The organism is Streptococcus sanguinis SK49, assembly GCF_000212815.1.
GTDB lineage: Bacteria > Bacillota > Bacilli > Lactobacillales > Streptococcaceae > Streptococcus > Streptococcus sanguinis_C.
Genome location: NZ_GL890985.1, coordinates 333,985 through 391,655 on the forward strand (window position 1 = coordinate 333,985; position 57,671 = coordinate 391,655).

The 57,671-nt window shown below is 44.0% G+C and carries 53 protein-coding genes (2 of these 53 only partly in view); 27 read left to right on the forward strand and 26 right to left on the reverse strand.

Features of this window, described 5'->3' with window-relative positions:
• A protein-coding gene (locus HMPREF9380_RS09200) for a CapA family protein (protein ID WP_002932049.1) crosses the window boundary here: on the forward strand, positions 1–1,285 show its 3' portion. 98 nt of this gene lie to the left of the window's left edge; 1,285 of the gene's 1,383 nt are visible here — the last part of the coding sequence; the start codon falls outside the window, past its left edge; its stop codon occupies positions 1,283–1,285.
• A gap of 537 nt (positions 1,286–1,822) precedes the next feature.
• Here HMPREF9380_RS09200 and HMPREF9380_RS09190 read toward each other — a convergent pair.
• Entirely contained in the window at positions 1,823–2,695 is an 873-nt protein-coding gene (locus HMPREF9380_RS09190) for an AraC family transcriptional regulator (RefSeq protein WP_002932053.1), read from the reverse strand.
• 105 nt (positions 2,696–2,800) lie between these two features.
• Here HMPREF9380_RS09190 and HMPREF9380_RS09185 point away from each other — a divergent pair, with 105 nt between their 5' ends.
• Positions 2,801–4,246, forward strand: a complete 1,446-nt coding sequence (locus HMPREF9380_RS09185) for a glycoside hydrolase family 1 protein (protein WP_002932055.1) — start codon at positions 2,801–2,803, stop codon at positions 4,244–4,246.
• Positions 4,247–4,323: 77 nt separating this feature from the next.
• On the opposite strand, the gene HMPREF9380_RS09180 is transcribed toward HMPREF9380_RS09185, so the two are convergent.
• The 3 genes from HMPREF9380_RS09180 to HMPREF9380_RS09170 all read right to left on the reverse strand — a co-directional run bounded on the left by HMPREF9380_RS09180 (position 4,324) and on the right by HMPREF9380_RS09170 (position 8,143).
• Positions 4,324–6,048 carry an ABC transporter permease/substrate binding protein gene (locus HMPREF9380_RS09180; protein ID WP_002932057.1) on the reverse strand — a complete coding sequence of 575 codons (1,725 nt, stop codon included), beginning with the start codon at positions 6,046–6,048 and terminating at the stop codon, positions 4,324–4,326.
• 14 nt (positions 6,049–6,062) lie between these two features.
• A complete protein-coding gene (locus tag HMPREF9380_RS09175; RefSeq protein WP_002898349.1) occupies positions 6,063–7,253 on the reverse strand; it encodes a quaternary amine ABC transporter ATP-binding protein in 1,191 nt (396 codons plus the stop codon).
• A 248-nt stretch (positions 7,254–7,501) separates the two neighbouring features.
• Positions 7,502–8,143 (reverse strand): GntR family transcriptional regulator, encoded by a 642-nt coding sequence (locus HMPREF9380_RS09170; protein ID WP_002896558.1) that lies wholly within the window; start codon positions 8,141–8,143, stop codon positions 7,502–7,504.
• A gap of 180 nt (positions 8,144–8,323) precedes the next feature.
• Between HMPREF9380_RS09170 and HMPREF9380_RS09165 the strand changes: the two genes are divergently transcribed.
• From HMPREF9380_RS09165 to HMPREF9380_RS09130, 8 genes are all read left to right on the forward strand, one after another.
• Positions 8,324–10,018, forward strand: coding sequence for a MutS-related protein (locus HMPREF9380_RS09165; protein ID WP_002932060.1), 1,695 nt, complete (start codon positions 8,324–8,326; stop codon positions 10,016–10,018).
• Positions 9,996–10,853, forward strand: a complete 858-nt coding sequence (locus tag HMPREF9380_RS09160; protein ID WP_002932061.1) for a Cof-type HAD-IIB family hydrolase — start codon at positions 9,996–9,998, stop codon at positions 10,851–10,853. Before HMPREF9380_RS09165 ends, HMPREF9380_RS09160 begins: the two co-directional genes overlap by 23 nt.
• Complete coding sequence (locus HMPREF9380_RS09155) at positions 10,853–11,485, forward strand: SGNH/GDSL hydrolase family protein (RefSeq protein WP_002932062.1); 633 nt, start codon at positions 10,853–10,855, stop codon at positions 11,483–11,485. The genes HMPREF9380_RS09160 and HMPREF9380_RS09155 overlap by 1 nt, the downstream gene beginning before the upstream one ends.
• 143 nt (positions 11,486–11,628) lie before the next feature.
• Complete coding sequence (locus tag HMPREF9380_RS09150; protein WP_002903780.1) at positions 11,629–12,024, forward strand: CopY/TcrY family copper transport repressor; 396 nt, start codon at positions 11,629–11,631, stop codon at positions 12,022–12,024.
• 18 nt (positions 12,025–12,042) lie between these two features.
• Positions 12,043–12,414 carry a cupredoxin domain-containing protein gene (locus tag HMPREF9380_RS09145; protein WP_002903781.1) on the forward strand — a complete coding sequence of 124 codons (372 nt, stop codon included), beginning with the start codon at positions 12,043–12,045 and terminating at the stop codon, positions 12,412–12,414.
• A gap of 10 nt (positions 12,415–12,424) precedes the next feature.
• Positions 12,425–14,647: a heavy metal translocating P-type ATPase gene (locus HMPREF9380_RS09140; RefSeq protein WP_032907162.1), complete on the forward strand. Its 2,223-nt coding sequence runs from the start codon at positions 12,425–12,427 to the stop codon at positions 14,645–14,647.
• Between the two features lie 451 nt (positions 14,648–15,098).
• Entirely contained in the window at positions 15,099–16,874 is a 1,776-nt protein-coding gene (spxB, locus tag HMPREF9380_RS09135) for a pyruvate oxidase (RefSeq protein WP_002932063.1), read from the forward strand.
• A gap of 110 nt (positions 16,875–16,984) precedes the next feature.
• A complete protein-coding gene (locus HMPREF9380_RS09130; RefSeq protein ID WP_002932064.1) occupies positions 16,985–17,332 on the forward strand; it encodes a VOC family protein in 348 nt (115 codons plus the stop codon).
• 135 nt (positions 17,333–17,467) lie between these two features.
• On the opposite strand, the gene HMPREF9380_RS09125 is transcribed toward HMPREF9380_RS09130, so the two are convergent.
• The 4 genes from HMPREF9380_RS09125 to HMPREF9380_RS09110 form a co-directional block, all read right to left on the reverse strand.
• A complete protein-coding gene (locus HMPREF9380_RS09125; protein WP_032907164.1) occupies positions 17,468–18,343 on the reverse strand; it encodes a cysteine ABC transporter substrate-binding protein in 876 nt (291 codons plus the stop codon).
• Positions 18,344–18,431: 88 nt separating this feature from the next.
• Positions 18,432–19,181, reverse strand: a complete 750-nt coding sequence (locus tag HMPREF9380_RS09120) for an amino acid ABC transporter ATP-binding protein (protein WP_002932068.1) — start codon at positions 19,179–19,181, stop codon at positions 18,432–18,434.
• 8 nt (positions 19,182–19,189) lie between these two features.
• Positions 19,190–19,867 (reverse strand): amino acid ABC transporter permease, encoded by a 678-nt coding sequence (locus tag HMPREF9380_RS09115; protein ID WP_002901449.1) that lies wholly within the window; start codon positions 19,865–19,867, stop codon positions 19,190–19,192.
• Positions 19,827–20,507: an amino acid ABC transporter permease gene (locus tag HMPREF9380_RS09110; protein ID WP_002932070.1), complete on the reverse strand. Its 681-nt coding sequence runs from the start codon at positions 20,505–20,507 to the stop codon at positions 19,827–19,829. The genes HMPREF9380_RS09115 and HMPREF9380_RS09110 overlap by 41 nt, the downstream gene beginning before the upstream one ends.
• A gap of 265 nt (positions 20,508–20,772) precedes the next feature.
• On the opposite strand from HMPREF9380_RS09110, the gene HMPREF9380_RS09105 reads away from it, so the two are divergent.
• The gene (locus HMPREF9380_RS09105) at positions 20,773–22,212 is read left to right on the forward strand and encodes a 6-phospho-beta-glucosidase (protein WP_002932071.1); all 1,440 of its coding nucleotides are present in this window, start codon (positions 20,773–20,775) and stop codon (positions 22,210–22,212) included.
• Between the two features lie 95 nt (positions 22,213–22,307).
• Here HMPREF9380_RS09105 and HMPREF9380_RS09100 read toward each other — a convergent pair whose 3' ends face one another.
• The 4 genes from HMPREF9380_RS09100 to HMPREF9380_RS09085 form a co-directional block, all read right to left on the reverse strand.
• Positions 22,308–23,255, reverse strand: a complete 948-nt coding sequence (locus tag HMPREF9380_RS09100; protein ID WP_002932072.1) for an alpha/beta fold hydrolase — start codon at positions 23,253–23,255, stop codon at positions 22,308–22,310.
• Positions 23,256–23,297: 42 nt separating this feature from the next.
• Positions 23,298–23,861: a hypothetical protein gene (locus tag HMPREF9380_RS09095; RefSeq protein ID WP_002932073.1), complete on the reverse strand. Its 564-nt coding sequence runs from the start codon at positions 23,859–23,861 to the stop codon at positions 23,298–23,300.
• Positions 23,858–24,457 (reverse strand): TetR/AcrR family transcriptional regulator, encoded by a 600-nt coding sequence (locus tag HMPREF9380_RS09090; protein WP_002932075.1) that lies wholly within the window; start codon positions 24,455–24,457, stop codon positions 23,858–23,860. Before HMPREF9380_RS09090 ends, HMPREF9380_RS09095 begins: the two co-directional genes overlap by 4 nt.
• Before the next feature lie 435 nt (positions 24,458–24,892).
• Complete coding sequence (locus HMPREF9380_RS09085; protein ID WP_002932079.1) at positions 24,893–25,558, reverse strand: HXXEE domain-containing protein; 666 nt, start codon at positions 25,556–25,558, stop codon at positions 24,893–24,895.
• Between the two features lie 95 nt (positions 25,559–25,653).
• Between HMPREF9380_RS09085 and HMPREF9380_RS09080 the strand changes: the two genes are divergently transcribed.
• A complete protein-coding gene (locus HMPREF9380_RS09080; RefSeq protein WP_235787792.1) occupies positions 25,654–26,214 on the forward strand; it encodes a TetR/AcrR family transcriptional regulator in 561 nt (186 codons plus the stop codon).
• Positions 26,215–26,427: 213 nt separating this feature from the next.
• Here HMPREF9380_RS09080 and HMPREF9380_RS09075 read toward each other — a convergent pair whose 3' ends face one another.
• Positions 26,428–28,206 carry a serine hydrolase domain-containing protein gene (locus HMPREF9380_RS09075; protein WP_002932090.1) on the reverse strand — a complete coding sequence of 593 codons (1,779 nt, stop codon included), beginning with the start codon at positions 28,204–28,206 and terminating at the stop codon, positions 26,428–26,430.
• 17 nt (positions 28,207–28,223) lie between these two features.
• Positions 28,224–30,005, reverse strand: a complete 1,782-nt coding sequence (locus HMPREF9380_RS09070; RefSeq protein ID WP_002932091.1) for a serine hydrolase domain-containing protein — start codon at positions 30,003–30,005, stop codon at positions 28,224–28,226.
• 260 nt (positions 30,006–30,265) lie between these two features.
• Between HMPREF9380_RS09070 and HMPREF9380_RS09065 the strand changes: the two genes are divergently transcribed.
• From HMPREF9380_RS09065 to HMPREF9380_RS09050, 4 genes are all read left to right on the forward strand, one after another.
• Positions 30,266–30,946, forward strand: a complete 681-nt coding sequence (locus HMPREF9380_RS09065) for a response regulator transcription factor (RefSeq protein ID WP_002932092.1) — start codon at positions 30,266–30,268, stop codon at positions 30,944–30,946.
• 1 nt (position 30,947) lies between these two features.
• Complete coding sequence (locus tag HMPREF9380_RS09060) at positions 30,948–31,823, forward strand: sensor histidine kinase (RefSeq protein ID WP_002932093.1); 876 nt, start codon at positions 30,948–30,950, stop codon at positions 31,821–31,823.
• A gap of 453 nt (positions 31,824–32,276) precedes the next feature.
• Complete coding sequence (locus tag HMPREF9380_RS09055) at positions 32,277–33,110, forward strand: CPBP family intramembrane glutamic endopeptidase (RefSeq protein ID WP_002932094.1); 834 nt, start codon at positions 32,277–32,279, stop codon at positions 33,108–33,110.
• Positions 33,111–33,219: 109 nt separating this feature from the next.
• Positions 33,220–33,837: a helix-turn-helix domain-containing protein gene (locus HMPREF9380_RS09050; RefSeq protein WP_002932096.1), complete on the forward strand. Its 618-nt coding sequence runs from the start codon at positions 33,220–33,222 to the stop codon at positions 33,835–33,837.
• A gap of 110 nt (positions 33,838–33,947) precedes the next feature.
• Here the strand turns inward: HMPREF9380_RS09050 and HMPREF9380_RS09045 are convergent, their stop codons facing one another.
• From HMPREF9380_RS09045 to pabB, 9 genes are all read right to left on the reverse strand, one after another.
• Positions 33,948–34,670: a lantibiotic ABC transporter permease gene (locus HMPREF9380_RS09045; protein ID WP_002932099.1), complete on the reverse strand. Its 723-nt coding sequence runs from the start codon at positions 34,668–34,670 to the stop codon at positions 33,948–33,950.
• Complete coding sequence (locus tag HMPREF9380_RS09040) at positions 34,663–35,595, reverse strand: ABC transporter ATP-binding protein (protein WP_002932103.1); 933 nt, start codon at positions 35,593–35,595, stop codon at positions 34,663–34,665. Before HMPREF9380_RS09040 ends, HMPREF9380_RS09045 begins: the two co-directional genes overlap by 8 nt.
• Before the next feature lie 145 nt (positions 35,596–35,740).
• Entirely contained in the window at positions 35,741–36,436 is a 696-nt protein-coding gene (locus HMPREF9380_RS09035) for an ABC-2 family transporter permease (RefSeq protein ID WP_002932106.1), read from the reverse strand.
• A 12-nt stretch (positions 36,437–36,448) separates the two neighbouring features.
• A complete protein-coding gene (locus HMPREF9380_RS09030; protein WP_002932109.1) occupies positions 36,449–37,357 on the reverse strand; it encodes an ATP-binding cassette domain-containing protein in 909 nt (302 codons plus the stop codon).
• A 144-nt stretch (positions 37,358–37,501) separates the two neighbouring features.
• Positions 37,502–38,194 (reverse strand): ABC transporter permease, encoded by a 693-nt coding sequence (locus tag HMPREF9380_RS09025; protein WP_002932111.1) that lies wholly within the window; start codon positions 38,192–38,194, stop codon positions 37,502–37,504.
• A 37-nt stretch (positions 38,195–38,231) separates the two neighbouring features.
• Positions 38,232–38,990, reverse strand: a complete 759-nt coding sequence (locus tag HMPREF9380_RS09020) for an ABC transporter permease (protein WP_002932112.1) — start codon at positions 38,988–38,990, stop codon at positions 38,232–38,234.
• Between the two features lie 16 nt (positions 38,991–39,006).
• Positions 39,007–39,915, reverse strand: a complete 909-nt coding sequence (locus HMPREF9380_RS09015; RefSeq protein ID WP_002932115.1) for an ABC transporter ATP-binding protein — start codon at positions 39,913–39,915, stop codon at positions 39,007–39,009.
• Positions 39,916–40,048: 133 nt separating this feature from the next.
• Positions 40,049–40,663, reverse strand: coding sequence for an alpha/beta fold hydrolase (locus HMPREF9380_RS09010; protein WP_002914373.1), 615 nt, complete (start codon positions 40,661–40,663; stop codon positions 40,049–40,051).
• A 1-nt stretch (position 40,664) separates the two neighbouring features.
• Complete coding sequence (gene pabB, locus HMPREF9380_RS09005) at positions 40,665–42,395, reverse strand: aminodeoxychorismate synthase component I (protein ID WP_002932118.1); 1,731 nt, start codon at positions 42,393–42,395, stop codon at positions 40,665–40,667.
• A gap of 202 nt (positions 42,396–42,597) precedes the next feature.
• Here pabB and HMPREF9380_RS09000 point away from each other — a divergent pair, with 202 nt between their 5' ends.
• The 8 genes from HMPREF9380_RS09000 (at position 42,598) to HMPREF9380_RS08965 (ending at position 53,287) form a co-directional block, all read left to right on the forward strand.
• A complete protein-coding gene (locus HMPREF9380_RS09000; RefSeq protein WP_002932121.1) occupies positions 42,598–45,276 on the forward strand; it encodes a DEAD/DEAH box helicase family protein in 2,679 nt (892 codons plus the stop codon).
• A gap of 87 nt (positions 45,277–45,363) precedes the next feature.
• A complete protein-coding gene (locus HMPREF9380_RS08995; protein ID WP_002932132.1) occupies positions 45,364–46,461 on the forward strand; it encodes an AI-2E family transporter in 1,098 nt (365 codons plus the stop codon).
• 39 nt (positions 46,462–46,500) lie between these two features.
• Positions 46,501–47,484: a hypothetical protein gene (locus tag HMPREF9380_RS08990; RefSeq protein ID WP_002932134.1), complete on the forward strand. Its 984-nt coding sequence runs from the start codon at positions 46,501–46,503 to the stop codon at positions 47,482–47,484.
• A gap of 244 nt (positions 47,485–47,728) precedes the next feature.
• Entirely contained in the window at positions 47,729–49,981 is a 2,253-nt protein-coding gene (gene metE / locus HMPREF9380_RS08985) for a 5-methyltetrahydropteroyltriglutamate--homocysteine S-methyltransferase (protein WP_002932137.1), read from the forward strand.
• 137 nt (positions 49,982–50,118) lie between these two features.
• Positions 50,119–50,997, forward strand: coding sequence for a methylenetetrahydrofolate reductase [NAD(P)H] (gene metF / locus HMPREF9380_RS08980; protein WP_002918110.1), 879 nt, complete (start codon positions 50,119–50,121; stop codon positions 50,995–50,997).
• 219 nt (positions 50,998–51,216) lie between these two features.
• Positions 51,217–52,080: a Cof-type HAD-IIB family hydrolase gene (locus tag HMPREF9380_RS08975; protein ID WP_002932138.1), complete on the forward strand. Its 864-nt coding sequence runs from the start codon at positions 51,217–51,219 to the stop codon at positions 52,078–52,080.
• An 11-nt stretch (positions 52,081–52,091) separates the two neighbouring features.
• On the forward strand, positions 52,092–52,688 hold the full coding sequence (locus HMPREF9380_RS08970; protein ID WP_002932139.1) for a histidine phosphatase family protein: 597 nt from the start codon (positions 52,092–52,094) through the stop codon (positions 52,686–52,688).
• Positions 52,685–53,287: a histidine phosphatase family protein gene (locus tag HMPREF9380_RS08965; protein WP_002932140.1), complete on the forward strand. Its 603-nt coding sequence runs from the start codon at positions 52,685–52,687 to the stop codon at positions 53,285–53,287. The genes HMPREF9380_RS08970 and HMPREF9380_RS08965 overlap by 4 nt, the downstream gene beginning before the upstream one ends.
• A 58-nt stretch (positions 53,288–53,345) precedes the next feature.
• Here the strand turns inward: HMPREF9380_RS08965 and HMPREF9380_RS0110945 are convergent, their stop codons facing one another.
• Genes HMPREF9380_RS0110945 through HMPREF9380_RS08955 form a run of 3 tightly spaced genes read right to left on the reverse strand, consistent with a single transcriptional unit; the run spans position 53,346 to position 55,757 of the window.
• Complete coding sequence (locus HMPREF9380_RS0110945) at positions 53,346–53,819, reverse strand: hypothetical protein (protein ID WP_032907174.1); 474 nt, start codon at positions 53,817–53,819, stop codon at positions 53,346–53,348.
• Positions 53,800–54,711 (reverse strand): phosphodiester glycosidase family protein, encoded by a 912-nt coding sequence (locus HMPREF9380_RS08960; RefSeq protein ID WP_002932143.1) that lies wholly within the window; start codon positions 54,709–54,711, stop codon positions 53,800–53,802. Before HMPREF9380_RS08960 ends, HMPREF9380_RS0110945 begins: the two co-directional genes overlap by 20 nt.
• Positions 54,708–55,757, reverse strand: coding sequence for a bifunctional glycosyltransferase family 2/GtrA family protein (locus HMPREF9380_RS08955; RefSeq protein ID WP_002932144.1), 1,050 nt, complete (start codon positions 55,755–55,757; stop codon positions 54,708–54,710). Before HMPREF9380_RS08955 ends, HMPREF9380_RS08960 begins: the two co-directional genes overlap by 4 nt.
• A gap of 355 nt (positions 55,758–56,112) precedes the next feature.
• On the opposite strand from HMPREF9380_RS08955, the gene HMPREF9380_RS08950 reads away from it, so the two are divergent.
• The 3 genes in view from HMPREF9380_RS08950 to HMPREF9380_RS08940 are tightly spaced (each overlapping or abutting the next) and all read left to right on the forward strand, a layout consistent with a single transcriptional unit that may run on beyond the window.
• Entirely contained in the window at positions 56,113–56,736 is a 624-nt protein-coding gene (locus HMPREF9380_RS08950) for a hypothetical protein (protein WP_032907177.1), read from the forward strand.
• The gene (locus HMPREF9380_RS08945) at positions 56,712–57,545 is read left to right on the forward strand and encodes a hypothetical protein (RefSeq protein ID WP_002932151.1); all 834 of its coding nucleotides are present in this window, start codon (positions 56,712–56,714) and stop codon (positions 57,543–57,545) included. The genes HMPREF9380_RS08950 and HMPREF9380_RS08945 overlap by 25 nt, the downstream gene beginning before the upstream one ends.
• On the forward strand, positions 57,545–57,671 hold the start of the coding sequence (locus HMPREF9380_RS08940; RefSeq protein ID WP_002932160.1) for a hypothetical protein. Its footprint extends 386 nt past the window's final position; only the first 127 of its 513 coding nucleotides appear in the window; it begins with the start codon at positions 57,545–57,547; its stop codon lies beyond the right edge, outside the window. Before HMPREF9380_RS08945 ends, HMPREF9380_RS08940 begins: the two co-directional genes overlap by 1 nt.

Consider the following 57,671-nt stretch of genomic DNA (forward strand, 5'->3'; position numbering starts at 1 on the left):
TGCCTACCAAGCTTGGCGGGATTGGATTAAGAAGTTGCCGCTTCCTCGTCCCAAAATCTTTCAAAAACAGCTTAGCAATCGCCAGTTTGTCGGAGTGCTTTTGACCGTAGTAGGGCTGTCAGCTGGCTTAATTCTGCTGTCAGAGCATGTGCAGGATTTTACTTTTCTGTCTCCTAGTAAGAAAGAGCAGCAGTCAGATTCCTCTCAGAATCAGATGGTTCGTATCATGGCCACTGGGGATTTGCTTTATCATGATGGTCTTTATCTGAGTGCTCAGAAAGAAGACGGCACTTATGATTTTTCTGAGAATTTCCACTATGCTAAGGAATGGCTTCGGCAGGGAGATTTGGTCTTAGGGGACTTTGAAGGCACGATTCGGCCGGACTATCCCTTGAATGGCTATCCGCTCTTTAATGCTCCAGAAGCCGTAGTTCCAGCAATCAAGGATGCTGGCTATCAAGTGATGGACCTGGCTCATAATCACATTTTAGACTCTGGTCTGGAGGGAGTTTTTACTACAGCTCAGGCTTTTGAAAAAGAGGGAATCACTCCCATCGGTATTTATCCGCACGAAATCCGCAGTCAGGCCCCCCTCTTGATAAAGGAAGTTAAAGGCATTAAGATTGCACTGCTGGCTTACTCCTATGGCTACAATGGAATGGAGGGGCTTCTCAGTCAGGAAGACTATGATGATCGCCTGTCCGATCTGGATGAAGAAAAGATGCGGGCCGAGATTGAGCGGGCAGAAAAGGAAGCTGACATCACAGTCGTCATGCCTCAGATGGGGATAGAGTACCAGCTGGAGCCGACAGAGGAGCAGATGACCCTCTACCATAAGATGGTTGACTGGGGAGCAGATATTGTCTTTGGAGGGCATCCGCATGTGGTTCAGCCAGCTGAGATTTTAGAGAAAGATGGCCAGAAGAAGCTGATCATGTATTCTATGGGGAATTTCATTTCCAATCAGCGCATCGAAACCATGGAGGAGATTGAAAATGCTCATTGGACCGAGCGCGGAGTGCTGATGGATGTTACCATTGAAAAGACACCAAAGGGCACACAGATAAAAAGTGCCCAGGCTCATCCGAGCTGGGTCAGTCGAGTTGAAAAAGGCACTTCCTCAGAAGACGGTTTTCCTTTATACACTTACCAAACCTGGATTTTGGATGACTTTATCGAAGGCGGCAAGTATCGAGACAAACTGAACCAAGAAACCAGAGCACGGATTGATACCGCCTATCAGGAAATGAATTCTCATGTTGGACTGAATTGGACGGGGCAATAAATTGCTTGAATATGAGTTTAGCCAGATTGGATTTGCCAATCTGGTTTTTGCTGTTTTAAAATTGAGGACTTTGTTATAATTAAAAAGGATTATAGAGCTGTTAATGAATGAAACTGACCGCTTTCGAGCTCGTCTATTATTTTGACTTATTTTATTGGAAAGAAAATGAAATGTATTTTGGTTTGAGGCTGCTTTTGTATTTTATACCCATGTTTATCTTGTTTTTGTTGCTGGTGTGCTCCCTGGTATTGCTGGTTTTCTGCCTGTTTCTGAGAAGAAATCTCTTCAAGGAAAAGCAGGGACGCTATTTGCTGCTAGCTATCTTTTGGCTGGGGCTCTTCAATCTTCTGCTGAACTTGCTAGTTTAGAAACGATGAGGTCGTAAGGATAACAATCGAAACACTTAGGTCTTAGCTGACTTATATGTAAAAACATATTATTATTTCTATCTTTCTGGTGAAATTAACATAAAAAACGAACACCTCAAAGTTCATTTAGCTTAGCAGGTATTCGTTTTTTATTTTCTATTTTAGCGCTTTATTTCTTCCGATATTGACTGGGTGTCATTTGGTAGTATTTTTTGAACTGGCGGTTGAAGTTGGACAGGTTATTAAAGCCAGCCTGGCTGGAGATTTCCAGTACAGAGAGATTGGAGTGCTGCAGGAGTTCGGCTGCCTTGCGAAGGCGGAATTGAATCAGGTACTCAATGCAGGAAACGCCCAGATGCTTCTTGAAGAAGTTCATGAAATGGGTGGAGCTGTAGCCACAGATGCCAGCCAATTGGTCAATATTCAGGTCTTCTTGGTAATGGGCATTGATGTAGTCAATGATGGAGCGAATCTTTTCTTCCTTGCGATAGCCTTCTGGTGACAGGTCTTTGGAAATGACATAGCCGTTCTCAAAGAGCAGGTAGAAGAGCTGGTTGAGCTGGGCTTTGAGCTGAAATTCGTAGTGAGATTTGCGGAAATAGCCTGTTTCCATAGCTGCTAAGAGGCACTGGCGAATCTCCGCATAGGCTGTATCATTGGGCTTGATCACATGAGTCAAGTCCAGCTGACCATTGTAGAGGGGCTGCAGATAGTTGATGCTGGCCTGATCCATGGCAGAGTAGCCCATCAGATCCAGATGGAAATTAATAGCGTCCATATAATGGCGCTCGTCGTTGATGGGGTGGATGGAGTGCAGGGCATTGGGGCGAATCAGGATAATATCACCTTTTTCACTGTTAAAGTAGTCGTCGTCAATATGAAATTGTGCTTTTCCTTCATGGACATAAATCATTTCAACATCGGTATGCCAGTGGAAAAGAATATCTGGATGACCATTTTCAGTGATGGTGCGGGTCAGAGAATAAGGGGTTCCTTGGTTTTTAAAAACGGTATTTTTATGTAGTTGGCCTAAATCAATCATGGGGACACTCTTTCATAGAATAGTACAATTTATTAAGATAATTGTGTTAGAAAATATGTTTGACAACTATTATAATATAAATATAAAAAAAACGAAAGCGAGAAAATGCAAATGGGTAAATTTCCGCAGAATTTCCTCTGGGGTGGTGCAACTGCAGCCAACCAGTATGAAGGCGCCTATAATCTGGATGGAAAAGGCCTGTCTGTTCAGGATGTGACTCCAAAAGGCGGTGTGCCAGCTACGCCAGGTGATCGCAATCCTTTGATTACTGAGGAGCCGACAGCAGATAATCTCAAGCTGGAAGGGATTGATTTCTATCATCGTTATAAGGAGGATATTGCCCTCTTTGCAGAGATGGGCTTCAAGGTCTACCGAACTTCCATTGCCTGGTCTCGGATTTTCCCAAATGGGGACGAGCTAGAGCCCAATGAAGCTGGTCTGCAATTCTACGACAATCTCTTTGACGAGCTGGCCAAATATGGCATTGAGCCGCTGATTACCCTGTCTCACTATGAAACGCCCCTGCATTTAGCGCGTCAGTACAATGGCTGGGCCAACCGCGATTTGATTGGCTTCTACGAGCGCTATGTCCGCACGGTTTTTACTCGCTACAAGGATAAGGTCAAGTATTGGCTGACTTTTAATGAAATCAACTCTGTTCTCCATGCGCCCTTTATGAGCGGCGGTATTGCCACACCAGCTGAAGAGTTATCCAAGCAGGACCTCTATCAAGCAGTCCATCATGAGCTGGTGGCGTCTGCCTTAGCAACGAAAATCGGTCATGAGATCAATCCTGATTTTAAGATTGGTTGTATGGTCCTGGCTATGCCTGCCTATCCTATGACGCCCAAGCCAGAAGATGTGCTGGCGGCTCGGGAATTTGAAAATCAAAACTACCTCTTCTCTGATATCCATGCGCGTGGAAAATATCCAGCCTATATCAATCGTTTCTTCAAGGAGAATGGGATTGAGATTCAGTTTGCGCCGGGCGACAAAGAGCTTTTGCCTGAAAATACTGTAGACTTCATTTCCTTCTCCTACTACATGAGTGTGGTTGCGGCCCATGATCCGGAAAATTATTCTTCCGGTCGAGGCAATCTTTTAGGTGGCATCCTAAATCCTCATCTGGCTAGCTCAGAATGGGGCTGGCAGATTGACCCAGTCGGCCTGCGCTTGGTGCTAAATAGCTTTTATGATCGCTATCAGCTCCCTCTCTTCATCGTGGAAAATGGTCTCGGTGCCAAGGATGTCTTGGTGGATGGTCCAACTGGCCCAACGGTTGAAGATGACTACCGCATTGATTATCTCAAACAGCATTTACAGCAGGTAGGAGAAGCGCTGGAAGATGGCGTAGAACTGCTAGGTTACACGACTTGGGGCTGTATTGATCTAGTCTCAGCCAGCACGGCAGAACTCAGCAAGCGCTACGGCTTTATCTACGTTGACCGCAACGATGACGGTAGCGGAACTCTAGCCCGCTACAAGAAAAAATCTTTTGATTGGTACAAAGAAGTCATTGCGACGAATGGAGACAGTCTCTATCAGGATTGAATGACTTAAACAAAATAGAATGGCTCCTTATAAAATAAAGGATGAATCTTTTGATTCATCCCTTTTTTCTATACTTTTTATTTCTTCCAGCTTTCGACTTCTTTTTGGTGGTTTTTGATCCACTCTTTGGCGGCTGCTTCTGGTGAGCTGCCTTCGTTAATCTTAAGCATGACTTCTTCCATGTCCTTTTGGGTCCAGTTGAAGTTATCTAGGACCTTGTTGACTTCTGGTAAGTCCTTGTCTAGATTTTTTCGAGTCATAGTGTGGATAGCTTCCTTGCCACCCATAGTTCCCTTAGGATCCTTGAGGTATTTGAGGTCGTATTTGGAGAACATCCAGTGAGGTGACCAGCCGGTTACGATGATATCTTCTTTATTCTTAATAGCTTGATCCAGAGCAGTGGTCATGGCTCCTGTTGAGGAAGAAGAAAGATTCCAGCCACTGAGATTACTGTATTCTTGCATAGTCTTCTCAGTCGCGGTCATGATACCAGCGCCGGGCTCGATACCTGTGATGGTTTTCTTGGCTTGGTCTGATAGGTCTTCGATAGAGTCAGCATCCATATAGCTTGGTACGACTAGCCCTGTCTTAACGCCCTCAAGGTTTGGTCCCAAGTCCACTAACTTGTCCTTGTACTCTTTATAGAGAGCAGCATGGGTAGTCGGCAACCAGGCAGAAACCATGGCATCGGCTTCGCCATTAGCAACGGACTTCCACATAACGGCATTGTCTAGCGGTGTAATGGTGACATCGTAGCCCATTTCCTTGAGGGCTTCCGCTACGACATTTGTTGAGGCAACTTCGGAGTCCCATTCAACATAGGCAAGATTGACCTTTTCTTTTTTGCTTTGCTGGAGCTTGGTCACTTGATTTCCGACAAAGGCTGTCAGGATGACAGCGGCCAGAGCAGACCAGAGCATAATCTTCTTGCGTTTTTCCTTGGCAGTGACAGGTGATTTTTTAGCCAGAGGCTGGTTGAGCTTCTGGGTCAGGCGGTCAATGATAATGGCCAGGATAACCAGAGATACCCCATTGACAAAGCCGGAACCGATGTCGGCATGCTGCAGGGCTGAGAGAACGCCGCGGCCCAGTCCTGGCGCCCCAATCATAGAGGCAGTAACGACCATAGACAGAGCTAACATGATGGTCTGATTGACCCCAGCTAGGATGGTATTTTTAGCCAGAGGCAGCTCAACTTTGAAGAGCTTCTGCTTGCCAGTGCCCCCGAAGGAGTCTGACGCTTCAATCAGCTCGGTCGGAATCTGACGAATGGCTAGATTGGTAAAGCGGACAGTCGGTGGCAGGGCAAAGATGACAGAGGCAAAGACCCCAGGCACCATACCGATACCGAAGAAGGCCACGGCCGGTATCAGGTAGACAAAGGCCGGCATGGTCTGCATAAAGTCCAGCAAGGGCTTGATAACTGCTTCGACGCGGTTGCTCTTAGCCATCCAAATCCCCAGTGGAATACCGATGATAATGGAAATGGCACTGGAGACGATGACCAAGGTCACAGTGTTCATGAGATTTTCCCAGAGGCCTTGGTTGTAAACAAAGAGCAGGCCTAGGAGGGTGAGCAGGGGCAGCCCCAGCTTACGCTTGGAAATCAAATAGGTAAAAATAGTGATGACTGCGATAAAGAGCAGGGGCGGAATGAAGAGCAGGGTGTCTGTCATTCCATTCATGATGGCATTTCCGATAGCCTGAAGGACCGAGAAAAGCCCGGAGAAGGCATCAGTTACCCAGTTAGTAAAGGCCTCAACCCATTGAGAAACGGGGATTGGCTGTTGTAAAATATTCAAAATGCGAACCTCCCTTATTCTTCAGATTCAGTAGTATTGGCCAAAGCTTCGATGACTCGACCTTTAATAATAACGCCGACTAATTTGTCCTTATCATCTACAACGGCCAGAGGCGCTGGTGAATCGTAAATCAGCGGGAAAATATCAGTAATCAGGGTTTCCTGAGTGACCTTGCGGACGTTCTTATCAATCACTTCAGCCAGTGCTTGATGTTGCTTACGGGCATCGCGAGCGGCTTCGGCAGTTAGACTACCCTTGAGATGTCGCTTCCTATCCACAGCCAGCAGCATACTGACCTCTTCTTTTTTCATCCGATTAAGAGCCACGGTTGGTCCGTCAATGTCAATGTTGGTAGTCAGTGGCGTTGTCATGATATTCTGGGCAGTCAAGACCTTGGAGCGATCCACATCCTCAACGAACTCTCGAACGAAGTCGTTGGCTGGATTGGTCAGGATTTCCTCACCGGTGCCAATCTGCATAATCTGACCGTCAGCCATAATAGCAATACGGTCACCGATACGCAGGGCCTCATTGAGATCGTGGGTGATAAAGATAATGGTACGCTCATGCTCTGCCTGCAGATCCAGCAGTTCATCCTGCATTTCGCGGCGGATAAGGGGATCTAGAGCTGAGAAGGCCTCGTCCATGAGCAGAATATCAGGATTATTGGCCAAAGCTCGAGCCAGACCGACCCGCTGCTGCATCCCACCGGAGAGCTGATCGGGGTATTGATCCTTGAAGGACAGGAGACCAGCATTGTCCAGAGCTTGTTCAGCTAGGCGCGTGCGCTCCTCCTTATCAACACCTCGGACTTCCAGACCGAACTCAGTATTTTCCAGAATGGTCCGATGAGGGAAGAGGCCGAAGTTCTGGAAGACCATATTGAGCTTGTGGCGGCGAACGTCACGCAGCTCCTCTTCGTTCATCTTGGCTACATCTTGGCCGTCGATGTAAATGTCGCCTGATGTTGGGTCAATCAATCGGTTGAGCAGGCGGATAAGGGTAGACTTCCCACTACCGGACAGTCCCATGATGACAAAAATTTCTCCGGTCTGAACCTCAAAGTTTACATCGTAAACTCCGACAGTAGCACCGGTTTTTTCTAAAATTTCCGTTTTGCTTTTGGCTTGCTGCACCATTTCCAGTGCCTGCTTTTGCCTTTTGCCGAAAATTTTAGTCAAATGTTTTACTTCTAGTTTATTCAACGTATTTCTCCTTTTGTACAAGTGACTACATGTTTATTTTGATAAGTTGTCACTTAAAAGACCATCACAGTATAACATCGTGTGGTCACTTTGTCAAACCCAAAAGACCGTCAGACCGGCATTTTTCGGCTATTATAAAAAAGGGAGTGGGGATTTTTGGAATATTTCTGAAAGTCATAAAAACCTTGTCAGACAGCGGATTCGCTTGTCTATTCTGTTTTTTTGACAAAGAAAAAACAAGTGCTGTTTCACTTGTTTGTTTCAATTTCATTAAAAAATAAATTATGCATCAAACCGACTGATAATTCGTTGCCAACAAAGTAGATGGTATTGCCGGCTTCTAGCTTGGTATAAGGACCAGGCGAGATTAGGAGTTGGTCTCCCTGCTGGACTGCGACAATGGTAGCGCCAGTCGAGTGCCAGATATTGAGCTCATTGATGGATTTTCCTAGGTTGATAGCGTCTGCTGAGAGCTGCAGCTCGTAGGGATTGAAAGGGAAGCGCTGCTGGACATCTTTGGTCCGGCTGAGAAGCTGATTGAGCAGCTGGGAAAAGTTGGCAAATTCTTCCTCTTGGCGTTGGATGCTCTGGTGGAGCTTGCTTTTGAGGTCCTGCAGAGAGTTGACATCTTTATAGGTCTCGAGAAACTGCTGGGCTTTTTCCTTGGAGGAGATGAAGGCTCCACTACCGTGACGGACTTCCATGATTTCCAGATCTACCAGCACATTGATAGCCTTGCGGGCTGTTTCAGGGGAGACATTGAAGTTGCTGGCTAGGGTAGATCGGGCATAGATTTTGCTGCCGATGGGATATTTGCCATCAACAATTCGCTCGGCAATGGCGACGGCAATCTGCTGGTAGCGTGGGAATGCGACTTCTTTTTTGCTCATGAGGACCTCCAATTTTATGACAGGAATATAGCTATGATTATAATATAAAACTGGAAGATTGAAAAGTGCCCTTTGTAAAATCGACCGTCTTAACCGCCTCTTCTTGCCTTTATTTTTACTTTTTTAAGTAGTATAATATGTCTAAAAGTCAGAGGTCTTCTGGAAAGGGTGAGGGCATTTATGTCGCAATTTATCGTGGTATTACTGGGCTTTTTGGCGGTGCTAGTGCTTGTCATAGTCTTCGCTATTCGGAGAAAGATTCGCTTTAAGAAGCGTTTAGCTGCTGCTTGGGGAAGTCGTGAGCGGGTGGATTGCCGGCCAGACAGTGAGTCCAGTCTATATGAGTCCTTTTTGTTAGACGAAGAAGCTGGAACCTATGATAGTCTGGTGGACGACCAGACTTGGGGAGATTTGGACTTTTTTGATGTTTTTCAGGATATTGATACAGCATCCCAATCCAGTCTAGGTTCAGAGTACCTTTACAGCAAACTCCGCCTGTTGCATTTCGAGGCAGATCAGGAATTTGATGATTTGCAGGCATATTTAGCCCAACATCCAGAGGTGCGCATTCAGCTGCAGTTGCTTTTTTCTGAGATTGGCAAGAAAAACCACAATCAAGCCAAGAAACTAATCTATAAACCAGCTCAGGCTAATCACAGGGGAAGTTTTAACCTGCTTTTGGCTGCAATTCCGCTACTTTCCCCTTTACTCTATTTTGTCAATCCTAGTCTGGGATATATAGTTCCCATCATCAGCATGGCCTTTAATATCGTTTACTCCATGGCCACGCGCTGGTCTCTCGAGATGAAGTTGGACAGCATGGGCTATCTGGTACGGATCTTCTATATTGGTGAAAAGATTGCCCGCCTGCCCTTGCCCCAGCAAGCTGCTCTGAAAGAAGCGGTGGCTTCTTTTAGCCGAACACGGCTTTTTGGAGAAGTCTTTCGGCCGCAGTCGGGTGCCTCTGAGCTGGAGATTTTCTATCTCTATATCAACTCCGTCTTGCTCATACCTCAGTTAGCTCAGGCCTATATCTCCAATCGCCTGGTAAAGGCCAATCAACAGGCTAGGCAAGTGCTGGAGATTCTAGGTCGCTTAGAGGCAGCGATTGCTGTACTTAACTACAAGGAAAGCCTGCCAATTTATGCTAAACCTAGCTTTACAAGCTCAGCTGGGATGAAAGGCAAGGGCCTCTATCACCCACTCTTAGAGCGACCTGTCAGCAATGATTTGGACTTTTCTAAGAATATGATGATTAGTGGCGATAATGCTTCTGGAAAATCGACTTACCTGAGAGTAGCAGCTATCAATGCTATCTTGGCTCAGGGGTTAGGCTTTGCTTGCGCCGAGAGCTTGACCTTGCAGCATGGTCATGTTTTGAGTTCAATGGATGTGACCGACGACATCGGCTCTGGGGATAGTTACTTTATCGCCGAGAGCAGGGCTATTGAGCGCATGATAGATTCCTTGGAAGAAGAGGGCTTGCACTACTTTTTCATCGATGAGCTTTTTAAGGGAACCAATACTGTTGAGCGGATTGGTGCAGGAGTAGCAATCATTGATTGGCTAGCCCAGAAGCCCTGTCTTTACATGATTTCGAGCCATGATGTGGAGTTGGTAGAAGCCTCTGGTCAGCTCAATGCTCAATATCACTTTGACAGTCAATATATAGCAGGAGAGATTGTCTTTGACTATAAGATTAAGCAAGGCAGCGCTTTGACCAAGAATGCGGTTAATACACTAGAGAGCCTGAACTATCCAGAAGAGATCACGGATACAGCCAGGGAGATAATCACCGCCTACGAAGCCAGCGGCAACTGGAGCTTGCTGGGAAAGGGACAGTCCAAATTGGATGACAAAGATAGGAATGGATAAAAAGATGACTGTAAAGATGATAGCGACAGACATGGATGGAACCTTGCTAGACGGACAGGGCCAGCTGGATTTGCCGCGTCTGGCTACTATTTTAGAGGAGCTGGAGAAGAGAGACATTCGCTTTGTGGTGGCTACTGGTAATGAAATTCTACGAATGCGTCTGCTATTGGGAGATTTGGTAGAACGAATGACCTTGGTAGTCGCCAACGGAGCCCGGATTTTTGAAAAGAACCAGCTAAGCATGAGTAGCTTCTGGGAACCTGGATTGATTAGGGATGCGCTGGCTTACTTTGCTGGGCGTGAAAGGGAGCTTCAGCTGGTTGTGACCTCCGAAAGAGGCGGATTTGTCCAGGAGGGGACAGAGTTTCCCTTGATTGAAAAGGTTATGACTAAGGAAATGGCCCAGCTTTTCTATAAGCGTATGAATTTTGTTCCTAGTCTTCAGGATTATCCTTTTGACAAGGTCTTGAAAATGAGTATGATGGTAGAAGAGGCTGCAGCAGCAGAGCATGCTCGTCTGATTAATCAGCATTTTGCAGGCCGATTGAGCGCTGTTGCCAGTGGTTATGGAGCGATTGACATCCTCCAAGATGGGATGCATAAGGCCTGGGGCTTGCAGCAGCTGATGGCTAAGTGGCAGATTCAAAGCTCGGAAATCATGGCTTTTGGCGATAGTGAAAACGATATGGAAATGCTTGAATTAGCAGGTATTTCTTACGCCATGGAAAATGGCGATGAGCGGGTCAAAGGGGTGGCAGATTACCTAGCGCCGGCCAACACAGAAGCTGGGGTTCTACAGGTGATTGAGCAATACTTAGAAGAGGGAAAAGGATAATGGCAGTACAATTACTAGAAGAATGGCTTCTCAAGGAGCAGGCAAAAATGCAGCAAAACTACAGAGAACTCAATCAAGTCTCCGTCAAGGAGCCAGACATCATCTTTATCGGAGACTCCATCGTGGAATACTACCCTCTCTGTGAGCTCCTGCAGACAGATAAAAGAATGGTCAACCGCGGTATTCGGGGCTATAAGACTGATTTGCTTTTGGAAAACCTGGATGCCCATCTCTTTGGGCAGGCTCTGGATAAGGTCTTTATCCTGATAGGTACCAATGACATTGGCAAGGAGACGCCTCAGACAGAAACGCTGGCCAATTTAGAAGCTGCTATTCAGGAGATTTCCCGTGACTATCCGCTGGCTCAGATCCAGTTGCTGTCGGTCCTGCCGGTCAATGAAGCTCCAGCTTACAAGAGCACGGTCTATGTCCGCAGCAATGAAAAAATTCAGGCTCTTAATCAGGCCTATCGCCAGCTGGCCAGCGCCTATATGAATGTCCAGTTTATCGATCTCTACGATGCTTTTCTGGACGAGGAAGGCCAGCTACGCCCGGACTACACAACTGACGGCCTCCATCTGACCATTGCTGGCTATGCAGCCCTGTCCAAGGCTTTGCAGGAGACGTTATAGAGATAAAAATAGGGAGCGAAAAAAGCCCAACCAGACAAATCTTCAAAGGAAGATTTTTTTAAAACTTTTGGTTGACAAATGTAAATCTTAGAGGTAAAATAGGATTATAAGATTTACAAATGTAGATTTAGAAAGGAGAGCTCATGCAAATTTCCAATGCGGAATGGCGCATCATGAAGATTATCTGGATGGAAGGCAAGCAGACCAGCACGGATTTGATCGCCGTCTTGTCCGAGCGCTTTGACTGGTCGAAGTCGACGGTCAAGACTCTCTTGACCCGCTTGGTGGAGAAAGGATGTTTGACTAGAGAAAAATCAGGCAAAGCCTTTGTTTACTCGGCTTTGTTGACGCAGGACCAGAGTTTAGACTTGGTCGTTGAGGATGTGAAAGACAAGGTTTGCTCCAAAAGGATTGTCCAGGTGCTTGAAAACTTGATTCAGGAGAGTGACTTTACGCTTGCAGATCTTAATCAGCTGCAGCAGGTCCTGGAAGAAAAGAAAGCAGAGGCTGTCGAAACAGTCCCTTGCAATTGTATGTAATAGAAAGAAGGAAATTCCATGTTTGGATTGTTGATTAGTATTGTTTGTTTACTTGTGGTTGTCTTTATTGCTTGGTGGTTCTTTGCAGAGCATGAAAAGGTAAGCGGCCACGCTCGTCAGAAATCAGGTTATCAAGAAATTGAAGTCGAAGTCATGGGGGGCTATTCGCCTGAAACCATTGTCCTGAAAAAGAATGTTCCAGCCCGGATCATCTTTAATCGCAAGGATCCATCTTCATGTCTGGCTCAAGTGATCTTTCCAGATTTTGGCGTTCATGAAGATTTGCCTTTAGGTGAAAAACATGTCATTGAAATTACGCCAGAAAAAGCGGGCGAATATGGGTATTCATGTGGAATGAACATGATGCATGGTCACATGATTGTGGAATAAAGGAGTAGGTATGGTAGAAAAACAAAAAGCAGTTGTGGAAAACGGAGTGCAAAAGATCCGTATTACAGCAGAAAAAGGCTATAGTCCAAAGGAATTTCAACTTCAAAAAGGGATCCCTGCTGAAATCACCTTCCATCGGGTCAATCCTTCCGGCTGTTACAAGGAAATTTTGTTTGAAGATCAGGGGATTTTAGAGCCTTTGGAAGTCGGTGTGGATAAGGTGATATCCTTTACTCCGACAGAAACAGGGGACTTCGAGTTTTCATGTGGAATGAAGATGCAAAAGGGTTCCTACACGGTTGTGGAAAAACGCCGTCGTGTCTTAAGTTTACGGGGTCGCTTTTGGATTACTAGTATCTTTACTCTTCCCTTATTGATCTTGATGATCGGGATGATGGCAGGATTTGTATCCCATCCAGTCAGTCGCTGGGGGACTTTTCTAGCGACAACGCCGATCATGTTGGTAGCAGGAGTTCCTTTTATTAAGAGTGCCTGGGCCTCATTTAAGAAGCATCATTCCAATATGGATACCTTGGTAGCTCTTGGAACCCTGGTAGCCTATGTCTATAGTGTATTTGCCCTTTTTACTGGTCAGCCAGTATACTTTGAGGCTGCGGGTTTTATCATCTTCTTTGTCCTCTTAGGGCAAATCTTTGAAGAACGGATGCGTAACAATGCCTCCGAGGCTGTGGAAAAGTTGTTGGATTTGCAGGCAAAAACGGCTCAAGTTCTCCGTGATGGGAACTATGTCGAGGTTGCGGCAGAAGATATCCAAATTGATGACTTGATTCGGGTCCGTCCTGGGGAAAAGATCGCGGTTGATGGGACGATTGTAGAAGGAAGTACGACCATTGATGAGTCGATGGTGACAGGTGAAAGCTTGCCTGTGGAAAAATCAGTTGGTGATGCAGTTATCGGCTCCACTATCAACAGCAATGGGACCATTCTCTTTAAGGCTGAAAAAGTCGGTAGTGAGACCCTCCTATCTCAAATTGTGGACTTTGTCAAAATGGCCCAATCCAGTCGTGCTCCTATTCAAGATTTGACGGATAAGATTTCAGGTATCTTTGTTCCAGTGGTGACGATTTTGGCCATTGCGACTTTCTGGGTTTGGTCCGTGCTTTTGGGCGCGTCGCTTCAAGAGGCCATGCTCTATGCAGTCTCTGTCCTCATTATTGCCTGTCCTTGTGCCCTTGGTTTAGCAACCCCAACAGCCCTGATGGTCGGAACCGGCCGTAGTGCCAAGATGGGCGTTCTGATTAAAAATGGAACAGTTCTTCAAGAAGTGCAAAAGATTCAAACCGTTGTGTTTGATAAGACAGGGACTATTACCATTGGCCAACCACTTGTAACCGATGTTGTAGGAGATGAAGCGCGTGTCTTGACACTGGCTGCTAGTCTTGAAACTTTTTCAGAACATCCACTAGCCCAAGCGGTGTTATCCCAAGCAGAAGAAAAAGGTTTGGTGTTATCCCCTGTGGAAAACTTCCAAGCGATTGAAGGAAAAGGGGTCCAAGGTCAGATCGACCAGCAGTTGGTGACCTTGGGAAATGGCAAACTTCATGACGGGACAGCGATGGATCCGGAGCTTGAAAAACGGATGGTAGAGTTGCAAGAGCAGGCCAAAACAGTGATCAGTTTGTCTGTGGATGGGCAAGTGATTGGCTTGATTGCCATTCAAGATGCTCCGAAGGCCAGCTCAAAAGAAGCGATCAAAAAGCTCAAAGAACGGGGCTTGAAAACGGTCATGTTAACGGGGGATAATGAACGGGTGGCCCAAGCTATTGCTAAGCAAGTGGGAATTGACACCGTCATTGCTGATGTCCTTCCTCAAGAAAAAGCTAGCGCCATCCAAAAACTGCAAGAAGCTAGCAAGGTCGCCTTTGTTGGAGATGGGATCAATGATGCTCCAGCTCTCTCGATCGCGGATGTGGGGATCGCTATGGGATCTGGAACGGATATTGCGATCGAGTCCGGTGGCATCGTGCTCACGCAAAATGATTTACTTGGCGTTGTGCGCGCCTTTGACATGAGTCAAAAGACCTTCCGCAGGATCTTACTCAATCTCTTCTGGGCCTCTATCTACAATATCCTTGGGATTCCAATTGCTGCTGGAGTCTTTGCAGGACTGGGATTGACCCTCAATCCAGAACTAGCAGGTCTTGCCATGGCCTTAAGTTCTGTGTCTGTTTTGACTAGCTCGCTGCTTCTCAATGTTGCGAAAATTGATTAAATGAAATAAAAAGAGAGTGGGGCAGAAATCGGTAATTCGTTAGAATTCGATTTCGTCGTCTCACCTCCGCACAGTTGAGTAGGGCTGTAAAAGCTAATGAAATCAATGTAGTAGAGCCCACTCAACCACTGCGTCTTGCTCGACAATCCAAAAACAATTAAGAGGCTAGGACTTTTGTCCCAGTCTCTTTTTGTTCGATTTCCTACAGCTACAAGTCTTAGAGGTGCATGCAAATTATAATAAAATATCCTATTCTACTATAAGTTTGTGAAATTTTCTCAAAAAGAACATCTGTCATGTAATAGGGATTGAGCATCTCTGAGCATATTCTTATACAAGTGAGAAAAAACATGGTAAATTGATATAGTAAAGTTTCTTGAAGCGTTTTCATTCACAAATGGAAATGTTTTCAATAACTGAAAATTTAATTTATTGAAGGAGAGTTATTCTTATGACTCAAGGAAAAATTACTGCATCTGCAGCAATGCTCAACGTATTGAAAACATGGGGCGTAGACACCATTTACGGTATCCCATCAGGAACACTCAGCTCACTTATGGATGCTTTGGCTGAAGACAAAGATATCCGCTTCTTGCAAGTTCGCCACGAAGAAACTGGTGCTCTTGCAGCGGTGATGCAAGCTAAATTCGGCGGCTCAATCGGGGTTGCAGTTGGTTCAGGTGGTCCAGGTGCGACTCACTTGATTAACGGTGTTTACGATGCAGCTATGGATAACACTCCATTCCTTGCTATCCTTGGATCACGTCCAGTCAACGAACTCAATATGGATGCCTTCCAAGAGCTCAATCAAAATCCAATGTATAACGGTATCGCTGTCTACAACAAACGTGTAGCTTACGCTGAGCAATTGCCAAAAGTAATCGACGAAGCTTGCCGTGCTGCAGTTTCTAAAAAAGGTCCAGCTGTTGTTGAAATTCCAGTAAATTTCGGTTTCCAAGAAATCGACGAAAACTCATACTACGGATCAGGTTCTTACGAGCGTTCATTCATCGCTCCTGCCTTGAACGAAACTGAAATTGACAAAGCAGTTGAAATCTTGAACAAGGCTGAGCGCCCAGTTATCTATGCTGGATTTGGTGGTGTTAAAGCTGGTGAAGTAATCACTGAATTGTCACGTAAAATCAAAGCACCAATCATCACAACTGGTAAAAACTTTGAAGCTTTCGAATGGAACTATGAAGGTTTGACAGGTTCTGCTTACCGTGTTGGTTGGAAACCAGCCAACGAAGTGGTCTTTGAAGCAGACACAGTTCTTTTCCTTGGTTCAAACTTCCCATTTGCTGAAGTTTACGAAGCCTTCAAGAACACTGAAAAATTCATCCAAGTCGATATCGATCCATACAAACTTGGTAAACGTCATGCCCTTGACGCTTCAATCCTTGGTGACGCAGGTCAAGCAGCGAAAGCAATCCTTGACAAAGTGAACTCAGTAGAATCTACTCCATGGTGGCGTGCAAACGTGAAGAACAACCAAAACTGGCGTGATTACATGAACAAACTCGAAGGTAAAACTGAGGGTGAATTGCAATTGTACCAAGTTTACAATGCAATCAACAAACATGCTGACCAAGACGCTATCTACTCAATCGATGTAGGTGACACTACTCAAACATCTACTCGTCACCTTCACATGACACCTAAGAACATGTGGCGTACATCTCCACTCTTTGCGACAATGGGTATTGCCCTTCCTGGTGGTATCGCTGCTAAGAAAGACAATCCAGATCGCCAAGTATGGAACATCATGGGTGACGGTGCATTCAACATGTGCTACCCAGACGTTATCACAAACGTTCAATACGACCTTCCAGTTATCAACCTTGTCTTCTCAAATGGTAAATATGCCTTCATCAAGGACAAATACGAAGACACAAACAAACACTTGTTTGGTTGTGACTTCCCTAACGCGGACTACGCGAAAATCGCTGAAGCTCAAGGAGCTGTTGGATTTACAGTTGACCGTATCGAAGATATCGATGCAGTTGTTGCAGAAGCTGTTAAATTGAACAAAGAAGGTAAAACTGTTGTTATCGATGCTCGCATCTCTCAACACCGTCCACTTCCAGTAGAAGTACTTGAGTTGGATCCAAAACAACACTCAGAAGAAGCCATCAAAGCCTTCAAGGAAAAATACGAAGCAGAAGAACTCGTACCATTCCGCCTCTTCTTGGAAGAAGAAGGATTACAATCACGCGCAATCAAATAATTCCTCTCGCCGAAAATCAAATGTAAACTTTGTAGCCTTTATTCTTTGATTTTCTTAGAGTTGAACTTGAAAAGATCGGAGCAATTCGGTCTTTTTATGGAGAATAGTCAATGAATTTAAATCAATTAGATATTATCGTTCCAGATGTTCCCCAAGTCTGTGCTGACTTGGAGCGTATTTTGGATAAAAAGTCCGATTATGTTGACGACAGTTTTGCTCAGTTCACGATTGGCAGTCATTGCCTCATGTTGTCCCAAAATCATTTGATTCCTTTGGAAAATTTCCAATCAGGCATCATTCTTCATATCGAGGTAGAAGATGTAGAGCAGAACTACAAACGGTTTAAAGAGCTTGGTACTGAGATTTTACACGGCCCGGCTGTAACCGATTGGGGAACAGAATCCCTGCTGGTTAAAGGCCCAGCTGGTCTAGTGATTGATTTTTATAGAATGAAATAGGTCTGTTTAAATAGAAAAAACGCATAAAATCAACTGATTACAAAAGTGTTGATTTTATGCGTTTTTATGTGAACTATTATTATATTTCGGCTAGAAATTGAGTTTTTTCTAACTTCTTGCTCTATATCAGCAGGTTTATTTAACTTCCCCGCCTTCAACAACTAGGTCATCAGCCTTAGCAGCTTCGCCGTATGTTGGGTGGAGAGTTTCTTCATAGGCCTTGTGGAAGAAGTTTTCTTTGCCAAGTTTCTTGATTTCGTCGTTGATGTAGTTGAGCAGCTCGGTATTGCCTTTCTGCACAGCTGGGGCAATGGTATCTGGATTACCCAGAGAAGTGATGCCAACTTCAAAGCCTTTGTTTTCCAGCGCCCAGGCTAGGACTTCAGTATTGTCCGTAGAAAAGGCATCGCCGCGGCCGTCCAGCAGGGCTTGGTAAGCATCGCTGTACTGATCATACTTTTGCAGCTTGATATTCGGGTAGTTCTTTTCAAAGTAGGTTTCAGCTGTGGTTCCCTTGGTGATGATTAGGGTCTTACCTTCCAACTGCTCAGGCTTGGTGATAACTGAGCCCTTTGGTGATACAACTCCGAGAGATACTTTCATATAGGGCAGAGCGAAGTCAACTTGTTTTTTGCGCTCGTCTGTGACAGTAAAGTTGGCTAGGGTAATATCAACCTTGTTGGAGATTAAGTATTCAGCCCGGTTGGCAGCATCTACAGGCACGTATTCTGGCTTAACGCCCAAATCTTTGGCTAGCTGGTCGCCCAGATAAATGTCATAGCCTTGATATTTTCCGTTGTTATCTACATAACCGAACGGTTTCTTGTCGCTGAAAACCGCAATGCGGAGTTTACCGCTCTTTTTAATTTCCTCCAGACTGCGGGCCTTGACTGTTTTGCTGGAAGCTGCGTCTTTGTTACCAGCATCTTTCTTGCTGGAACCGCCACAAGCGACAAGGAAGAAAGCCAGAGTTAGGGTTGTTAAAGCAAAGATTGTTTTAGATAATTTCATAAGAGACTCCTTTATAAGATATGGGAAGGTGAAGAAAACACAGAGATACCAAAGAGCAGCCACATCAGTGGTGGGGTAGGCATAACTGTTAGCCTAGATGGCTGAAGTCAAAGACATTGAGAAATTCCTGAGCTCGCTGGGTTTTGGGTTGGCTGAAGAACTGTTGGGCGGTATTTTCCTCAAGGATACCACCTTGGTCCATGAAGATGATCCGATCGGCAATGGCGCGGGCGAACTGCATTTCGTGGGTCACAATCAACATGGTCCGGCCTTCCTCAGCTAGGTCATTAATGAGCTCTAGCACTTCGCGGACCATCTCGGGATCCAGCGAAGCAGTCACCTCATCAAAAAGGATGATTTCCGGGTGCATGAGGAGCGAACGGACGATTGCCACCCGCTGCTTTTGGCCGCCAGACAGTTGGCGAGTAAAACTGTGCTTTTTATCAGCCAGGCCGACCCGCTCCAGCAGGCTTTCAGCTTCCTTAATGACCTCGTTCTTCTTGCGCCCCTGAGCCTTTATAGGACCAAGAATCAGATTTTGCAGGACATCCAGATGGGGGAAGAGCTCATAGCTTTGAAAGACCATGCCAATTTTCTGACGAACGAGATGGAAGTCCTTTTTCTGGCTGAGGATGGACTGGCCGTCTAGTAAAATATCACCAGACTGGATGCTTTCAAGACCGTTGATACAGCGAAGCAGGGTCAACTTGCCGCAGCCAGATGATCCTAGGATGACCACGACCTCTCCTTTTTGGACAGAGAGAGACAGGCCTTTAAGGATGGCATTGCTGCCGAAAGATTTGCGAATGCCCCGTAATTCTAAAATGATTTCCGACATGGTGTCCGTTACTCCTTCCAGATTGTTTCCAAATAAGAGGACAGCTTAGAAATAGGAAAGCAGACTGCGAAGTAAAGCAGCAGAATGCAGCCATAAATCCAAAAAGCAGCAGAAGGGATAGACAGACGATTGCTGTCAATGATCTGCTGGCCGACCTTGACAACCTCAATGACTCCGATAAGGACGATGAGTGATGTTGTCTTAATCATCCGCGTGATTAGATTAATCGCCTGCGGCAAAAGCCGTCGCAGTACCTGCGGGATGATAATATAGACATAGAGCTGGCGCTGCGACAGTCCCAATGCCTGACCGCTCTCAAACTGATGCTTGGGCAGGGAAGTAATGGCACCCCGTACCAAGTCACCCATCTCCGCCGTTCCCCAAAGAGAGAAGACGATGATGGCTGAAAGCTCACCAGAGATATTGATGTCGAAGTTTCTGGCTAGGCCAAAGTAAACCAGAAAGAGCAGAACCAGCTGGGGCATGACGCGGATAAACTCTAGATAGGCTCTGGACAGAAAGCGCACGACTTTTGAGTGCGAGGTCATGATGATGCCAAAAATAGTCCCCAAGATAAGGGAGATGATGACCGAGAGAATGGAAATACCAATGGTAACGCCCAGCCCCTGTAAGATACGTAAGAAATTATTCCCCTGAAAGAGAACTTGAATGCCCGAATCCTGCACGCCGCAGCCTCCTTTCTATCCAGCTAAAGCCAAGTGAAATTGGCAGCAAAATAATCAGATAAGCGATGACCAACATGAGCAGAGCTGTATCTGTCTCGTAGTAAAGGCCAATCAAGTCCTTAGCTACAAACATTAGGTCTGCCAAGGCAACAGCTGAAAATACTGAGGTTTCCTTGATTAAAAAGATGACATTGGCACTAAAGGAAGGCAGGGCAATAGCTGCAGCCTGAGGCAGGATGACATAGTAGAAGACTTGTACTGGTCGTAAGCCGATAGAGAGTCCGACTTCCCTCTGCGTTCGGCTGACTGCTTCAAGGCCGCTTCGGAAAGACTCAGCCATATAGGAACCGCCCAGAAAGATTAGCCCAATCGTCGCACAAGCCTCAGAGGATAGAACGAGTCCAACACGAGGCAGGCCGAAGTAGAGAAAGAAAAGCTGCAGCAACAGCGGCGTATTGCGGGAAAACTCGATATAGGCGGTTGCTAGCGACTTCAAAATTGGAATCTTGTAAAAGCGAATCAGACTGACTAAGAATCCGACAGCAATTGATCCCAAAATTCCCCAAAAGGCTATGAACATGGTTAAAAGAAAGGCCTCTTGATAGAGGGGATAGTAATCACTGACGATGTCCCAGTTCACGGCTCTCACTCCTTAAACACTTGATGTTCCTAGTTTAGCATAGATAACAGACCTTTAGTAATATGTATTTTTTATCGCACTGATAAGGAAAATCTATCACTGGTCTGAAGAGAAATGCCAGATTGGGAATTTGTTATTTCAGCTGTGAAATCAATCGGTCATAGAATAATATTATTATTCGACATTATGTTATAAGTATTTTAGATTTTACTTTGTTATACTATAAAGTATAGAAAATCTTTTATCTTACTAAGGAGGCAAAAAGATGACCAAAAAACTGACTTTTCCTGATGGTTTTTTGTGGGGCGGAGCGACAGCTGCCAACCAGTGCGAAGGCGCTTATGATGCGGATGGTCGCGGGCTAGCCAATGTAGATGTGGTGCCGATTGGTGAGGATCGTCTGGCCATCATCACGGGTAAGAAAAAGATGTTTGACTTTGAGGAAGGCTATTTCTACCCAGCCAAGGAAGCCATTGATATGTACCATCGCTTTAAGGAGGACATTGCCCTCTTTGGCGAGATGGGCTTTAAGACTTATCGTCTGTCCATTGCTTGGAGCCGGATTTTCCCTAATGGGGATGAGCTGGAGCCCAATGAAGCTGGCCTGAAATTTTACGAAGACCTCTTTAAGGAATGCCACAAGTATGGCATTGAGCCCTTGGTGACTATTACTCACTTTGACTGTCCCATGCACTTGATTGAGCAATATGGTGGTTGGCGGAGTCGCAAAATGTTGGAATTTTACGAGCGTCTCTGCCGAACTCTCTTTACCCGCTACAAGGGCTTGGTCAAATACTGGCTGACCTTCAATGAAATTAACATGATCCTCCATGCACCATTTATGGGGGCGGGGCTCTGCTTTGAAGAAGGCGAAAATGAGGAGCAGGTCAAATACCAAGCAGCCCATCATGAGCTGGTCGCGTCAGCTATTGCTACCAAGCTGGCTCATGAGATTGATCCGGAAAATAAGGTCGGCTGTATGCTGGCGGCAGGGCAAAATTATCCTAATACCTGTCATCCACGTGATGTATGGGCTGGTATGGAGGAAGACAGGAAAAACTATTTCTTCATCGACGTGCAGGCGCGTGGTGAATATCCCAACTATGCCAAGAAAGCTTGGGAGCGCGAGGGCATCACTGTCGAAATGACAGAAGAAGACCTGCAGCTGCTCAAGGAGTATACGGTGGACTTCATTTCCTTCTCATATTACTCTAGCCGGGTGGCTTCGGGAGATCCTAAGGTTAATGAGCTGACCGAGGGCAATATCTTTGCTTCTCTCAAGAACCCTTATTTGGAAAGCTCTGAGTGGGGTTGGCAGATTGATCCTCTGGGCTTGCGCATTACGTTAAATACCATCTGGGATCGCTATCAAAAGCCCATGTTTATCGTGGAAAATGGTCTGGGCGCAGTGGATACTCCGGATGAAAATGGCTATGTGGCTGATGATTACCGGATTGACTATCTGGCAGCCCATGTAAAGGCTATGCGAGAAGCCATCAATGAGGACGGTGTGGTGCTGTGGGGCTACACGACCTGGGGCTGTATCGACCTGGTATCAGCCGGCACTGGCGAGATGAAGAAGCGCTACGGCTTTATCTATGTGGACCGGGACAATGAAGGTAAGGGAACACTCAAACGTTCTAAGAAGAAATCCTTTGACTGGTATAAGGAAGTCATCGCGACTAACGGAGCATCTGTAAAATAGGAAAAAGGCTGAGATATGAATGTCTCAGCCTTTTTTAAGTATATATTTTATAGGAACTTTAGTCTAACTGAAATTTAAATGCTTTACAAGATTCATTATTTCAAGAACTCCTTTATTTGCTGGGCGATTTCCTCTGGCTTTTCGTCATGGATATAGTGGGAGCCTTCTAATGTCACAAGTTTGGCTTGGGCATTTTGCGCGACAAACTCTTCCTCTAGCTTGGGAGCTTCTCCGCCTTTCTGGACAGCCGCAAAGATAAGAGTCGGAATCTGCGGCACGGGTTCTTTGTTAATCGTTTCAACATTTTTCTTCCGATTCTTGACTTCGTTCATGACCGCCTGAGTGATTGACCGCTGGTGGAATAAGGCTTTAAAGACAGCTTTTTCCTGATTATTGAGAGCTCCAGACTTTATGGCTGGGCTGCTATTTTCATCAAAGAAAATCGGTAGGCGGGCTAAGCCTAGCATTCTCCCAAACTGGATAGTCTGATAAGAACCATAAAATTTCTGCTGGTCGGCCACCTCTGTATGAGGCATGGTCATATCCAGCCCGATAATAGCTTCTACTTCTTCTGGGTAATGATTGGCCCAGTGAATCGTTTCTAAACCGGCAATCGAATGTGGTACCAGGACATAAGGACCGGATATCTTAGCAGCTTTGAGGGCCGTACGTGTCTGCTCCACTTGTCTATCCAATGAGCGATCATCGTTCCCATCATCGCTATAACCATAGCCCAGACGTTCTACCACGACGATACGATAATCATCCTCCAGCTTGGAATAAAGAGCTTTGAAATCCAGCACCGGAGCATTGGTGCCCAGACCTGCTAGGAAAACCAAGGTCTTCTTGCCCTTGCCAGCAGTGTAGACATTAAGCTTCTTACCCTCTACCTCGACTAGCTGACCAATCGGTTTCTCAATGAGTTTGCTTTCCTGAGCTATTTGAAAGCGGTGATAGAGAAAGATAGCCAATAAGGTCAGGGCTAAGAGTCCTACCAGCCAAGTGATTGTTTTAAGGATAAATATAAAGATTCTTTTCAACATAGGGATTCCTTTCTGTTCATCGTATTTTAGACTCGCATACTTTTATTTATGATCTTTACTCCAAGTGGTCGTATAGTGGTTTACACTAAAAGCGAATAGAAGTTTAATCAGGTAAAGTGATAAAAGAGCTGTCATACTGATTGGCAATTTACTGTAGCTAATAAGAAGAATGCATCCCACCCCCGCCATAGAAGCACCAGTTAATGCTTGCTCCCTGCAATCTTTCAGTAGTTCGCTTACAAACAGAGCGCCTATCATCGCACCAAGCCAGACCATAGTAGAGGTTAGTAAAGATTGATTAAAAAGTAGAGCTAGAAGTAAGGGATGAATATGAATTAGTAGGAAAACACATCGTCGCTTTACAGACTCCTGATAATAATGATTAGTCCCTTGAGATAAATTAGAAATCACTCCGCCGCTGATATCTACAGATAAGAGGCAAAAAGTGATGATTTGCCATAATGGCCAATTCTGATTTGGCAAGGAAAGACGCCAGAGCAATCCAGTTACCAGAAAAGAGAAGGTCATCGTTATAGCTATGGTTATTAGGCTAGTTTTCCGTCCAAATAGTTCCTGTAAAAACTTAGGTGTACAAATATCTCTCAATATTTTACTCCTCCCTGTCCCAGGATAAATTCTATCTGTTCCAATCCTTTTTCCATTAAAAGTGATGATGGCATATCTGTATAAAGATATCGGATTACCAAAAGCCCTAAACTGTTATAAAGTATTTCCAGCAGGAGGTCGATTGGGTAGTTTTCCGGCAGTAGATGGGCCTTGCTTTCCAAGTAAGTCTTAATTGATTGAAGATATTGACTATCAAGATACAGCAAGTTGCTCAAATATTGACTGGAATCAGCATCAGAGGTGAGGATTTGAAAAATGCTCTGCCAGTCGGACTTCTCAACTTCAGTTATAGTTCCAACATCAGATATAATCTGCTTTTTAATACTTGCCACAAGCTCTGTATAAGTCTTAGCATTTTCATCAAATTTTGTAGTCAATTTAAACTGCTTCTGGATAACTATTTCAATAAAAATTTGCCCCTTGCTTTTAAAATAATTATATAGAGTTCCGGTAGCTATATCACAGACTTCTGCAATCTCTCGCATAGAAACTGCTCCAAAGCCCTTAGAGCGAAACAACTCCCCTGCCACTTCTAAAATAGCTTGACGATTTTTTTCTTTTTTACTTACTTTCATTTTTAAATCCCTTTTCAAAATATGAATGCGTTCATTTTATGAACTTGTTCATATTGTAATAAATAAAATATAAAAAATCAAGAAAAAACTAAATAAAATTTAGTTGTCAAAAAACCAGAAGGACTTATATAAGAAAAAGGCTGAGACAATAACGTCTCAGCCTTAGTCTGTATCATTTTAAAAGATTTTCCTTAGAGCACCCACCACTGCCAAAGCAGATAGACTTGTCAGGTGTGTCTATATTGTTTCTGTCGCGATAGAGTTGGAAATAACAGCTAACAAACATTAGATATGTCTGGTTGGCCGCAAGGCCAAACTTAAAATAGCAGAATAAAACTAGGCAACTTTTTGGTTTTCGGTGAGTATTAGTCACTCAGCTATGCCTTCGACTTCTCATAGAATTTTTAAAGAAGATTATGAAATGGGAAAGGGAATTCAGTTTTTTTCTCTTGCGATATATTTTTCATAATAACGATTGCTATCAAAAGGATAAGGGGTCTCTTTTGATTTGAACAGTTGCTCAGGGATAAGAACGACACTACTTACAAGAACTATTCCACTGATAATGGCTAAAATGATTATTGGCAAACTGGGGAGATTTGTAGGATACTGGCTCAGAACATAGTAGATAGCATGAAGCGTAAAGACAACCGCTGTCGCAAAACCTGGGTTATAAATGGTTCTTTTTCCTACTGTTCGAAAACGTCGGTACATACTGAACCCAAAAATCAGGTGGCCAATCATTTCAAAAAAGCAAAAGATAAGATTCCAGATGACAATGATCTGATTGACACCGTAGAAAAGACAGACAATACCAATTAATTCAGCTAACATAATAGTCAGCATATCAGAAAATTGATTCATAGGATAGCGATCGGGCTGTTGAGAGCGCCGAAGCATGTTGTAGTTATAATGAAAACCGCCAGGAAATCTCCATTCCTCTAAACAGTGCAAAGGGAGCATGACATAGATTATAGCGACAAATCTGCTTCCAGCATCTAGTGTGGTCCAATTTGTGATAAGATATAAGAGAATACCGATTCCCATAACAAAGAGAATGGGAATCCAAATTTTTAACCAAACAGAAATCAGTTTGAACATAACAACACCTCATTTGTATAAGATAAGTCTAGTATAGACAAAATCTGCCATGAATGATACCAACAATTTTGCCCAAAGTGTCCGAAAGGAAAGTCATGAGTTTGTTATTTGCATTAGAAGAAACCAGAGAATTTTTTATGGAAGCTTTTCTCAAGGCTTTACGCGAAAAGCCTTTAAATAAAATATCAGTAAAAGAACTTTGTCAAAGGACGGGTTATAATAGGTCGACATTTTACTACTATTTTGAGGATGTTTACGATCTCAGGAAGCAAGTGGAAACCAATTTGATTCACTCTATCATTTCTGAAATCAGTCTGCAATCAAATCTGACAGACGAGAAATTTATAAAATCGTTGATTACTGTTCATAAAGTCTATGGTGAAATAATCGTATTTCTAAACAGAGATTCTTCCTTTTATGAATCTTACAAACAAGCCTTGCAACCTCATTTGCTGGCATTTTTAAAAGTTGAAAAACTAAATACAGAATTAGACTTGATTTTTGATTTTGTAATGGGAGGGATTTTCGCGCTGCTAGAAAAATATGCCAGGCAGGATATTCCCTTAACAGTTGAGGAACTAACCCTCTTTATTCAAAAACAAATTAACAAATTATCAGTTTGGCATTCATACTCAAATAATGAAAATTCACACTAGGCAGGAATAACTTGAGTATGAATCAAAAAACGTATGACATGTTACTATTTGATAGCTAAGCATATGTTTTCTCTTTCTCACCTATCTATTCTGTCAACCTGACACTGCTTCTCTACATCTTTCCCTCATACCTCCAAGCAGCTAATATGGAGGACATCATATTTTTCCAAAAAGCCAAAGCCCACCTTCCCAAAGGAAGGCAGGCAACTTATATCAAAGTACCCACCACTGGTAGAGGGACCAGTAAAGGATATTAGCGACCACTGCCAAAGCAGATAGACTAGTCATGGCCGTCAGGAAGAGGCGGCCTTTGCTGAACTTTTCTCTGGATTTTCTGAACAGTGGCAGCAGAGCAGCAGCGGTTAGCAGGAGACCCAAGGCAGCAAAGAGCATGTAGCGCCAATGAGTTAGAGAATCGAGGTCATCTGACATCAAAGGTATCATAATCATTAGCAGGTTTAGGGGAACAGCCAGAATACCAAGGGAAGTCAGTAGATTCCAGACCTTCCAGGTGCGGTCTGTGCGCTCAACCGTTTTTCGGGAAATCAAGCGATAAGCTCCTAATAAAAGGCTGATGATGAGCGTTCCAAAACTATAGACAATTCCAAGGATGCCTAATCCTAAGATGATATAGTCCTTATAGAAGTCAAAAGCAGAGATTTTCTCATAGTCTACCACAGCGACGGGAATTGTAATCTTTCCCTTGCTCTTATAGATGGTCCAAAAATTGGTACTCAAGATTCGGTTCTGAGCAGGATTGTCAATCTTCTCTATTGAGGGCATCATGAGTCTTAGAAAGGACAAGGGGCCATGGAGATAGGTGCGCGGAGAAAGGTAGTAGCCTGGTGTAAACTGTTTTTGAGTCTCTTTATCAGCTGTTTTGCGTCTTCCGAAAACCAGTTCAGGCATTTGGTAGTTGTAATTCTCTTCCATGCTTTGATTGGTCATGACTATGTAGCCGATGCCACTTTCCAAGTCTAGCATGAGACGAGAGCTGAAACCATCAGTATTGCCGCCGTGGCCAATGATGCTGACTCCGTATTCATTAATCCAAAAACCGTGGGCATTGCGGGCGATGTCTGTACCTGGATAAGTCGAAGTGGGATTATAGAGAGTATTCCAAGTTTCCGGACGTTCAAAGAGAACCTTGCGCCCCAGCAGAGCCTGAGCAAATTTCTGTAAATCCTCCAAGGTGCCGGCTGCTTGGCCAATTGAGTAGAGACCATATTCATAAAAAGCTGTCCCTAGTGAATTTCCCTTTGTATCATAGGCCTTAGATTCTTGCCGTTTTTTCTGAACATAGGGAATATCAGATAAGTCCGGTAGGAGAGCTGTCTTGTCCATGCCAAGCGGCTGGAAGATATGCTCGTGGGTATAGTCAGCAAAGGTCTGACCGGAAATCCGCTCGACAATCAGAGAAGCGAGCCCAGCACCATAGTTGGAATAAGAGGTTACTGTTCCAGGTTCAAAGGACTGGACAGGCTGGAGCATGCGTAGATTTTCCTCTATATTTTTATCACCTTTTGTGTAAGATAGAGATTCATCAAATCCCGTCTGATGATTCATGAGATCCAGCATCGTGATAGCTTTGTCGAAGTGCAGATTTTTAAGAAAGTTCTCTGGCAGGTAGGTCTTGATATCTTCCTCTAGGTCAATCTTTCCTTGTTCCCAGAGTTGCATGACAGCTATCCAGACGGTCAGCTTGGTCACGGAGCCCCATTCAAAGACGCTGCTGTTGTCAGCTTTGATGCCTTTTTCTTTATCCATATAACCAAAGTTTCCTTGGTAAATGGTGCTATCCTTGTCAAAGACTGCTGTTTCCATAGCGGCAGTCGTCTTTTCATGCTCCTTGACATAGTCTTGGATTTTCTGGCCGATCTGGTTCCGTTCGATACCAGATGGGAGTTTCTGTTCTTCAGCCAGTGCGGTAATTGGTCGAAAGAGTCCTAAAGTCAAAAGAGTTAAAAGGATTAGGGAAAATGTTTTTTTCATAGCTGGCTCCTTTCATATTAGAATACCCACCACTGATAGAGGGACCAATAGAGGATATTAGTGGCCACTGCTAAGGCAGATAGGCTAGTCATGACCGTCAGGAAGAGGCGGCCTTTGCTGAGCTTTTCTCTGGACTTTCTGAAGAGAGGTAACAGAGCGGCTGCGGTTAGCAGGAGTCCCAAGGCAGCAAAGAGCATGTAGCGCCACTGAGCGATTTCGCTGAAATCTCCTGAAGTTGCTGACATGAATAGCAGAAAGAGATTGATGGGAACAGCCAAAATACCAACAGCTGTTAGAAGGTTCCAGACCTTCCAAGTGCGGTCTGGCTGGTCTTGTTTCTTGCGAAAGATAAGTCGATAGGCTCCCAGAAGCGGACTGATGAGGAGCAGGCCGAGGGCGTAGATGATACCAAGTCCGGCCAAGCCTAGAACAACATAGTCTTTAAAGAAATCAAAGTCAGAGACTTTCTCATAGTCTGCGACAGCCACTGCGATACGGGTCTTGCCTTGGCTCTGATAAATGGTCCAGAAGTTGTTTGGCAATCGCTGATCGTCAGATGGTTCCTGTAAGTAGTCTGCGGAAGCTGGAATCATTTTAAAGATAGCTAGAGGGCCTTGATTAAAGTTGCGCAGAGTGCGATAATAGCCAGGACTGAACTGCTCTTGGGTTTCCTTGCTGGCTGTTTTACGTGGCCCAAAGACGAGCTCTGGCATTTGGAAATTATAATTTTGCTCTGCACCTTGATTGGTCATGACGACATAGCCGATACCGTGTTCCAAGTCCAACATTATCCGTGAAGTAGCGCCAGCTGTATTTCCGCCGTGGCCCAACACAGTAGTACCGTATTCGTTGGCCCAAAAGCCATGAGCATTGCGGATGATATTCGTGTCAGGGTAGGTGGAACTGACAGTATAGAGGGTGTTCCAGGTCTCTGGGCGCTCAAAGAGCGTCTTGCGAGCCAGCAGGGCTTGGGCGAACTTCTCCAAGTCTTTCAAGGTGCCAGTAGCAGCTCCGGTAGGATAGATGCTAGTGATGAAATGGTCCTTGCTCAGTAAGTTTCCTTTAGTGTCGTATCCTTTGGTTTCTTGACGCTTTTTCTGAACGTAGGAATTGTCTGATAGGTCCGGCAAAATAGCCGTTTTATTCATGCCCAGTGGTCGGAAAATATGCTCATGGGCATAGTCGGCAAAAGTCTGACCGGAGATCCGCTCGACAATCAGAGCAGCCAAGCCAGCACCGTAATTTGAATAAGCTGTGACTGTACCGGGTTCAAAGGACTGAATAGGTTGTTGTTCTTGAAGGATTTCTTCGATACTTTTATCGTCTTGTAGGTACATGGTTACCTCATCGAATCCCGCCTGATGGTTCATTAGATCCAGCATGGTGATAAGCTTATCATAGCGGAGATTTTTGAGGAAGCCCTCTGGCAGATAGGTGCGGATGTCTTCTTCTAGGTTAATCTTACCTTGCTCCCAGAGCTGCATGACAGAGACCCAGACGGTTAATTTGGTTACGGAGCCCCATTCAAAGATACTATCGTCATCGGCCTTGATGTCTTTTTCCTTATCCATGTATCCAAAGTTGCCTTGATAAATGGTACCGTCCTTGTCAAAGACTGCCGTTGCCATGCCGGCTGTTGTCTTTTCATGTTCCTTGACATAGTCTTGGATTTTCTGGCCGATCTGGTCTCGTTCGATACCAGAGGGCAGCTTTTGAGCCTCCTCAGCCAGCACAGTAGCTGGCTGGAAGAGTCCTAGAGTTATAATCGTTAGAAGCGTTAGAATAAATGGTTTTTTCATGCGATTCTCCTTTTTTCCTTAGCCCTCAAGGGCGAAAGTAATACTTCTAAAAACGATTTTGCAAAAAATTTTAAACATATTGAGCCTCCTTTTTATAGCACATACATTTCTTATTTCTTTCTATTTTAAAGTCCGATTCTCAAATATCCTTCAAGTAATTCTAAAATATTTCTAAAGTTTTTCGAATAGTCCATCTTTTATTGACTTAGCCTCTTATCCTTGCTACACTAGTGATAGGAAATTTCTGGAGGCGAGTGTTTATGGCTCATATTTTACTCATCGAAGACAACAGTGATATTCATGAAATTCTAAAAGATCTTTTTCAGAAGGAACACACGGTTTATTCCGCCTATTCGGGTACGGAGGGCATTTCGCTGTTTGAGCGGGAGGAGATTGATTTGGTTCTTCTGGACATCATGCTGCCGGGGAAGAACGGTGATGAAGTGTTGAGGGAAATTCGCAGTAGCAATGCTACGGTGCCAGTGGTTATGCTGACAGCCCTTGGTGAGAAAGCGCTGGTTAGCCAGTACCTGCTGAATGGTGCTAATGATTATATTGTCAAACCTTTCAATCTGGATGAGGTTTTTGCCCGTATCACCGTGCAGCTACGCAGCCAGCAGGCTTTGGCCGGCGAGGAAGAAGGCCAGTCCTTTAAAAATATCCGTCTGCTCAAGGCTACCTTTGAGGCGGTCTGCGGTGAGAAAAGCGTCCGTTTGAGCAAGAAAGAATATCATATCCTCCAGCTCTTGCTCCGTCATCCCAAGAAGATCTACACCAAGGAAGAGCTCTTTGAGCAGGTCTGGGAAGAGAGCTATCTGCCTGGGGATAATACCCTGAATACCCACCTCAGCAACCTACGTAAGAAACTGGCTCAGTTGGACCCAACAGAGGAATACATAGAGACTGTTTGGGGACTGGGTGTTCGGCTCAAGGAGGACTGATATGTTGGTGTTAGTCATTTTATTTGCCCTTATCAGTCTGTTTCTGGCCATTGGTTTCGTACGCTATCATCTGGCGGTCAAGGATGTGGCACAGCAGATTTGTCGGAAGCGGCAGACAGGGAGCCAGAATCGTCTGGCTCCTGCTGCTCATGCTCCCAGTATTTTGGAGTTGACAGAGGAAGCAGAGATGCTCTTTCGGGAGCTAGATAAGACGACCTTTGTTGTCCAGCAGGAAAAGAAGACACTGGATATGGCTATCAGTAATATTGCCCATGATATCCGCACCCCTCTGACCATTGCTAGCGGCTATACCCAGCAGCTGCTGAAGGATGAGAGTCAGGAAAGTCAGCAGCTAATCAAAATTGCAGATAGTCTGGGAATGGTGTCCAAACGGCTGGAAGCCTTGATGGAGTACCGCCGGCTGATGGAGGGTGCCATTCGGGCCAATGTCCAGCCGACAGACATATCCCAGCTGGTAACCCAGCAGCTTTTTACCTATTATGACGCCTTTCAGAAAGCCCAGATTGACCTGCAGGTAGAGCTGGCCGAAGGTCTAGAGCTAGAGACAGACCCAGAAATTCTAGAGCGCATTGTCCAAAATATGATAAGCAATGTCCTCAAGCACGGCCGTAAGGCTGCCAGCATTTCTCTGAAAAAAGACGGCGAGCATTGTATCTTTACCGTCAAAAATATCGTCCAGCAGCCTATCCAATATCTAGATAAGCTGACCAATCGCTTTTACTCAGAAAACCTATCCAGCAGTGAGGAGTCTTCTGGTCTGGGGCTTTACATCACCCAGCAGTTAGTCGAAATCCTAGGCGGAGACTTGACAATGAAAGCCGAGGATGACTGGTTTGAACAGGTTGTGACTTTGTAAAAAAGACTTAAAAAATCAAAATAAGAAAGGCTAAGCTCTATCAGCTAGCCTCAAAATCCGCTCATAAACCTCAGCTAATTTTTGAATTGGCGGAGGTTTGTTTTTAGATTAAGTCGAAGAAAGGCATGATAAAGATGCCTTTTTGTTTTGTGATTTGAAAAGCAAGTCATATCAGCGAGGTCATTTTAACAGTCAAAGTGAAAAATCAGCCAACTGCTCTAAACCCTTGATATAACTGACTTGCAACTGACAGTTGACAATGATTCCAAGTTCAATCACTCAAAAAGCAACTAGATTTTTTCTTTATTCCAAGTCCAGTCGCTAGAAAGGCAACTGGCTTTTTTGTTAATCTGAAAGCAGAAGCCAAGTTTTTGATTTCGGAATGAACGAGTCGCTGTCTTTGAAGATTTGGAACAAAACTTGAGTTTAATTATATTATAAGGAGGTATTCTCATGAATACAGAAACAACTATCAAACCACAACCAAAACTAATTTTGCCGTTCCTAGCTTGGAACTTCGGCTGGACATGGGGATTCTGGCTGCTGGACATTATCCTCAAAAACCTTTGGCCAGACAGTCCACCTACAGCCTATCTAGCTCTTGAAGCTATTCTAAATGGTATTGCTATGTTTGGGCCTATGCTGGCCAGCCTAATCGTACTGAAAAAGAAAGGCTTCAAGGCCATTTGCTCCTATCTCTTTTCAGGCAAGAAAGAGACCTGGCTCTACTTGCTAATCTATGGTGGTGGTCTGACCGCCTTCTATGCCCTAGCTTCTGGTGGCAAGCTGGTAGACGGCGCTTTAGTAAGATTTCCTTGGTTTTTTATCTATTGTATTGTCCTATCGGGCGGGATTGAAGAATTCGGCTGGCGCGGCTTCCTACAGCCGGCCTTGGAGAAAAAGTTTTCTTTTTTTGTCTCTACCTTGATGACCGGTATTATTTGGGCCATCTGGCATATTCCCCTCTGGTTTTACGATCGCTTTTATGATCGAAGCCATGATCTTTTCTCATTTTTTATCATTTTCAGTATCCTTCTCTCTTTCTGGCTTGCTGCACTTTATAAGAAGACCCAGTCTGCCCTTGCTTGTAACATCTTTCATGCGCTCTCCAACACCCTCATCCCGACTTTTGTTGGCATAGCTCAAGCTAACAATCAACTGGATTTCTCTCAAGTCAATCCCTTCCTTTACTTTGGAGGTGTGATTCTCCTGACACTTTATAGTATCTATCTCTGGTATCGGACGGATAGGGAGGAAAAAGCACTTCCATCTAAAGAAGAAGTCTAGCATTTTATGAAGAGATGACAATCAGACTTTGCAGTCTCTCCGCCTTGTGCTATAATAAGTGTCAATGAAAGAAAGTATAAAAAATAAGAAAGAATAGGTAAAACAATCCATGAATCTATCAGACAGAATCCAGTACCTGCGGAAAGCGCGGGGCATTTCGCAGGAGGGGCTAGCCGACCAACTCGGTGTGTCCAGACAGGCCGTTTCCAAGTGGGAGAGCGAGCAGAGTATGCCTGATTTGGATAAGATCATTTCCATGAGTGACTATTTTGCGGTGACCACAGACTATCTGCTCAAGGGAATTGAGCCTGTAGTACAGAAAGAGGAAGAGCAGTCAATCAAGCACAGGAGAATAGCCAGCAATATTTGCTATCAGCTCTCTCTTGGCTTTGTTGGTCTGGGCATCATCCTCTCCATTATCCTAGCTGATTTTCTCAAGATCAGTATCTTGCTAATGCCGGTGCTGATTGTCCAGGGAGTAGGGCTGCTGGTGTGGGGAACGGGCCGCAATCTATCCGAGGTAAGACCTTCTTTTCAGGTTAAGCTAGCCTTGATTTTATTCTTGCTCTTTGTTCCCCTTGGATTTCTATCTAATATTCTTTTTCCTCTGGGCAAGATCTTTCCATATCCGACCAGTCTGGCAGCCAGTCTTACCTTTGTCACTTTCTACCTTATCCTAGGAGTCTGCATCAGTCTGTTCTTGAAAAAGCAAGATTGGAAGCAGTGAAAGAAAGCCGATAAAGAGGGCTAGACCAGAAAGGGTGAAATCCGCTCATCATCCAATTAAAATCCGCTCAAAAAAACTCAGCTAATTTAGTGATTAGCTGAGTTTTTATTTTACAAATCTCTCTTCTTCAGTGTAGCCAGTCCTGCTAAGCTAAAGACCGTGATCAGACTGAGAGCAAAGATAGCTGTTTTGGTGATGACACCTGGTATTGAAGCGTCTCCGTAGACGAACTCCATCTTGATAGCCTTGAACCATTCATTATTGGCATCAACCATTTGACTAGGGAGGCCGAGTAAGATGTAGGTCATGATATAGGTGATAAAGACGACACTATAGTTTCGAGTCAAGTAGAGGACAAAGCTGGTAATGCAGTACCAAGCATAGGTACAGATGACCTGCATGACAAAGAGTATTGCGAATTGTCCCCAGAAATTAGCTGGCAGGGTTCCCATATTACCGCCGGTTCGGACAAATTCGATGACAATACCAAAAATGTAGAGCAATATGAATTGTAGAGGAAGTAAGCTACCGATAGTCAGTGATTTAGAGAAGTAATACTGGGTCCGAGTCTTGCCTGTAGTCAGGTTATTGTGATAAAGTTTGTAATTGAGATCAACACCGAGAAGCAAGCTAGTCATGACATTGCAGGCAATAAAGATCATGCCAATGTTGTAGGAGACGACATCTATGGCAAAAAAGATACCGTTGTCGGAACTGACGACTTGGGAAGTGAAAATGGCGAGGAGAATTCCATTGATGCAGAAAGCCTGCACTCCCCAGAATCCTACGGAGCGGAAGAGACGGTAGTAATCCGCCTTGATACTATTAAACATGAGTGTTTCCTCCTTGTTGGTTGATTAAGTCTGTAAAGTATTTTTCTAAGTCTTTGTGGGCGTAGTAGATTTCCCCGATTGGGATGTCGGCTAGGACTAATTCCTTGGCAATCTTGCGAATTTCTTGTACCTTACCGGAAATATGCAGCTCATCTTCCTTGTTGGTCGGTCTGAGCTGGTAGCCGAGCTTGTCTTGCACTAAATGAGCAGCTTGCTTGAGATTATCCGTTTTGAGGATGATATAGTCGCCGCTTTCTCGGTTAAATTCTTCCTTAGACAGCTCCTTGATGAAATGCCCTTGATTGATAAAACCAAAGCGAGTTGCGACTAGATAAAGCTCGGACAGGATATGGCTGGAAATGATGATGGTGATGCCCAGTTCTTGATTGAGGCGCTTGACCATTTCTCTAAATTCCTGAATCCCAACGGGGTCTAAACCATTGATGGGCTCGTCCAGAATGAGCAAGTCGGGACGCCCCAAAATGGCAATGGCAATGCCCAACCGCTGTTTCATCCCCAGAGAGAAATTACGGAATTTCTTCTTTCCAGTATCGGTCAGGCCGACATATTGCAGGGTTTCTTTGATGACTTTGTCAGCATTTGGAATGCCCCGATCGGTACAGTAGTAGCGCAGATTTTCATAGGCCGACATGTGGGCATGAGCTACAGGGGTCTCGATAACAGATCCAGTATGGCCGAGGGCTCTGGTCCATTCTTGTTGGTTCTGAGAGCCCAGAACAGATACGGTTCCTCCGCTAGGATAGATGACTTGCGTGATGATTTTGATCAGCGTGGTCTTACCAGCACCGTTTTTTCCGATGAGACCGTAGATCTCTCCTTTCTTGATGGAAAGACTGACATCTTTCAGAGCATACTGATCACCGTATTTTTTAGTGAGTCCTTTCACTTCTAAAACATTTTGCATGATGTTTCTCCTTTAATTACTTTGTTTATACTTTTAGTATACAAACTAAATTTCAAATATTTCTCAAGAAATTCTAAAATATTTCTAAAGAAATTTAAAATTGGAAAGATTAAAATGAGCCAGTCAAGAACTGGCTCATTCTCTACTATAAATCCTTTTTGTGGAAAGTATAAAGACTTGCTGCGGTGAAGACGATTCCTAAAAACAAGGCGATTAGAACAATTCTCAAGGTTACACCGTTGCTTTGAAGCGTCTCAAAATCAAAGCTCATGGTGAAATGCTGCAGCCATAAAGATTTGGGATAAAATTGAGCAAGAGCTCCGGTAAAAGATGCGCAGAAAAGGTAACCTCCCAGAGCAGCAATCATAGATTTACTCAGATAAAGAATAAAGGAAATAATAGCTGTCCAAGCAATGACAGTCAGACACTGCACAAAGAATAGAAGAATAAACTGAAGCAGGAAGGTAGCGGATAAATCACCGATACCGTTTAGAATGGCTGCTAGGATAAAGTTGATGCTATAATAGAGAGCCAACTGCAGGAACGTTACGCAGACCATGACTAGGGCTTTAGAGACGAAGAAACTGGTACGGGAAACGCCGCTGGTTAAAGTATTCTTGTAAAGCTGCTTGTTCAGATCTGTCCCGATGACGACCATAGAGAGGATAATGATGATAAATGTATTATTACCGATAGCGTTGGACACCGCTTGTATAAGCTGGACGGCATTTAATTTGCCAAAGACTGCGCTCAAGGTCGTCAGTAGAAAGATGAATTCGGTAATCCAAACAGCCTTGGAACGAAAGAAGCGGTAAAAATCTGCTTGAAAAGTATGTAACATGTTTTTTTCTCCTTACTGGACTAAATCTGTAAAGTATTTTTCTAAATCTTTGTGAGCTGCATAGATACCATTGACATGAATGTTGGATAGGACCAACTCCCTGTTGATGTCATTTAGTTCCTGTTCTTGGGCGACAATGTGCAGCTCATCAGATTTATCAGCTTCCTTGAGCTGATAGTGGAGCTTGCCTTGGATGAGATTGGCAGCCTGGTCTCTATCGCTGGTTTTGAGGACGATATAATCTTCGCTGGCTCGGTCAAAGTCGTCCTTGGTGAATTCTGCAACAAGCCGTCCTTGGTCAATCACTCCAAACTTGGTGGCTACCAGATAAAGCTCGGACAAGATGTGGCTGGAAATAATAAAAGTAATCCCTAACTCTTGGTTGAGTCGCTGAATCATCAGTCGAAATTCCTTGATGCCAAGCGGATCGAGGCCGTTGATGGGCTCGTCTAAAATCATGAGTTCAGGCTTACTGATAAGTGCAATAGCGATTCCTAGACGCTGCTTCATTCCTAGCGAAAAGTTGCGGAATTTCTTTTTACCAGTATTGCTCAATCCGACATAGGCCAGGGTTTCCTTGATGAGCTGGTCGGGCTGGGCAATCTGGTGGACCTTGCAGTAGTAGTTGAGGTTTTGATAAGCAGTCATCTGATTGTAAGCAACTGGTGTTTCGATGACAGTACCTATCTTGCGCAGGGCTTCGTTCCATTCCTTAGAGTTCTGCGAACCAAAGACAGACACGGTTCCGCTGTTGGCATGAATGAGCCGGCTAATGGTCTTGAGAAGAGTGGTTTTGCCAGCTCCGTTCTTGCCAATCAGTCCATAAATATCACCTTTCTGGATTGAAAGACTCACATGATCAAGGGCATATTGCTGGCCATATTGTTTGGTAACTTGCTTTACTTCTAAAACAGTTTGCATGGTATATTCTCGCTTTCTTAGATTTGATTTTAGTATACAAGCTAGATTTCAAATATTTCTCAAGAAATTCTAAAATATTTCTAAAGAAATGCAGAACCAATCCAAAAGCAATAAAAAAGCAGCCAAAGGGCTGACTGCTTAAATTTATAAGTCCCTGTGCTGAAAGGCTTGGTAACCACCTAAGAGAGAACCAGCTAGGATAAGGAATAAGAATAGTTCAGAATTTATCTGAGGGAAAACGATGACGAGGCTAGACTGAAGCATAATCAGGGCGAAAAAGCCGAGATAGCTGGCTAGGGTGGAGCGGGTCAGATAGAGGAGACAGGTAACTACGGAACTGCAGGTCATAATAAAGAGAAAGGAGCGAAAGAAAGACAAGGAGAAGCTCCAGAAAAAGTTCTTTGGCATAGTCCCAAGTCCGTGGAAGAGGCTCCCAAAGATAAAGGCTACAGCAAAGGCTGCCGCCATTTGCAAGATGATAATTGTGATAAGAACAGCTATTTTGGATAGGTAAAATTCTTTCCGAGAAATCCCGCCAGCTAATATATTGTTGTACAGTTTTCTAGTCAGGTCACGACCTAACAGAAAGATGATGAGCACAAGGACAGTAATCATGACAAAGGGCAGGAAGTCTTTAGCAAGCTGCCCGAGAGCTTCAAATCCTGTCCAACCTTGGATGACTATTTCTTCTGGATCAGAAGATGTAGAGATATAAAAATTAAAGTTGCTTTCACCAAGAGAGCTGATGAAAATGAGAAAAAAGAGCAGCCCTTCTATTAGCCAAAAAAGTTTGGAGCGGACAAGCTGGTAGAGCTCCGCCTGAATGGTATGTAACATGAAATCTCCTCTGAATGATTAAGATTGTTCCTGCTTTTTATAAATCTTTCTTTTTGAAAACCATCAGCCCGCCACCTAGAAAGAGCAGGGTAATCGTTACCACTGTCAGTATAGCCTTGATAACAGCTCCGCTATTTGCTGCCATAGCAGTGTTGAAATGCATAGTCAGATAGAGTAACCATTCATTGTCAGGGTAAAAAATGAGGGGAATAGTCAGTAAGGTACCGCCAAGGAAATAGGTCAGAAAGCTAGATACAATGGAGTGGCTGGCATAGAGTACAAAAGAAAAGATAGCAATCCATGTAACCGTGCTGAGAAATTGAATGAAGAGAGCAGTTCCCAGCTGAGGCAAAAAAGAGCTGGGGGCACTTCCAATTCCGTTGGACAGACTAGCAGTCACAAAGGAGATAGATAAAATCATCAGGAAGTTAAAAGCTGCGATGCTAACGCAGACAAAGAATTTAGAAAAATAATAGTTGAGCTTAGAGATGCCGTAGCTCAGACAGTTTTTATAAAGTTTCCGAGACAGGTCCACTCCAAGGACCATACTGATACCAATGATGGTGAAAAGAATCAGACTGTCTGTATTGCCTGCAAAATAGTCTAGAGCTTGAAGGCCGGTTAGTTTTCCTAGAGCTTGAGTAGCAGCCTCATTTCTGGAGATATTTGCTCCAAAATGAATATTTGCTTGGAAGAAGGTTGCTGAGAAAATCACACAAACTAATAAAAATTCACTAATCCAAAAGCCTTTTGAGCGCATGAGCCGGTATAAATCGGCTCGAATGAAATCCATCATGATAAGCCTCCCTTTTTCATTTGACCAAGTCTGTAAAGAAGTTTTCTAGGTTTTGTCGTGCATAGTAAATCTCCTGCACCGGTATATCTGCAGCCGCAAGTTCCTTGACAATCTTGCTAATCTCATGCGAATGGGTGAAGATATGAATCTCGTCAGAAGCATTGACCACCTTGATACGATGCATGAGCTGGTCATGAATCAGCCGGCTGGCTTCTTCCAACTGCGATGTTTTAAGCACGATATAGTCTTCGCTCTGTTCTTCAAACTCCGCCTTGGAAATCTCGCGAATCAGCCGTCCCTCCTCGATAATGCCGAACCGAGTACCCACCAAGTAGAGTTCAGACAGGATATGGCTTGAGATGATAAAGGTCATGCCCAACTCTTCGTTGAGCCGCTGCACCAGCTGGCGGAATTCCTTGATGCCGACTGGATCCAGGCCATTGATAGGCTCGTCCAGTATCATCAGGTCAGGTCTGGTAAGAAGCGCAATAGCCAGACCCAGCCGCTGTTTCATTCCGAGTGAGAAGTCGCGGAATTTCTTCTTGCCCGTATCTGTCAAGTCCACGTATTCTAAGGTTTCACGGATGACCTTGTCCGCATGGGGAATATGGCGGAGCTTACAGTAGTAGCTGAGATTTTCATAGGCTGTCAGGTGGTTGTGAGCGACCGGTGTTTCGATAACCGAACCGACCCGTTTGAGGCTCTGCGTCCATTCTTGATAGTTCTGAGATCCAAAGAGGGAGACATTGCCACTGCTTGCTTCCAAGAGCTGGGTGATGACCTTGATCAGAGTGGTCTTTCCGGCCCCGTTCTTGCCAATTAAACCGTAAATATCTCCTTTTTTTATCGTCAGACTCACATCGGTCAGAGCGTACTGCCGGCCGAATTTCTTGCTGACTTGCTGTAAAACCAAAACATTTTCCATGATTGAGTCTCCTTTTCATGATGTTAGGAGAGAAAACTCCTCTTCTTATTAATTAGTATAGCGCCAAACCTTCAAATATTTATAAAGAATTTCTCAAATATTTCTAAAGTTTTTGGTTTGTCTTGTAAAAGGGTCAGAACTTATTTAGGAATTTCTTTATTATTTGAGCAAATGTTGTTGGCGCTTGGCTATTCAGAGTATGGCCGCCCTTTTCTATAATGCGAAGCTGAGAACCTTTCAGCAGCTTGTTAAGCTCATAGGCAGCCTTTAGATTGGGTTTGTCTTTGCTGCCGCAAAGAATCAGGCTCGGGAGCTTGATTTTCTTAATTTTATCAGTGAGATTTACCTTTCGTAGCTCGGCCAAAATCCGTATCATCTGGCTTTTATCGGCTCCTTGCTTGGTGAAGACACTTTTGGGCATCAGTTTAAAGACGAGAATCTGCAGTCTGTAGAGAAAATTATCTGCTAAATTGTATTGAGTCCCGGATAAAATCAAGCCCTTTAGATGAGGAAGAGTTTGGTCAGAAAGGTCCAGTGCCAGCAGGCCACCGAGTGACAAACCGACTAAGATAAAAGGCTGTTCTTCAGCTTGAAGGTGCTGGAGGGTTGCTTGTCGAATGTCTTGGTAACTTTCATTGCCCTTCAGAAAAAGAGCCAGCGACTCCGTTGGGACATTGGCTAGGGCTTCTTGAACTTTCTTCCAAGAATGCGCATCTTGCCCCAGTCCGTGCAGAAAGATAACTTTCATATCAGAGCTCTCCCTTATCAATCTCCAGCTCGTACAGTCCCCTGACTGCGTTGCAGGCGTAGATTTTCTCAGCCTGAGCTAGGTCAGCCAGAGTTAAAACTTTCTCAGTAGCTTGACCCTTATCTAATAACTGCTGGCGGTAGATGCCCTTGAGCAGGCCCAGTTCAGCTGGAGGCGTGTAGAGCCTGCCGTCTAGTTCCAGCAGCAGATTGCCGATAGAAGTTTCCAGTAGCTTGCCTTGGGCATTGTAGTAAATCTGTTCTTGCTGCTCCAAGGTCAGATGTGGCCGATGGCTGGTTTTGAAATAGGTGAAAGGCTGGGCTAGATTGGCTGTCTGCTCGAGCAGTTTTGCCTTTCTGAAAGTATCCGTCAGTGGCAGTAGAGGAGTCGTTTCTAGCTCAATACTGCCATCTTTTTTTAGAGCTATACGTAGCCTATAATCTTTTTCTTTGTCTAGCTGAGTGCAGGTTTCTTCTAGCTCTTGCTCTAGTTTGTCTTGGTCAAAAGGATAGGCGAAGTAGCTGACTGCTTCTGCCAGTCTTTGCAGGTGTTGGTCTTGTAAAGTCAGTTTTCCATCCGTTATTTTTCCAGTAGAAATCAGGTCGAATCGTGGATTTTTCCGATAGAGGACGGCAGATTTTTGCTGGGTTTCGATGTATTCGGATTTCCAGGTGCTGTCCCAAGTGATGCCGCCGCCAACGCCATAGATGGCTTTTCTTCCCTCCAGCTGAATGGTGCGGATGGCGACGTTGAAAATCCGTCTCTGGTCTGGCAGGCAGATGCCGACTGTACCGCAGTAGACCCCGCGGGCGGCTTTTTCTGTCGCCTTGATGATAGCCATAGTCGAAATCTTAGGAGCACCTGTAATGGATCCGCAAGGAAAGAGCGCCTTGAAAAGCTCTGCCAGCCCGACTCCCTCATGTAGCTGGCTTTTGATGGTAGAGGTCATCTGCCAGACTGTAGAGTATTGCTCGACACTGCAGAGACGCTCAACCCACTCGCTGCCCGTCTGAGAAATGCGATTCATATCATTGCGCAGCAGATCGACAATCATCATATTTTCTGCTCGGTTTTTAGCATCCTGGCCCAGCCATGCAGCCTGCTCTCTATCCTGCTCTAAGGTCAGTCCCCGATTGGTAGTTCCTTTCATAGGACGAGTGGTCAGTTGACCTCGGTGCTCCTCGAAAAAGAGCTCAGGGCTGATGGACAAGATGGCAGTCTCGTCATGCTCTACATAAGCATTGTAGGCCGCATTTTGCTCGACGACCAGCCTGTTGTAAATAGCTAAGCTGTCCTCAGGATTGAGCTCTGCACACAGCTGTACCGTGTAGTTGACCTGATAGGTATCGCCCTGACGGATATGATGATGAATAGTCTCGATAGCCTTCTGGTACTCTTGCTCAGAAGTCAGCCCCTGCCAAGCCGCTGGCATTTCCACTTCCTCATAGGTCAAGGGAATGGAAGCCTGCTCGGCCTTATCGTGGATAGTAAAGTAGAGGAGGTATTCCTTCTGGAGCGGATCCGAATGAACTTGGAACTTTTCCTCAAAGGCTGGAGCTGCTTCATAGCTGACATAGCCGACAGCGTAGTATCCTTTCTCCTGCCAACCCTCAATCTCTGTCAAAAGTTCCTCCACTTGGTCCAGGCGGCGAGTCTTTAGCTCCTTGATGGGATTCGTAAAAATCAGGCGTTGGCCCAACTGCTTAAAATCAATAATCGTTTTCTTGTGCATACTAAGAGTATTATAGCATATACAAGACTGTCCTAGAAAGTAGGATGTTATAATGTTATACAAGCCGTAATAGGTTATGGAATTTGACAAGAATAAACTTTTCTGTATATACTGTTTTTACACTGAAATAAGTCAAACGATATTCGGTTGAAGCTATATATTTGCTTATATAAATTTTAGGAAAAGAAGTGGCAATAAAGGTATGGAAAATTTACATTTTAAAGGACATTGGCGAGACTATCAAAAGCGTATTTTAGAAAGAAGTCGCGACTATATGGCGGATGGTCAGGTTCATATCAGTGCAGCTCCTGGATCTGGGAAAACGACTCTAGGGATTGAGTTTATTCGTCGCTTTGACAAGCCAGCTCTTATTCTGGTACCTACGATTACAATTCGTGAACAGTGGGCGGATAGAATCAAGACCGCCTTTTTAAGTCATGCATCAGAGGCAGAGAGATTAGTGTCTCAAGATTTGAAGACTCCTAAAATGATTACAATTGCTACATATCAAGCATTGCATAGTGCATTGACCCAGTATAAAGTGAAACTATCCAATCTGTCCGAAGAAGAAGTTTTAGCCGAGAACGTAGATTTTTCTCAATTTGATTTAGTGAATAAGTTGCAGGAAATTGGTTTGGGGACTCTTTGTTTAGATGAATGCCATCACTTACGCAATGAATGGTGGAAAAGTTTAGAGGAGTTTCGTGATAAGTATTCTCAATTAAACCTAATTGCGTTAACTGCCACACCCCCTTATGATTCGGAACCTGCCTTATGGGACCGCTATATTAACTTGTGTGGAGAAATTGATGAAGAAATCATGATTCCCGAGTTGGTAAAGGAAGGAAGCATTTGCCCGCACCAAGATTTCGTTTATTTTTCCTATCCTGATAAGGAAGAAAAAGAGCAAATCAAACGTCTGGAGAGACAAAAGAGAGAACTCTTAAATCAAGTCTTGAATGATCAAAGATTTATAGAAGCGATGCAAAATCATAGAATTTTAACTGGGAATTTATCCACAGACGAACTCTTGGAACAACCTGCCCAGTTGTCTGCACTTTTGATTTTTCTCCAAAGCCGGAAGCTTCCTTATCCAGCTCAATTAAAAAAACTTTTAGGAGCTAGACGGTTGCCTGCACTAGATCTCCATTGGCTGGAAATTCTATTACAGGGATTTCTGTATCAGGTTCCTGATTGGTATAGGGTTGATGATGCTTATCGGAAGGAATTAAAGAGTCAGTTCAAAGCAGCAGGTTTGATTGAAAAGAGGCAAGTAACTCTTGTCCAAACAGGGCAGATTGAAAAAATTATAACTCAATCTTTGGGAAAGCTAAGCAGCATTCAGTCCATTTTTCAGTCAGAATATCAAGTCTTGGGAGATAATTTACATCAGCTGATTTTGACAGACTATATTCGAAAAGATTTTGCTAAGTTTTTGGGGGATACTACGGCACCTATCCGTCAGCTGGGAGTTCTTCCTTTTTTTGAAACGATTCGCAGGCAAATTGAAAGAGAGAATCTTTCGGCAAAAGTGTCCGTTGTTTGCGGCAGTTTGGTAGTTGTTCCTTCGATAGCTAGGGAATATTTGCGGCAGTCCTTAAAGGAAGCTCAAGTAGAATTTTATCCGATTGGTCAATTGGATGAGTCAGAGTATGTAGAAGTGCGAGTTAGTAGAAGACAATCACTACTCGTAGCAGCTGTAACAGAGCTTTTTAATCAAGGAATTATTCAGGTGCTGATAGGAACTAAATCACTTTTAGGGGAAGGATGGGATGCTCCTTCTGTCAATTCGCTGATTCTAGCTAGTTTTGTTGGTAGCTTTATGCTTAGTAATCAAATGAGAGGCAGAGCAATTCGGACTTGGATAAAAAATCCAGAAAAGACTAGTAACATTTGGCATTTAGCTTCTATCAATCCTTATAAAATTAACAATCCGTTCAAACAGGAATCTCAGGATATCCAGATAGATTTAGGAGAGAATAGCCGTGATCTTTCCTTGCTTAAGAGACGAATGGAGAATTTTTTAGGTCTGAGCTATGATGGGAAAACCATTGAAAATGGCCTGCAACGTCTGAATTTTTTAGAAGCGCCTTATAGCCAAAAACGGATTGAGAAAAGCAATCGTGACAGTCTTCAGTTATCGCAGAAAAGAAAAGAGCTATTTCAGGGCTGGAAAGAAGCCTTGGTAATTTATGAAGCTCCAGAAATAGTAGATAATACTATGGTCGATACTTCTTTTGTTCCTAACCTCTTTTTTGTAGATGTCTTAAAAATAATTCGATTGGCCGGCTTGTTGGGAGCAATCCAAACTATAGCAGTACTTATAAGCAAAAAAGCTTTTCTTAATATATGGTTTGTGCTTGCCTGGTTAGTCTTCTTTCTATATTATTTGCTCCGTTTTCTCCTATATCGGAGTCCATATAGAAATCTGGGGAAAATAGGTCAAGGGATCCGTCAGGCTTTGCTGGAGCAAGGAACACTCTCATCAGAAGAGAGTAAGATTGTAAGTTCTTTTATTGGAAAAGATCGTTTTGTAGCTACTATTTTCCTAAAAGGGGGCACTTTACGAGATAAAGAAGTATTTTCTCGTAGTATGACAGAGTTCTTTGAGCCTATCTTAAACCAGCGATACATCTTAAAATCAAGACATAACTTTATAGATAAGACTGCCTATTTTGCTGTACCTAAGCTGTTTGCATCCCGTAAGCAAGATGCACAGCAGTTTCTCAAAGCATTAGAGAAGAATTTTGCTCCTTATGAATTGATATATACCCGTAGTCAGGAGGGGAGAAAAGAACTTTTAAGAGCTCGTTTATTGGCTTTGGCTAACAAAGAGGATCGTATTTGGACTAAGAAAAAAGTTGAATCTCCTCTAAAATAGAAATCTATCTCATTGCTGTCCTTTCTAGCTTGTGCTTATAAAATTATGATAAAATAAGGGAATGACAAAAACTTAAAAGGAAGCCTTATGAAAAAAATAAATGAATCCTATAAACTAATCGTCTTTGCGGCGCTTGCTCTGGCTCTGGTTCTCTATATTGGGAACATCTGGTCTGGCCTGCAGAGTCTAACTTCGGTTTTTTCACCCATTATATTGGGTGGTGTCCTAGCCTTCATCTTTAATGTCCCGATGAAAAAGCTGGAAGACCTCTTGGACAAATGCCGAGTCCCTCAGAAGTTGCAGCGCGGTTTGGCCTTAGTTTTAGAGGTGCTGATTTTAGTTCTCATTATGACAGGAATTGTTTCTATTGTCGTGCCGACTCTGACCACAGCGGTCAATCAGCTGAGTGCGACAATCGGCAAGGTAGCGCCTCAGGTAGCCAAGTGGCTGCAGCAGTCTGGCTTGCTTTCCTCTAGTCAGCTGAAAGATTTGACCAAGCAGCTGCAAAACAGTGACATTGTCAACCGAGCTATTTCTCTTCTGGGCAGTCTGACGGGCAATATCTCTGCTATCTTTGGCAATTTCTTCTCTGTCATCATGTCTATCTTTCTCATGTTTGCCTTCTTGAGCAGCAAGGAGCATTTGCAGACAATCACTAGCCGTCTCTTGCAAGTCCTGCTTCCTGGGAAGGCTGTCAAACGCCTATCCTATGTCGGTTCTGTCATTGTTGAGACCTATGATAAGTTTCTGATGGGGCAGATGATAGAGGCCGTCATTGTTGGGATTTTAGTCTTTATCGCCTACTCTCTGACAGGTCTGCCTTATGCGGCCTTGACAGGAGTTCTGGCCGGAGTGCTCTCTTTCATTCCCTACATCGGGCCATTCTCAGCTTGTGCTCTGGGAGCTATCTTTATCTTTACCGATAGCCCTTGGAAAGCTCTTCTTTCAATCGCAGTCTTTCAGGTGGTGCAGCTGATTGAGGGCAATGTCATCTATCCGCGCGTGGTCGGCCAGTCCGTCGGTCTCCCAACTCTCTTTACCCTAGCCGCAGCCTTGATTGGGGGTAACCTCTTTGGCTTGGTCGGCATGATTTTCTTCACGCCTATCTTTGCGGTTATCTACCGCTTGGTTAGAGAGTTTGTTGTGGAGAAGGAGGAGAGGAATGAAATTGGAGAAGTTGCCTAATTACTTAGACGATAAATTTGCAAAAATAGGAGCTTAATTATGAAATGGAGTAAAACAAAGAGTCTTATTACACTACTAGTATTAGCAGGTTTATCTTTGGTATCTTGGACTCTCTACCTCTACTGCAATAAACAATATTACGGACAATTCCATAAGTATACGGGTAAAGCAAAGATTGATGATTATGAAATCATTGCGGATGGTGCGGGCGCTATTGTCCATTGGGTTTCAACAACCCCAGAAGAAGACAAAAAAATGGATGAGTTCGGTAGTTATGCTTCTTACAAAATTGACCAAAACAGTTCTCGCTATATTCTGCGGCAGAACGTTAAACTGAAAGAGCTTCCCTATCGTCTGATGGAAAGACCATCTGACGGTGCCTATTGGACTCTTAGTGTCTATCGTATCAATGACAAAAAACTTGAAGAAGAAAAGGAGATAGATCTCTACAAAGTTGTAGAGAATTACAATTCTAATTATTTACCAGCAGAACTAGGAGGGATTTACACTTGGCAAGGTCAAGACTATTTAAGGATACAAATACGAGATTTAGAGAATCCTCAGGAAACAAGGCCGCTTTTCCTTAATCTAAAGAGTAGAAAAATGGAGGAAATTGAGATTTTAGCTCAAGATTATGTGAGAAAACCTTTTATAAAGCAAGCGACTAATTGGGATCAAAAAGTAAGTGGCATTTATACCACTACTCCTGGTGGAGAAGTTTGGGTAGATAAATCCGTTTTAGGCCAGACTCAATTTGATAGTAGTTCAAAGGCTTACAAGCTTTTAGAAAAAAAAGGAACAACAGTGTATTTATTACACTCGCAGAACGGTGCAGAAGGTTTTAGTAGGGAGGCAGCGGTCTACAGTCTACTTATGCCGGACACAGTGAATGTATATGAAGCTGTGACCATTCCTTCGGAAGTATCTGTCGACAGTCAGGAACACATTGTCAACTCCAAAGAAGAGTTTGACAGATATTATGATATTGAAAAGGCTAAAAAGCTATATCATGAAACAGAGTAAGTAATACAAGATATTATAGAAACCAACGAGATTTTATTCTCGCTGGTTTTTCTTTTTCCAAGGTCATAATTTCTACCTATAGCAAACAATAATTTCAGTCAATGGAAGTTGAAAAATAAGCTTTTATTGTTGCATAGAGAACCGGGTTATAGTTTTAGACTATATCAAACTCTGGGAAATTCCAATTATACAGAGGGGGGATTTTCTGATAAGATAAAATCAAGAAAAATTTTGGAGGACGTTTATGTCAACGACTATCATTGGTTTCCCACGTTTGGGAGAATTTCGCGAATTGAAATTTACAACTGAAAAATACTTTAGACATGAAATCTCAGCAGAAGAGCTTCTGGCTGAGGCCAAAGAGCTGCGCGCTAAGCACTGGAATATTGTTAAGGAAAAAGGAATTTCAGAGCTTCCGTCAAATGACTTTTCTCATTATGACAATGTGCTGGATGCGGCCTTTCTCTTTAACGTGGTGCCGTCATCTGTGCAAGGCTTGGAATTGACTGACTTGGAGCGTTATTTTGCCTTGGCTCGTGGCTATCAGGGCGAAAAAGGGGATGTTCGTGCTCTTCCGATGAAGAAATGGTTTAACACTAACTACCACTACATCGTTCCTAAATTTGAAAAAGAAACCCAAGTCAAGCTGGCTGGGCATAAGATTTTTGATGAATTTGCAGAAGCTAAAGAGTTGGGCTTGGTAACCCGTCCAGTTGTGGTTGGTCCATTCACTCTCCTGCAAGTATCTGACTTTGAAGACGGTGTGGCTCCGGCTGACTTTGTAGATGCACTAGCTGCAGCTTATCAAGAAGTTTTTGCAAAATTAGCAGAGCTGGGCGCAGAGCGTATCCAGCTGGATGAGCCAAGTCTGGTCAAGGATCTGTCAGCAGAAGAAAAAGCTCTCTTCTTGGACCTTTATAAGAAGCTTCTGGCAGACAAGAAAGGTCTTGAAGTCTTGGTTCAAACCTACTTTGGTGATGTTCGTGACATCTATACAGACCTTGTAGAGTTGCCAGTAGATGCGATTGGTTTGGACTTTGTCGAAGGCAAGAAAACTCTTGAACTTGTCAAAGGCGGTTTCCCAGCTGACAAGACTCTTTATGCGGGTATCGTCAATGGTAAGAACATCTGGCGCAACAACTATGAAAAGAGCTTGGCAGTGCTTGAGCAAATCCCAGCTGAAAACATCGTCTTGACAAGCTCATGTTCACTGCTCCATGTGCCATTTACAACAGCTAATGAAGATTTTGAACCAGCAATCTTGAACCACTTTGCCTTTGCGGTGGAAAAATTGGATGAAATCCGTGACTTGGATGCTATCCGCAATGGCGGCGGTGCAGAAGCGCTTGCTGCTAACAAAGAACTCTTTGCGACTGAACGTGTTGGTGAAAATGCCGAACTTCGTGCGCGCATCGCTGGTTTGACTGACGCAGATTACACTCGTTTGCCAGCCTTTGCAGAGCGTGAAGAAATCCAGCACAAGACACTCAATCTGCCACCGTTGCCAACTACGACAATTGGCTCCTTCCCTCAAACTAAGGAAGTCCGTGCTAAACGTTTGGCTTTCCGCAAGGGTGAATTGTCAGCAGAAGACTATGACAAGTTCTTGGCTGAGCAGATTGATGAATGGATCAAGTGGCAAGAAGAAGTCGGCTTTGACGTGCTGGTGCACGGTGAGTTCGAGCGTAATGACATGGTTGAGTACTTCGGTCAAAATCTGTCTGGCTACCTCTTCTCTAAAAATGGTTGGGTACAATCATACGGTATGCGTGGAGTGAAACCACCAATCATCTGGGGTGATGTGACTCGTCTCAACCCAATCACTGTTAAATGGTCTAGCTACGCACAAAGCCGTACTGACAAACCTGTTAAAGGTATGTTGACTGGACCTGTTACCATCCTCAACTGGTCATTCCCACGTGAAGACATCTCTATCAAGGATTCTACTCTTCAAATTGCTCTGGCAATCAAGGACGAAGTGCTTGACCTTGAAGCTGCAGGCGTGAAGATTATCCAAATCGACGAGGCTGCTCTTCGTGAAAAATTGCCACTCCGTCGCAGCGACTGGTACGAAGACTATCTTGACTGGGCGATTCCAGCCTTCCGCTTGGTACACTCAACAGTAGCGCCAGATACGCAAATCCACACTCACATGTGTTACTCAGAATTTACAGATATCATCCCTGCTATCGACAATATGGATGCGGACGTGATTTCCTTTGAAGCTAGCCGCTCTAACTTGGAAATCCTGGATGAGCTCAAGGCTAAGAACTTCCAGACAGAAGTAGGACCTGGAGTTTACGATATCCACTCACCGCGCGTGCCGAATGAAGGAGAAATTGACCATACCATCGAAGCTATCTTGGCTAAGGTGCCAAGCAGCAAGGTCTGGATCAACCCTGACTGTGGTCTTAAAACTCGTGGTATCCCAGAAACTAAGGCTAGCTTGGTGCGCTTAGTAGAAGCAGCCAAGGCAGCTAGACAACACCTGAAATAATCCTCCTCGAACCTCAAAAGTTGATCTTGATGGAGGAACATACCAAAATTGAAGCAGAGCTGACAATCCTGCAGAAGTTGTTCTTCTAGGATTGTCCTCAGCTATCACTACCATCATTGAAAGGAACTTTTTGTTATATGGTTCGTCGTCATACACCCAGTCTCTCATTTGAAGTATTTCCTCCCAATCCGGCAGTAGGCAATGATAAGATTTTTCAGGCGTTGAGAGAGATGCAAGATCTGGCTCCTCACTTTATCAGTGTGACAGCCAGCAATAATAAGTTTGACATTGAGGAGACGACGGTTCGTTTGACGGAGTTCATCGCCAACGACCTCAAGATTCCGACGATTGCTCACCTACCTGCGGTCTATCTAACCAAGGACATGGTGTCCAATATATTGCAGTCTTTGGATCGGGTTGGTGTCCATCAGATTTTAGCTTTGCGAGGGGATATTTTTCCAGATGTAGCACCTAAGGATGATTTTACCTTTGCGACTGACTTGATCGAATACATCAAGACAGAAGCACCGCATTTTGACATCATCGGGGCCTGCTATCCGGAGGGCCATCCAGATTCTCCAAATCAGATTTCAGATATTCAAAATCTGAAGAAAAAGGTCGATGCTGGTTGTTCTAGTCTGGTGACCCAGCTTTTCTTTGACAATGAACGTTTTTACGACTTTCAGGACAAGTGCATTTTAGCTGGTATTGAAGTGCCAATCCATGCTGGGATTATGCCGATTCTCAACCGCAATCAGGCTCTGCGCCTGCTCAAGACCTGTGAGAATATCAAGCTGCCAAGAAAATTCCGGGCTATTCTGGATAAGTACGAACATGATCCAGAGTCTCTGAGAGCAGCTGGTTTGGCTTATGCTGTGGATCAAATTGTTGACTTGGTGACTCAGGATGTGGCGGGCATACACCTTTACACTATGAATAACGCTGCAACAGCCTACCATATCTATAAGGCTACTCATGCTCTCTTTAATCATAACCCATCCGTTCAATCTTTTTAATATGAATGAAGAAACCACTAATCAGATTCATTTGCTGTTTAGTGGTTTTTTTCATATGATAGTATGAATATTGCAAATAAAACTATAGGAAAAGGCTTTCAAAAAGGTATATAATAGAGTGAAGCTTTCATAAAATAAAGCTGGGTCAGAATTGGAGAATTTGTAAACATTGAAGAAACCATTTGCTATTTTGGATTATTAGAAGAAAGTAATTGGTAAATGCGAGAAAGAGGAAGTTTTATGAAGAGAAAAATAATCTTTCTGGATGTGGATGGGACCCTCATCGACTATGATAATCATATACCGGAGTCTGCTGTGGTCGCCATTCGCAAGGCACGGGAAAAGGGCCATTTGGTTTATGTGTGCACAGGTCGCAGCAAGGCAGAGATGCCGCCAGAAATTTGGGATATTGGCTTTGATGGCATGATTGGTGGCAACGGCTCCTATGTGGAGCTTGAAGGGCAGGTTGTTCTGCACCAGCTGATTCCGAGAGATGTCGCTAAAAGGCTAGTCGACTGGCTTCAGGAGCGGGGGCTAGAGTTTTACCTAGAGAGTAATAACGGTCTCTTTGCAAGCAGGGGCTTCCGCGAAGCAGCGCGACCAGTGCTTCGGACCTATGTACTTGGAAAAGGTGCCAAGCCAGAAGAAGTCGTAAATATGGAGGCAGAAGAAGCTCTTCACGGCCTGGTTTATGGTGGGGAGCTCTACCGGGACGACCTGAACAAAGTCAGCTTCATTCTAAAGAACTACCAAGACCATCTGGATTCCAAGGCTGCTTTTCCTGAGCTTAAGGCGGGTACTTGGGGAGGCAAGGGTGAGCATGCTTTATTTGGCGATTTGGGTATCAAAGACATTACCAAGGCGCATGCTATTGAGGTTCTGCTGAAGCATCTGGATGCTGACAGGGTAGATACTCTGGCTTTTGGCGATGCCAAGGTTGATATTCCTATGCTGGACTATTGTCAGGTTGGAGTTGCTATGGGAAATGGAGGAGAGGAAATCAAGACCATGGCCGACCTGGTGACAGACTCGGTCAGCCAAGACGGTCTCTACAAGGCCTTTGAAAAGTTAGAACTCATCTAAAGGAGATATGAATGATGGCAAAAACTCTTTATCTGATGCGGCATGGCCAAACGCTTTTTAATCTGCGCCATAAGGTGCAGGGCTGGTGTGATGCTCCTCTGACTGATTTTGGCATCTATCAGGCCAAGGTGGCAGGGCAATATTTTAAGGATGCCGGTATTACTTTTGACGATGCTTATAGCTCTACTCAAGAGCGGGCCTGTGATACCTTGGAATTGGTAACGGACGGTAAGCTTCCCTATAAGCGTGTCAAGGGACTCAAGGAGTGGAACTTCGGCACCTTTGAAGGGGAAAGCGAAGACCTCAATCCACCCCTGCCTTATAAAGATTTCTTTGTGACCTATGGCGGTGAATCACAGGATCAGGTCCAGGAGCGTATGGCAACGACCATTCTTCAGCTCATGCAAGAGACGGATGGTCAGTCTGTGCTCATGGTCTCCCATGGCGGAGCTATGGCCAATTTTGCCAGAGCTTGGCAAAAAAACTGGCGTCTGGATGACCTAGGTCACATGACCAACTGTGGGATTTTAAAGTTTACTTTTGAAGATGACAAATTCTATCTAGAAGAAGCCATCGGTCACGATTTTAGCAATTGGGAGGGAAAATGAAAGATTTATATTTGATGCGACACGGTCAGACTTTTTTCAATCAAGAAGGCTTGGTACAGGGAGCTTGCGACTCTCCTTTGACAGAACTGGGGCAGAATCAAGCCCGGCAGGCAGGAGCTTATTTGAAAGAGCTGGGTATTCGTTTTGGTCAGCTATACTCCTCCACCCAAGAGCGAGCTTCTGATACCTTGGAACTTGTCTCCGGCCGGTCCGACTATACTCGCCTTAAGGGCATTAAAGAATGGAACTTTGGTCTCTTTGAAGCCCAGCCTGAACGCCTGCAGCCGAAATTTCGACCAGGAGCCACCTCATTTGAAGACCTCTTCGTTCCCTATGGCGGAGAAGGTGTGGACCAAGTCGGTGAACGCATGCTGGTCACTCTGACTGAGGTCATGGAGCAGGCAGGAGCAGAGCCAGTCTTAGCTGTTAGCCACGGCGGTGCCATGTGGGCCTTCTATCTCAAGATTGCAGCGCAAGCTCTGGATCCCAAGGTGCACTTTGGCAACTGCGCCATCTGCCATTACCATTATGAGCAGGGACACTTTAAGCTGGCAGAAGTCATTGATCCGCTAACGGGTAGTGTGTATGAATGTGAATGAAGACTCAGAATGATTATCACTAGAATAAAAACCTCAGATTTTTCTGAGGTTTTTTGGTTTATACTTGGCTGTAGGTTTCACGACGACTTAGTTTTGTATCTTCTTTTTTGCTGGGTATTGGCTGTGCCTGGATTTCTTTATTCCACTCACTTCGAGTAAAGACCATGGAGAGTAGTGCCAGAGCCGCAAAGGCTGCTCCTACGTACCAGTAGGGCATATCCAGCGTCGTTGAGCGACCAGATAGGTTGACGATGCCACGGAAGAGCATGCCGGCTGTCATAATGGCTACAGCTGAGTTCCAGAGGTTGAGACTGAGCCGAGAGAGATTAGGGATAACCTTCATAAAGAGTAGGAGGAGGATGCCGCCCGCTAGAGGAATGGCAAAGAGGTAGTGCATGTGGCTAGAAGTCTCGCCGAAACTGAAAGATTCATAGATTCTGCTGAATGCAAAGAAGAAAATAGTTAATAGGGCGTAGATAAGGGCTGTTTTTCTAAAACGTTTTTTGCTGTGATTAGTAACCGATGTAGACAATATCACTCACCGACCTTTCTGAGATAGTATTTCCGTTTGTTGTAGGCTTGTTAATGACCTGACCGTTAAAGTAAAGTGTAGAGGAGCCGCCGCCATCAAGGTTGTAGGCAGTCTTGACACCGTACGATTTCATGATTTCTGCCATCTGGTAGAGGGAAAGTCCCTTGCTTTCTGAGGTGCGTCCGTCTGAGACGATGATGATGTAGTGGTTTTCGTCAATGATACCGATAGCTGTCCGAGGATTGGAAGACATGGACTGGCCGACTTCGGAGTTGGTATCAACGACAATTTCGCCATTTTCTACAAGAGATGGGCCGAAGGTCAAGAGATTGACCACACCGTCTTTGACCAGTTGATCGGCAGAGACTTGATCTTCATAGATAATCTTGAAGGAGCCGTCTTTGTAAATAGCTAAATCCCCATTGCTGGAGTCTTCTCGGACGGTATCGCGGTAGACGACGCCATTGCGGATGACATAGCCAGTTGTGTTGGCCCCGTAGTAGTCGCCGTTAACCGCTAGGATAGCATTGTTGTTGGCAGCCGTTTCCGAGGTCTTTGCTGTGACATTGTTTCCGTAAGTGTTTTGGGCAAAGGCCGTTTTCAGATATTCTGATGAGCTGACAGTCACATCAGCGATGTAGACTTGGGTGTTGCTGACGGTCTTTTCAGTCAGTGTGACCGAGATGTTGTCGTCTGAATAGCTGGTATCCGTCACAGTTGCTGTTTCCGCAGCCTTGCTGGCAGCCTCGGCATTGGATGACGAACTTGCGCTTGAAACCGTGGAAATGGTCTCTGCGATGACAAAGGTTTTCAGCATGGAGTAGCTGAAAGAAGCTGTCAGAAGCAGCCCAAAAATGGAGGCGTAGGCATAGCGTTTCTTTAAAAATTTCATGATGCGGTGTGTGTCCTTTCCTTAAAAATAAATCTCTTTTGGACCATCCAGGAGACGGTGAAGAGTAAGATTCCGACGATAATTTTGACAATCAGAAGATTGAGGCCAAAGACAGCATAGAAGAGGCGAATCAGCAGTGTGTCTAGGATAAAGAGCACTACAGCTAGGCTGAAATAGCCAGTTCCTGTCTTGAGTATACTGTCGTCGTTCTTAAAGACCATCCTTTTATTGGTCGAATAGTTAAAGATTGAGCTGGTCACGCGGGCAATCCCGTTAGCTAAAAGAATTCTCAGGCTGGTCGGCACAGCGACTAAAAACAAGAGAGCCAGAGCGTAGACGACGTAGTCGACGACGAAACTGCTGAGAGAAGTCAGGGCAAATTTGAATATATTTTTATAAATCATGAGCCCATCCCGAATCGGCCGGAAGTGCGAGCCTTGATTGTCATTGATATAGACCGTCTCAATGGGCACTTCCAAAATGGGATATTCCTTGCTGGCTTCTAAGAGCATGTTCATTTCATACTCATAGCGCTGGCCCTCTACCTTTAGCATAAATGGAATCATGTTGGTCGTAAAGGCTCGCAAGCCTGTCTGTGTATCGGAGACACCCACCCCAGTCTGAAGCTTGAAGAGAGCCTGAGTCAGACTGTTACCGAAGCGGCTGCGCAGAGGCACCTTGCCAGTAAAGGCGCGTGCTCCCAGAATCAGACGATTGGGATTCTCAGAAGCCTTGCTCGCTACACGGAAAATATCCCAGACCCTGTGCTGGCCATCCGCATCTGCTGTTACCACCGTTCCATAGATCTTCAGTGCTTGGATAAAGGTGAAAGCAGTTTTCAGAGCTTGCCCCTTGCCTTGATTGACCTGATGACGGAGCACGGTTGCGTACTGCTCCGCCTGCTCAAAGACTATCTGGCATTTAGATGAGCTGCCGTCATCGATAACAATGATATGAAAATCACTCTTCTGGTGAATTTTTTTTATCAGCTTAATAAGATTATAATCAGGCTCATAGGCCGGAATCACTAGATAATCCATATCCATACCTCTTTCTTAGATGATTTGTAGAAAGTATACAGACTGCGGCTTAAAGATTCCTAATATAAGTTAGTTTTAAGAAAATGTTAACATTTCTTTAAGGAAAGAGCAGAGAAAGAAGAGGTTTAGATATAAGATTGTAGAATAAAATGTAAGATGGAGCAGAGAAGTTTGACTTATTTTAAAAAGTAATATATAAACAGCGTTATTGGAAAATTTCTAAAATCTTATAAAAAATTCCAAGAAGAATTTGTTTGGGATAGTATTCGTGGTAAAATATTGGAAGATGAATAAAAAAAGAATATAAATCGAATAAGGTTGGATGCTCAGTATCAAGCATCCAGAAAACAAGGAGAAGCGAATGAAAAAAATCCGGAATTTTAAATGGCAGATGTGGCATGTGCATTTGATCGGGCTAGTGGTGTTTTTCTTGTCAATTTTTATCTGTGGATTCTGGTACCAAAGTTATAAGGAAAAACTAGTTTTAAAAGAAAATTATCTTACCGTAGGTCAAAATCAGGGGATAGTAGAAATTGACTACATTACATCTATACCGTCTGTGTCTGCATCCTTAAAACGCCCTCTCGATAAGGATGAATATGAATCAATTGATATTGGGAGTCATTATATAGTTTTCCAAGATTCTAGAATAAGAAAAGATGAAGGTTATACCAAAGATCAACATGAGTACTTTAAAATTCACTATTATCGTTTTGATCATAAAGGAATCAAAAAAGAGACAATGGATTTGCTTAAGATTGCGTATGAGCAAGGTTTTGTGGGGCTAAGTGGTAGAATAAAGTTATACGGCGATGGTAATGATGACTATGTTGGAGTTTGGACTAGAGAAAAGCAAATGCTCTATATCAATCTCCGGACTCAGAAAGTTAGCAGGAAAGAACTAAAAGAACTATTTGACTGGGAAATTAAAGATGATATTACTGGTAAGGCTGCGATTAAATGGGTCAAAAGAGAGGAGAAATGATGATTAAAAGAGTATACCGAGGTTTTATTTCATTATTCCTTTTTTTCCTTTCTCTGTTTCTGCTATGGTTCTTGGGGATAAAAAATTTAGAAAGTCGCCTAAAAGCAGGCTACCAAGCTCAATATTTTAGTGGAGACGTTCAAGTTAAAAGCTTCAATCTTGATGACGAAAAAAATTGGGAATCTTTGGAAGTGTCTTATATTTATAGTGAAAAAGTTGGGAGTATGGTTTATACTTTTCCTATTAAAAAAAATATGAGTTGGTTGGATCTTATTTTGCCAGCCTACAAAGGAGAGGTTTTTTATCCAATATCTTCTAACATGCCTGCATATTCAAGAGATGGATTGGGTAATTATGGTTATGAAATATACGAATCAATAATTAAGAAAGTCTTTGAAGAAAAAAAGGAGTATAAAATTATTGAGAGGGATTTTGCAAAAAGGTTACAAAAGTCATCTGAGTTAAAAGGGGCTAAAATTAATTTGAGAAATGCTCTTTCTGATAACTATATGGATAGTCAATCCATCCATTGGCTAGATCAATCTAGACTAGAGAATATCCAAAAAAGTGATACGAATTTTGGCGGAGTAGAGGGGCTCTCTGTAGAAGATGCAATTGCAAATGGTCTAATTTACGTTAGTATCGATTTGCAGAATAATTTGAGCGAAAATGAGAAGACCGATATTTTAAAAAAGATATTGAAACAGTTAAATGATGAAGATCCTTTGCCAAATGGGATTTATCGTCTAAAAGGTGAAGAAAAAGGGCTTGCTGTTGAGGATGGGAAATTAAGATTGGAGAATTGGTGATGAGAAAATATCGTGGGAGCGTAAATTTTAAAGATGGAGATTTTAAGGCAGAAGTAATTTTCATTTTGGTTTATTACTTTGGTATATTTATTTTTCCAACGGTTGTGATTGATGATAAAGTTTTTA

Bases quoted from the DNA above. Each gene is read 5' to 3' on its own strand.
- HMPREF9380_RS09190 (WP_002932053.1), bottom strand. From the start codon at position 2,695: ATGATTGATTTAGGCCAACTACATAAAAATACCGTTTTTAAAAACCAA.
- HMPREF9380_RS09185 (WP_002932055.1), top strand. From the start codon at position 2,801: ATGCAAATGGGTAAATTTCCGCAGAATTTCCTCTGGGGTGGTGCAACT.
- HMPREF9380_RS09170 (WP_002896558.1), bottom strand. From the start codon at position 8,143: ATGAGCAAAAAAGAAGTCGCATTCCCACGCTACCAGCAGATTGCCGTC.
- HMPREF9380_RS09165 (WP_002932060.1), top strand. From the start codon at position 8,324: ATGTCGCAATTTATCGTGGTATTACTGGGCTTTTTGGCGGTGCTAGTG.
- HMPREF9380_RS09160 (WP_002932061.1), top strand. From the start codon at position 9,996: ATGACAAAGATAGGAATGGATAAAAAGATGACTGTAAAGATGATAGCG.
- HMPREF9380_RS09155 (WP_002932062.1), top strand. From the start codon at position 10,853: ATGGCAGTACAATTACTAGAAGAATGGCTTCTCAAGGAGCAGGCAAAA.
- HMPREF9380_RS09150 (WP_002903780.1), top strand. From the start codon at position 11,629: ATGCAAATTTCCAATGCGGAATGGCGCATCATGAAGATTATCTGGATG.
- HMPREF9380_RS09145 (WP_002903781.1), top strand. From the start codon at position 12,043: ATGTTTGGATTGTTGATTAGTATTGTTTGTTTACTTGTGGTTGTCTTT.
- HMPREF9380_RS09140 (WP_032907162.1), top strand. From the start codon at position 12,425: ATGGTAGAAAAACAAAAAGCAGTTGTGGAAAACGGAGTGCAAAAGATC.
- spxB (WP_002932063.1), top strand. From the start codon at position 15,099: ATGACTCAAGGAAAAATTACTGCATCTGCAGCAATGCTCAACGTATTG.
- HMPREF9380_RS09130 (WP_002932064.1), top strand. From the start codon at position 16,985: ATGAATTTAAATCAATTAGATATTATCGTTCCAGATGTTCCCCAAGTC.
- HMPREF9380_RS09125 (WP_032907164.1), bottom strand. From the start codon at position 18,343: ATGAAATTATCTAAAACAATCTTTGCTTTAACAACCCTAACTCTGGCT.
- HMPREF9380_RS09120 (WP_002932068.1), bottom strand. From the start codon at position 19,181: ATGTCGGAAATCATTTTAGAATTACGGGGCATTCGCAAATCTTTCGGC.
- HMPREF9380_RS09105 (WP_002932071.1), top strand. From the start codon at position 20,773: ATGACCAAAAAACTGACTTTTCCTGATGGTTTTTTGTGGGGCGGAGCG.
- HMPREF9380_RS09100 (WP_002932072.1), bottom strand. From the start codon at position 23,255: ATGTTGAAAAGAATCTTTATATTTATCCTTAAAACAATCACTTGGCTG.
- HMPREF9380_RS09090 (WP_002932075.1), bottom strand. From the start codon at position 24,457: ATGAAAGTAAGTAAAAAAGAAAAAAATCGTCAAGCTATTTTAGAAGTG.
- HMPREF9380_RS09085 (WP_002932079.1), bottom strand. From the start codon at position 25,558: ATGTTCAAACTGATTTCTGTTTGGTTAAAAATTTGGATTCCCATTCTC.
- HMPREF9380_RS09080 (WP_235787792.1), top strand. From the start codon at position 25,654: ATGAGTTTGTTATTTGCATTAGAAGAAACCAGAGAATTTTTTATGGAA.
- HMPREF9380_RS09075 (WP_002932090.1), bottom strand. From the start codon at position 28,206: ATGAAAAAAACATTTTCCCTAATCCTTTTAACTCTTTTGACTTTAGGA.
- HMPREF9380_RS09070 (WP_002932091.1), bottom strand. From the start codon at position 30,005: ATGAAAAAACCATTTATTCTAACGCTTCTAACGATTATAACTCTAGGA.
- HMPREF9380_RS09065 (WP_002932092.1), top strand. From the start codon at position 30,266: ATGGCTCATATTTTACTCATCGAAGACAACAGTGATATTCATGAAATT.
- HMPREF9380_RS09060 (WP_002932093.1), top strand. From the start codon at position 30,948: ATGTTGGTGTTAGTCATTTTATTTGCCCTTATCAGTCTGTTTCTGGCC.
- HMPREF9380_RS09055 (WP_002932094.1), top strand. From the start codon at position 32,277: ATGAATACAGAAACAACTATCAAACCACAACCAAAACTAATTTTGCCG.
- HMPREF9380_RS09050 (WP_002932096.1), top strand. From the start codon at position 33,220: ATGAATCTATCAGACAGAATCCAGTACCTGCGGAAAGCGCGGGGCATT.
- HMPREF9380_RS09045 (WP_002932099.1), bottom strand. From the start codon at position 34,670: ATGTTTAATAGTATCAAGGCGGATTACTACCGTCTCTTCCGCTCCGTA.
- HMPREF9380_RS09040 (WP_002932103.1), bottom strand. From the start codon at position 35,595: ATGCAAAATGTTTTAGAAGTGAAAGGACTCACTAAAAAATACGGTGAT.
- HMPREF9380_RS09035 (WP_002932106.1), bottom strand. From the start codon at position 36,436: ATGTTACATACTTTTCAAGCAGATTTTTACCGCTTCTTTCGTTCCAAG.
- HMPREF9380_RS09030 (WP_002932109.1), bottom strand. From the start codon at position 37,357: ATGCAAACTGTTTTAGAAGTAAAGCAAGTTACCAAACAATATGGCCAG.
- HMPREF9380_RS09025 (WP_002932111.1), bottom strand. From the start codon at position 38,194: ATGTTACATACCATTCAGGCGGAGCTCTACCAGCTTGTCCGCTCCAAA.
- HMPREF9380_RS09020 (WP_002932112.1), bottom strand. From the start codon at position 38,990: ATGATGGATTTCATTCGAGCCGATTTATACCGGCTCATGCGCTCAAAA.
- HMPREF9380_RS09015 (WP_002932115.1), bottom strand. From the start codon at position 39,915: ATGGAAAATGTTTTGGTTTTACAGCAAGTCAGCAAGAAATTCGGCCGG.
- HMPREF9380_RS09010 (WP_002914373.1), bottom strand. From the start codon at position 40,663: ATGAAAGTTATCTTTCTGCACGGACTGGGGCAAGATGCGCATTCTTGG.
- pabB (WP_002932118.1), bottom strand. From the start codon at position 42,395: ATGCACAAGAAAACGATTATTGATTTTAAGCAGTTGGGCCAACGCCTG.
- HMPREF9380_RS09000 (WP_002932121.1), top strand. From the start codon at position 42,598: ATGGAAAATTTACATTTTAAAGGACATTGGCGAGACTATCAAAAGCGT.
- HMPREF9380_RS08995 (WP_002932132.1), top strand. From the start codon at position 45,364: ATGAAAAAAATAAATGAATCCTATAAACTAATCGTCTTTGCGGCGCTT.
- HMPREF9380_RS08990 (WP_002932134.1), top strand. From the start codon at position 46,501: ATGAAATGGAGTAAAACAAAGAGTCTTATTACACTACTAGTATTAGCA.
- metE (WP_002932137.1), top strand. From the start codon at position 47,729: ATGTCAACGACTATCATTGGTTTCCCACGTTTGGGAGAATTTCGCGAA.
- metF (WP_002918110.1), top strand. From the start codon at position 50,119: ATGGTTCGTCGTCATACACCCAGTCTCTCATTTGAAGTATTTCCTCCC.
- HMPREF9380_RS08975 (WP_002932138.1), top strand. From the start codon at position 51,217: ATGCGAGAAAGAGGAAGTTTTATGAAGAGAAAAATAATCTTTCTGGAT.
- HMPREF9380_RS08970 (WP_002932139.1), top strand. From the start codon at position 52,092: ATGATGGCAAAAACTCTTTATCTGATGCGGCATGGCCAAACGCTTTTT.
- HMPREF9380_RS08965 (WP_002932140.1), top strand. From the start codon at position 52,685: ATGAAAGATTTATATTTGATGCGACACGGTCAGACTTTTTTCAATCAA.
- HMPREF9380_RS08960 (WP_002932143.1), bottom strand. From the start codon at position 54,711: ATGAAATTTTTAAAGAAACGCTATGCCTACGCCTCCATTTTTGGGCTG.
- HMPREF9380_RS08955 (WP_002932144.1), bottom strand. From the start codon at position 55,757: ATGGATATGGATTATCTAGTGATTCCGGCCTATGAGCCTGATTATAAT.
- HMPREF9380_RS08950 (WP_032907177.1), top strand. From the start codon at position 56,113: ATGAAAAAAATCCGGAATTTTAAATGGCAGATGTGGCATGTGCATTTG.
- HMPREF9380_RS08945 (WP_002932151.1), top strand. From the start codon at position 56,712: ATGGGTCAAAAGAGAGGAGAAATGATGATTAAAAGAGTATACCGAGGT.